Source organism: Catenulispora pinistramenti (genome assembly GCF_018274385.1).
Taxonomy (GTDB): Bacteria; Actinomycetota; Actinomycetes; order Streptomycetales; family Catenulisporaceae; genus Catenulispora; species Catenulispora pinistramenti.
This window is the reverse complement of sequence record NZ_JAAFYZ010000040.1, coordinates 1-57,671: the sequence shown is the minus strand read 5'-3', so window position 1 is coordinate 57,671 and position 57,671 is coordinate 1. Positions and strand designations below refer to the sequence as shown.

Sequence of the window (57,671 nt, the reverse complement as noted above, 5' to 3'; positions counted from 1 at the left end):
GCAGCGTGTCAGCGAGCTGTGATGACACCGGGGCCCGCAGGCCGCCGAAGGCCGCGCCTCCGTTGGTGGAGATCAGTGTGTCCGACTGGACGACGGCCGAGACGCCGGTGTCGGCGGACGCGAAGAGGTTCGAGAAGTTGCGGGAGAGAGTGGCGTTCAACGTGAGGGTGCCGGCCAGGAAGGCGACGCCGAGGAACACCGCGAGGAAGGTGCCGATCAGCCGGCGGCGACGGGCGGTGAGGTTGCGCAGCGCGATGGTGAGCATGTCCGTCAGTCCCCTTACTCGCCGAACCGCTGCATGCGGGCCAGGACCGCGTCCCGGGTGGGCAGCTCCAGCCGGTCCACGAGCCGGCCGTCGGCCAGGAACAGGACCTCGTCGGCGTAGGCGGCGGCCGACGGGTCGTGGGTGACGAGCACCAGCGTCTGGCCGAGGCTGGTGACCATGGTGCGCAGCAGGCCCAGAACCCCGGCCGCGGAACGGGAATCGAGGTTGCCGGTGGGTTCGTCGGCGAACACCACTTCGGGGCGCGAGGCCAGAGCCCGGGCGACGGCCACCCGCTGCTGCTGGCCGCCGGAGAGTTCGGCGGGGCGGTGCTTCAGGCGGTCGGCGAGGCCGACAGTGCTGATCACCGTGTCCAGCCATTCCCGGTCCGGGGCGCGGCCCGCCAGATCCAGCGGGAGGGTGATGTTCTCCGCGGCCGAGAGCGTGGGCAGCAGGTTGAAGGACTGGAAGACGAAGCCGAGCTTCTCCCGGCGCAGCAGCGTCAACTGCTTGTCGGAGGCGGCGCCGAGTTCGACGTCGCCGACGTACACCTCGCCGGAGGTGAGCCGGTCCAGCCCGGCCAGGCAGTGCATCAGCGTCGACTTGCCGGATCCGGAAGGGCCCATGATCGCGGTGAACCGGCCGGCCGGCAGCGCGACCGTGACGCCGTCGAGGGCCCGGACGGCCGCGTCGCCGCCGCCGTACTGCTTGACCGCCGCCACCGCGCGGGCGGCGGGCACCGTGCTGGTGCTGGAGCTGGAGCTGGAGCTGGTCGTGGTGGTCATACCGTCGATTCCACCTTCGGCACGCCTGCGGTGTAGTCGTACGACGGGAGGCTTCGGGGGTACTTCTTCCGGAGACAGCCGGACGGCGCGACCCCCGGCCTGCGCCGGATGATCGCGCCGTTCTCGCGCCTGGCACTAGTCCTTGTCGAACTGCAGCAGGACCGTCACCGCGACCGCTACGCCGACCAGCAGCTCCAGCCCGGAGGTGAAGGCATGGGTGTAGGCGGCCGGCGTCGTCGAGGAGCCGAGCGCGGAGTAGAAGACGATCCCGATCACCGCGACCCCGACCGCCCCGCCGACCTGCATCACCGTGGACACCACGCCCGAGGCGGCGCCGGTGTGGTGCGGGGCGACCCGGCCCATCGCGCCGGCGGCCAGCGGGCCGATCGCCAGGCCCATGCCCGCGCCGTCGGCGGCCAGCGCCGGGAGCATCCACAGCAGCGAGCCGTGGGTGCCGGTGAGGTGGATGGTGACGATCAGGTCGAGCAGGCTGACGGCCATCAGCGCGGTGCCCACGGCCGCGGTCTGCCGGCCCAGCCGCACGGCCAGCTTCTGCGCGACCATCGAGGTGAGCAGGTAGCCCAGGCCGATCGCGGTGAAGACCAGTCCGGCGTGCAGGGCGTCCAGGCCCCGGCCGAGTTGCAGGTAGAGGGCGAAGACCAGGAAGAACGAGCCCTGACCCATCCAGAACACGATCTGGGCGATGATGCCGCGGGTGAAGCCCTTGGTGCGGAACAGCGCCGGGTCGACCAGCGGCGACTTCTGGGCGGCGGCGAGCCGGCCCTGGTGCCAGCCGAAGACCCCGAACAGCACCAGCGCGGCGCCGAAGCTCAGCCAGGTCCACAGCGGCCAGCCCTGGCTCTGCCCCTGGATCAGCGGCAGGACGGTGGCGACCAGCGCGGCACTGACCAACGCGACCCCGGGAAGGTCCAGCCGGGTCCGGGCTTCGGCCTTGGACTCCGGCACGGCCCGCGGCACCAGCGTCAGCGCCAGCGCGCCGACCGGGACGTTGATCAGGAAGCAGCTGCGCCAGCCCAGGCCGGCGAAGTCCATGTCGATCAGCACCCCGCCGATCAGCTGGCCGAACACCGCGGCCAGGCCCATCGCCAGGGCGTAGGCGGTGAAGGCGCGGACCCGCTTGGCGCCCTCGAAGGCGGTGCCGATGATGGCCAGCGTCTGCGGGCTCAGCAGCGCCGCACCGACGCCCTGCACGATGCGCGAGGCGATCAGGAGGTCCGCGGTCGGCGCCATCCCGCAGGCGGCCGACGCGGCGGTGAACAACGCCATGCCGAGCGCGTACATCCGGCGGCGGCCGAACATGTCGCCCAGCCGGCCGGCGGTGATCACGCCGGCGGCCACGGTGAGGCCGTAGCCGGCGACGATCCACTGGATCGCGGCCGGGGAGGCGTGCAGATCACGCTGGGTGGCCGGGATGGCGACGTTGACGATGAAGATGTCGAGGGTGGTCATGAAGATGCCCGCGAGCAGGACCAGGAGGGTCAGGTTCTGGGCTCGGGCCGTTTCGCGGCTGGTGCCGGAGGCGGATGCGGGCGCTTGCGGCGCCGTGCTCGCCGGTGTCGCCGGCCGAATCGCTGTAGTGGTCATGGCCTCAACGATGGCCTCGCGGGGGTCATGGAGACGATTACCTGGCAGGTAATCGCGAGGTCATGGGCCCGGACCGCATCGTTGAGAGCAGAAGCCGCCGGGCAGACCGGGGGCCGGAACGGAAGGCACAGCCATGACCGACATCAAGAACCTCATCGACGGTTACATCGCCGCGTGGAACGAGACCGACGAGGCCGCCCGGGCCGCGAAGGTCGCGGAGGTCTTCGTCGAGCAGATCGAGTACACGGACCCGCTGGCCTCGGTGCACGGCCACGATGAACTCAGCACCCTGATCGGCGGGGCGCAGGCCCAGTTCGCCGGGCTGACGTTCCGGCTGGCCGGCGAGCCGGACGCGCATCACGACGTGGTCCGCTTCACGTGGGAGCTGGCGCCGGGGGCCGGGGAGGCGCTGGTGGTCGGGTTCGACGTGGCGCTGATCGCGCCGGACGGGCGGATCGGGGCGGTGGCCGGGTTCCTGGACAAGGTTCCCGCGATGTGAACCGCGTGAACGCTCAGGAACGCTCAGGGGCGGCTGGTCGGGAGCTTCGGCTCCGACCGCCGCCCTCGGCGTTTTTTTTGGGGGCGCGCGGCCCGGCTGCTTGCTTCAGGTGGTTCCTCGGTCAGCTACCTCAGTGCTTTGAGGTGGTTGCCGTCTTCGGCGCAATCGCCGGCAGCTGTGCCCCGGTCGGCGTGGGTGTCCCGGGCGCCGGGTTTGCCGGGTTCGCAGGGTTCTGGGGCGTTTGCGTTCCCGGCGGCGTCGTCGTCCGCTTGGCCTGCGGCGTCGCGGCGTCCAGCGCGGCCCCGACCACCAGCGGCTGCGGCCGGGTGGCGCCCAGGTAGTCCGCGGCGCCGATCGGGTCGAAGCGGATGAAGGCACCGGTGTGCGGGGCGTCGATCATCACGCCGCCGCCGACGTAGATGCCGACGTGGTGGATGCTGCCGGGGTCGGACAGGTCGGTGGCGTAGAAGACCAGGTCCCCGGGCTGGAGCTGGCTGGTGGAGATGTGCGGGCCGGTGTACCACTGCTCGGAGGCGGTGCGCGGCATCTGGATGCCGACCGAGGTGTAGGCGGCCTGGACCAGGCCGGAGCAGTCGAACTTGCCGTCGGTGCCGTCGCCGCCCCACTCATAGGGGGTGCCGAGGCGGTTGTAGGCGTAGGCGATCGCGCGCACGGCCAGATCGGACGGCGCCATGACCGGGTCCGGGGCGCGGAAGGCCTGCTCCAGCGCCTCGATGTTCTTCACGTAGTCCTGGGTCTGCGAGTAGGGCGGGATGCCCTGGTACTGCTCGACGGCGCCGGGACCGGCGTTGTAACCGGCCAGCATCAGGCCCACCGCGTCACCGCCTATTCCGGAGAGCTGGTGGGAGATGGCGCAGTCGTAGCGCGCGGCGGCCGGGATCGCGTCGGCCGGATTGCGCGGATCCTGCTTACCGTCGCCGTCCTTGGGGGAAGACCAGTTGGGCCATGTCCCCGGCATGAACTGGGCGATCCCTATGGCTCCGGCCGAGGAGACGATGGTCGGGTCGAAGCCTGATTCCTGATACAGCTGCGCGGCCAGCAGTGAAGGGGTCAGGGTGGGACACATGTGCCCGTACTGTTCCATCAGCGCGGCGTCGGCGGCCGGGACCGTGCCGTCGGCGATCCGGCCGACGGGGCTCACGGTGGAGCTGCCGGCGGCCACGCTCATAGTGCCGACGACGATCGCGCCTACCAGAAGAAAGGGGGTGGCCACCAATGACGCGCCGACGACGATGGATGTCTTCATCAGGCCTCTTCCTCCCTTCAGTTGATCATCGGATCAACCGATAACCAAGGTGTGCCGCGGACGGATAGAGGAAAACGACACCATAGACAAGGTATCTGCCGTCCGCGTCATCCTCGTAGACTGAGTTCCCTACGCTACCGGCAGTGACACCACATCGTGAGTACGACGAACACCACCGTTATAACCACAGGACTGGAGGCAGGCGGTCATCGTGTCTGCACTGCAAGCTCTGCATGGCGCGGCGCACACCGTGGCCACGTTCCTCACCGACACCCCGACGCCGGCGCCCCCGTCCGGCGGCAACGACATCAACACGATCATCGGCGGGATCGCCCCGAACTGGGGACCCTTCGGCAAGGTCGGCAACGAAGCCAGGGTGATGATCGAGGTCATCATGGCCACGGCGATCATCATCTGCCTGGGCATCGCGGTCTGGGGCGCGGCCAAGCAGCGCATCGGCGCCACGGCCCTGCGCGACACCTTCTCCGCCGAGCAGGGCAAGGGCCTGATCGTCGCCGGCCTGACCGGTGTGTTCATCATCGGATCCCTCGGAACCCTGTTCACCATCGTCTACGGCATGGCGATCTGACCGACCGCCGCGGCCGACCGGAGGCACTGCCACCACGCGCCGCCCGGCAAACCCCGAAGAAGCCATCCGGGTATTTGTTAGGAACTGGTGGCCCGACACGACGACGATGTAACACGACCGGGACGTCCGGGGTGGGGAGACTTGAACATGGTTATCGACGGCGGTAGCGGCGGTCCGGGCCGCACAGGCGACGGCGCCCCGCGCCGCGGCCGGCCCGGACGCGCACCGCGCATCGAGCAGCCGCAAACCGTCATCCGCCTCCCCAAAGACCCCTACGAAGGCGAGTTCAAAGCCCCCCGAGGACGCCGCGGCCGCGGCGTCCTGGCACTGGCCGCACTGGTCGTGGTGGTCGCCGTCATCATCGCGATCAGCAGCAGCAAACACAACAACAGCGCCGCCAGCCAGGGCGCCAGCACGGGCGTCGGGGGCGGGGTGCCGCCGGCGACGGCCACGGTGGGGCAGAGTGCTCCGGCGAGTGCGCCTTCGAGCCCTGCGTTCCCCGCGCAGAACGGTGATGTCCTGACCGGCTACCCGGACACGCAGGACGGTGCCACGGCCGCCGCGGCCAACTTCGTCGCCGCCTATGGCTCCGAGGCGATGATGACGGCGGATTCCCGCCACAAACTGGTGCAGGAGATCGCCGACCCGGCCATAGTGAACACCCTGCAGCAGCAACTGGACCAGGCTTTCTCGCTGGCCGCGCAGGGCTTCGGACTGGACAAGAACGGCAACGCGCCGACGGGTCAGAGCTTTGTGAGCCGGGCGGTGCCGTTCGGGACCACGGTCGCGAACTACAGCCCGGCGAAGGCGACGGTCGCCGTGTGGATCAACATGATCTCCGGAACGGCGGGCCAGGGTTCGACGCATCCCGTATCCGAAACCTGGAGCACGGTCACGCTGAACCTAACTTGGGTAAACGGAGACTGGAAGTGGAGTAGCTTCACTCAGGCGGATGGCCCCACGCCGGTCCCGGCCGGACAGCAGGTGTCCTCGTCTAGCGACCTCCAGAAGGCCGTCCAGCAGTTCGCGAGGCTCCGCTATGCCCCATGATTGGCTCACCGCGCCAGCCGATCCGTGCGCGCTGCTCACGGGCAAGCTCAAGGACGCCTGCGAGAACACCCAGCAGATGGTCGGAGGCACCCCCTCCCCACCCGGCCAGGGCGGCGGAGGCGTCACCACCGGCGACGCCATCACCGACCCGCTGGGCTCCATCGCGCGTGGCTGCGCGGAGGCGGCGCAGTGGGTCATCAACAATCTGTCGGACGCCATCTCCAAGACCGCGACCGTCAACTTCACCAACCTGGGCTTCCTGAAGCAGTACGCGATCGTCTTCGCCGCGTCGGCGATCCTGACCGTATTGCTGTGGCTCAGTTCTGTTGTGAAGCGGGCGGTGCGGGGCGACTCCATCGTCACCGCGATAGGTGAGGCGACGGGCTTCTTGTGGATGGCCGTGTTGGCTTCGGCCTTCACGCCGGTGATCCTGGCCGGGATGGTGAAGATCACCGACAGTGTGTCCGACGCCATCGGGAACGGGTCCACCGCGGATCGGAATGGGTTCCTGGCGTCGTTTTCGCATGCGCTGGACCCGAATTCCGGGTTGGGCGGCGGGCCGATCATGCTGATCTTCGTGTCCGTGATGTCGATGATCGCCTCGGCTTTGCTGTGGCTGGAGCTCATCATCCGGGCCGCGATGCTGTATGTCGGCGCCGCGTTGGCGACCGCGGTGTACGCCGGGTTCGTCGACCGGGCCATGTGGGGGCACATCCGGCGGTGGGTCGGATTGATGATCTCGATCGACCTGGTGAAACCGATCATCGTGATCGTGTTGTCCTTGGCCACCGCCGTGTCCTCCGGGCCGCAGGACTCGTTCAGCGCCGTGTTGAGCGGGCTGGCCATCATGATCCTGTCGATCTTCGCCTCGGGGCTGGTCTACCGGTTCGTGCCGGCGTTCGGCGACGACATGCTGACGCTGCAGAAGGAGCGGGCGGCGAAGATCGGGAAGGCGGCCATCACCAGTGCCGCGTTCACCTCGCCGGCCGGGACGATGCGCAACGGGATGGCCGCGCATGGCAACCGGATGGGCGGGGCTTTCGCCGGCGGTGGCGCCGGGAACATGGGCAGCGCGATCACCGGGATGTCGGTCGGCGCGCTGGCCGGTGGGGCCAGTGCGGCGGCCGGGATCGCGGCGCACACCGGCCGGGCCCTGACGGTGCGGCCCGGGGCCGACGGCGGCCAGGGCGGCGCCGGCGGCGGCAACGCCGGGAGCGCCGGTGGCGGCGGCAACACCGGCGGTGGCGGCACCGGCGGCTCGGCGACCTCCGCCTCGCGCCTGCAGGCCGCGCACGCCCCGGTCGTGCCCAAGACCCCGCCGCCCCCGCGCGGCGGTTCGTGACCGAGCCCGGTGAGGAGGCAGGACCAGATGAGCGAGCACGCGGGCTCGAACACCGAAGAATTCGTGTTCTGCGATCCCGCTTTCCGCTTTTCCCAGGTAGCGTCGAGGAGAGAACCCGGCCGCGCACCACGATCACCTGTACCTCCGCTGGAAGGCACCGCCGTGAGCACCACGCCAAGCAGTGACGACCGCCTCGCGGCGGCCGGTTCCGTGACCGGGGGCCGACGGGGGGCGCGGCCGTGAGCACCGCTCAGCAGGAGCCTCCCCAGTACCGCCGCGCCTACCTGCTCGGCAAGGCCAAGCCGAGCGCGCTGATCGGCCGCAACCGCGAGACCGGCGAGATCGGCGTCATCGTCATCTGCTGCGGCATCTCGCTGCTGTCCGGCTTCTTCGTGCCCACCACGTTCCTGAAGGTCCTGGGCATCCTGGCCGGCCCGGCGCTGGCGCTGGTCGTGGTCTTCATGCCCTACAACGGCCGCACCATCTACAAGTGGTTCGAGATCAACCGCTCCTACAAACGGCTCCTGCGCTCCCCGCAGGCCGCCTGGCGCTCCCGCGCCATGGAGGCCGGCACCCGGATCGACGGCGCCGAGGTCGAGATCGGCCCGCCGCCGGGCGTGGGCCGGCTGCGCTGGCTGCGCGCGCAGTTCGGGCCGGACGAGATCGCGGTCCTGATGCACCTGGACCGCCGGACCGTGACCGCCACGCTGGAGATCGAGGGCCCCGGCGTCGGGTCGCGCGACTCCGAGGACCAGGAGTCGCTGGTTGACCGGTTCGGGACGCTGCTGCGGCACGTGGCCAACGGCGACGGCTTCGTGACCCGGCTGCAGATGCTGGCCCGCACGCTGCCGGCCGACCCGGACGCGCACGCCAAGGACGTGGCCCGCCGCGGCGACGAGCACTCCCCGCAGTGGCTCCAGGAGTCCTACGAGCACCTGCTGTCGATGGTCTCGACCTCCTCCGAGCAGCACCGGGCCTATCTGGTCGCCTGCATGCCCTACACCAAGGACCTGGCCTCGGAGGCCTACGTCATCGGCCGCGGCGCCGTGGACGTCGGGCTGGGCATCATCATGGCCCGCGAACTGGCCGACATCTGCGCCCGGCTGGCCGACGCCGACATCAAGGTGCGCCAGCCGCTCGGTCCGGTCGCCCTGTCCTCGCTGATCCACTCCATGTACGACCCCGACCACCCGATCGACCACCTGCACGCGATGTCGCGGCGCAACGCCTGGCCGGCCGAGCTGGACGCCACCCACCCGCAGTTCCTGATGGCCAAGACCCGGGAGTCGACCACCGCCGAGCCCTGGTGCCACGCCACCGCCTGGATCAAGGAGTGGCCGCTGACCCCGGTCGGCGTGAACTTCCTGGCACCGCTGCTGGTCCACACCCCGGACGTGATCCGCACAGTCGCGGTGACGATGGACCTGGAACCCACCGACGTGGCCATCGAGCGGATGCTCACCGAGAAGATCAACACCGATGCCGAGGCCTCCCGGCAGGCCAAGCTGGGCCGGGTCGACGACCCGCGCGAGCGGGCCCACGCCGGCCGCGTGGACCAGCGCGGCGAGGACCTGGCCTCCGGCGCGGCCGGGGTGAACCTGGTCGGCTACATCACCGTTTCCTCCCGCGGCCCGGACCCGTTGAACCGGGACAAGCGCACGATCCGGGCCTCGGCGGGCAAGTCGTTCCTGAAGCTGGAGTGGTGCGACCGCGAACACCACAGGGCGTTCACCAACACCCTGCCGTTCGCGACCGGGCTGCGGAAGTAAGGAGACTGATACGTCATGGCCGGACGCTCGATCATGGACTCCCTGACCGAAGGCTTCGCCGCGCTGGTGTTCGGCAAAGTCGAGACCGCCCGCCCGCCGGTGCGCACCTCGTCCTCGCAGGCGCAGGCCGTGTACCTGCCGACCGCGGCGCCGGGCCTGGGCGACTCCGGCGTCATCATCGGCCGCGAGGTCTACTCCGGCAAGGGCTATGTCTACGACCCCTTCCAGCTCTACGGCCAGCAGCTGCCGGCCCCGCACTGGCTGGTGCTCGGCGAGTCCGGCAACGGCAAGTCGGCGCTGGAGAAGACCTACGTGCTGCGCCAGCTGCGCTTCAAGGACCGCCAGGTGGTGGTGCTGGACGCGCAGGGCGAGGACGGCGTCGGCGAGTGGCACCTGATCGCCCAGTCGCTGGGCGTCACCCCGGTCCGCCTGGACCCGCACGGCGTGCACGGCGACAGCATCTGCCTCAATCCGCTGGACCCCGCGATCGCCACCACCGGCCAGCTCGCGCTGCTGCGGACCATAGTCGAGGTGGCCCAGGGCCGGCCGCTGGACGAGCGGGCCGGCTACGCGTTGAAGGCCGCGCACCTGCGGGTCGGCGACGCGGCGCTGAAGTACGGCCGCCAGCCGATCCTCTCGGACGTGGTCGAGGCCCTGCGCACGCCGTTGAACAGCGCCGCCGAGGACATGAACGTCACCATAGAGGACGTGCAGGCCTGGGGCCTGGACGTCGCGCTGGTCCTGGACCGGCTGGTGGACGGCGACCTGGCGGGCATGTTCGACGGGCCCACCACTCAGGGCATCGACCTGGACTCCCCGCTGATCGTCTTCGACCTGTCGGCCATCGACCGCAACTCGATCGGCATGCCGATCCTGATGGCCATCGTCGGCGTCTGGCTGGAGCACACCTGGCTGCGGCCGGACCGGGTGAAGCGCATCCTGCTGGTCGAAGAGGCCTGGCACATCATCAACTCGCCGTTCGTGGCGCAGCTGTTCCAGCGGCTGCTGAAGTTCGGCCGGCGCCTGGGCCTGTCCTTCGTGGCGGTCGTGCACCACCTGTCGGACGTCGTGGACGGCGCCGCGGCCCGCGAGGCGGCGGCGATCCTGAAGATGGCCTCCACCCGCACCGTGTACATGCAGAAGGCTGATGAAGCCCGAACTACCGGCAAGGTGCTGGGCTTACCACGCTGGGCGGTGGAGATCATCCCATCGCTGACACCGGGCATCGCGGTCTGGGACGTGAACGGCGACGTGCAGGTGGTGAAGCACATCGTCACCGAGCACGAACGCCCGTTGGTGTTCACCGACCGCGCCATGACGGAGACCTCCGCGGAGGCCGCGGCGATCCTCGCCAGTGCCACCGCCGCCGCCCTGCCGGCCGGGACCGCCGAGGAAGAAGCGGCGGCACTGGAGGCGGCCGAGGCGGAACGGTTGGCCGCGTTGCCGGCCCCGGCCACGCCGGTACGCGCGATCGCGGCGGGCAACCAGCATCCGCTGCCGCGCCGCGAGGAGCGGTGGGAGGTGCAGCCGATCACCGACGACGGGGACGACGAGCTGACAGCCATCGCCGGGACGCTGTTCGGGAAGAAGGCCGAGCTGCCGTATCACACGGCCGGTGAGCCGCCGGAGGTCTGGGACCGGTAGCCGACCGCTCGCTTTACCCGGCCATCGATCGGGTTGGCGGCAATCGACCGGGTTGCCGGTAGATGTACGGACTACTGGCTATCAACCGGTCAGGCCGCGGCGGGTTACCGGCATTCCACCGGATTACCGATAGCCGGGCGAACAGCCGCCGCCTAGCATGGCTGCATGATCGCCTTGCTGTCCGCACCGACCAACCTCGGCCTGCGTCCCCTGCGCCCGACCACCGTCCCCGGCACTGCCAAGGCGCCGGAGGCGTTACGCGAGGCCGGTTTGTACGCCCGCTTCGCCGAGCTCGGCGCCCGGGACGCCGGCGTGGTGCTCCCCGGCCGCTACGAGGACGACGCGCGCCCGGGACGCCTGCGCAATCAGGACGCGATCATCGACCATTCCCGGCGGCTGGCGCAGCGCATCGGCAAGATCCGCGCCGAGGGTGACGCGCCCCTGGTCATCGGCGGCGATTGCAGCCTGCTGATCGGTTGCGGCCTGGCGCTGCGTCCGACCGGCCGCTACGGCCTGGTGCACCTCGACGGCCACACCGACTTCCGCAACCCCGGCAACTCCGACGCCTGCGCCTCGCTGGCGGGCGAGGACCTGGCCGCGCTCATCGGCCGGCACTGGCCGGCGATCGCCGACATCGACGGGCTCGGGCCGTACTTCGATCCGGCGGACACCGTGCACGCCGGATGTCGCGAGGACGACCAGGAGATGGCTGAAGTCCAGGAAGCCATCAGCCTCACGATCCGCGCCGCGGAGATCCTCCAGGACGGCGTCGCCGCCACCGCCGCCCGCATCCGCGCGCAGCTGGACCGCGCGGAACTCCACGGCTACTGGCTGCACGTCGACGTGGACATCCTCGACGGGGCCGTGATGCCCGCGGTCGACAGCCCCGATCCCGGCGGCCTGTCCGCCGACCAGCTGGCCGGACTGGTCGCCGCCCTCGCCCCCGGCGCGGTCGGCGGGGACGTCGGCGTCTTCGACCCCGATCACGACCCGGACGGCCGCTACGCGCGGCTGCTGGTCGACGTCCTCACCGAGGGGTTCGGCCATCTCGGACAGGGCCGCCGATACTAAGGGTTCTCATACAGCAGGATCCTTCAGCAGGATCCTGATAAGCGATCACCGCCGAACCCACAGCGGTCCGCGACCGACGTCGCGGACCGCGTGTTATCAGGTCCCTGGTAACGGGAAGTCCAGTAATCGGGCCGCCTGCTCCTCACTCCGGCACGGCCAGACATCCCCGCAGGTGCAGAACCGCGGTCCCGCTTCCCCGTCCATCCCCCGCACCTCGACCTTGCGATGCACCGCGAACAGCACCCCCACCCAGTTCCGGTAATCCGGGGAGACGTGACCGTCAAGACTTGCGACACTCATATATGTCCTCCAGTCTCCGCGACGTCGAGCGACACCGTCTTCCAGACACGGTGTCCAACGACGGTGAGCCGTGCGGGTGACGGGTGATTTCTGCGACGGGAGTTGCTGCATGAAGTACCGCATCCTCGGGAGTGACGGTCCGCGGGTTTCGGCTTTGGGACTCGGCTGCATGGGTATGTCCGAGTTTTACAGCGTCACACCCGAGTCCGAAGCGGAGTCGATCTCGGTGCTGCACCGGGCGATCGACGATCTCGGGGTGACGCTATTGGACACCGCCGACATGTATGGCAGGGGCGAGAACGAGAAGCTGGTCGGGCGGGCGCTGACCGGCGGCCGCCGGGACAAGGTGGTGCTGGCGACGAAGTTCGGCATCCACCGCGATCCGGAGACCGACGAGCGCACCGTGCGGAACGACCCCGAGTACATCGGCACCGCCGTCGACGCCTCGCTGAGCCGGCTCGGCGTCGACCACATCGACCTCTACTACATGCACCGGCGCAACCCCGACGTCCCGGTCGAGGAGTCGGTCGGGGCGATGGCCGAGCTGGTGCGGGCCGGCAAGGTGCGCTACCTGGGCCTGTCCGAAGTCAACGCCGAGACGCTGCGCGCCGCGCACGCCGTGCACCCGATCACCGCCCTGCAAAGCGAGTACTCGCTGTTCACCCGGGACATCGAGGCCGAAGTGCTGCCGACCGCACGGGAACTCGGGATCGGCGTGGTGCCCTACTCCCCGGTCGGGCGCGGACTGCTGACCGGCGCCATCACCTCGTTGGAGGGCCTGGCCCCCGACGACTTCCGGCGCGACAACCCGCGCTTCTCCGACGGCAACCTGGAGGCGAACCTGAAGCTGGTGGCGGAGCTGCGCGCGGTCGCCGAGGAGACCGGGCACACGCCGGTCCAGCTGGCCCTGGCCTGGTTGCTGGCCCAGGGGCCGGACCTGGTGCCGATCCCGGGCACCAAGCGGATCAAGTACCTGGACGAGAACTCGGCCGCGGCGGACATCGAGCTGACCGCCGGGCAGCTGGCCCGGATCGAGGCCGCGGTGCCGCACGGCGCGGCTTCCGGGGAGCGTTACTCGCCGACCTCCGGGCAGCGGATGGAGTCCCGCTGAGAAATCCCGCTGAGAAGTCTCGCCGAACAACAGCCGAACAGCTGCCGAACCGATGCCGAGCGAGCGCTGAGCAGGCGCCGGAGCAGGCGCCGGAGCAGGCACTAAGCGTCTGCTAAGCCGAGCAGCCCAAGTCCGATAAGGCTTCGACAAGCCCCATCGGCTGTGCAGTAAGGCCCCCTGAGGTACCCGAGGGTCGTACCTAAGGTACCTCAGGGGCCAAGGACTGGCCTGTTGCCTCATGTGTAGGGGGTGCCTCCCGCCGGAGACTAGTACACGTCACCGAAGTGGGATCGCACGAGAGGCTGCAACCGAAACCATGAACAACACCGTCTACACCCTTGAGATCGCCAACGCCCGCCGTGCCGAGCTGATCGAGCAGGCTCGCCGCCACGGGCTGGCCAAGCGTGCCCGCCGGACCACAGACAATTGCCCGGACAAGGTACATACCGTGCACGCAGTATCACGTTCCGGTGAAAGGTCGATGACCTGAGCGGGACCCCTGTGCGATGCTCGACCATGTGTCGATGCGCCAGGTGAGCCCCGTCTTCGTCGGCCGCGGGCCGGAGCTGTCCAAGCTCCGGTCGCTGCTGGCCAGCGCCTCCGGGGGCGAACCCGCGGTGGTGGTGGTCGGCGGGGACGCCGGAATCGGCAAGTCCCGGCTGATCGAGGAGTTCGTCCGGCCGCTGCTCGACGCCGATCCGACGCCCGCCGTCGCGGCCGCGACCACGACCACGGGCGGCACCAAGGCGAACCCGGGGAATCCTGCTGACCGGACCGACCAGAGCCCCGCCACCGACATCCGGGTCCTCATCGGCGGCTGCGCGGAACTCGGCGACGAAGGAGTGGCTTACGCCCCCTTCGTCGCCGCGCTGCGCCAGCTGCTGCGGGACTGGCCCGGCGCGTTCGGCGACGGCGACGGGGTCCGGCGGCGCGAGCTGGCCTGGCTGTTGCCGGAGCTGGCGGAGGGCCTGTCCGGCGACGACTCCCCGCGCGGCCCGATGATGCGCCCGGCCGGCATGGAGCGGCACAGCGACGCGCTCCCGGCCGTGACGCGCGCCGGTGAGCAATCCGTCCGGGGGCACCTGTTCGACGCCGTCCTGGGGCTCCTGGAGGACCTGGGATCGGCCGAGACGCTGCTGCTGGTCCTGGAGGACCTGCACTGGGCCGATCGGTCGACCCGCGACCTGCTGGGTTTCCTGTCCCGGTCGCTGCGCGACTCGCGGGTCCTGATCGTCGGCACCTATCGCACCGACGACCTGCACCGCGGCCATCCGCTGCGGCCGTTCCTGGCGGAGCTGGACCGGATCCGGGGCGCGCGGCGCATCGATCTGGGACCGCTGACCACCGGGGAGACCGCGGAGCAGTTGGCGGCCATCTACGGCAAGACCGGCCGGGATCTGCCGCCGGGGTTCGCCGAGGAGGTGTTCGCGCGCGCCGAGGGGAACCCGTTCTTCACCGAGGAGTTGGCGTGCGTGGCCTCGGACGGGTCGAACCTGATGCCCTCGGACGTCGGCGGCTTCTCGCTCTCGGACACCCTGCGGGACCTGTTGCTGATCAAGGTGGAGCAGCTTCCCGAGCCCACGCAACGGGTGCTGCGGCTGCTGTCGGCCGCCCTGCCGCCGGTCGACCACCGGTTCCTGTTGCTGGTCACCGGGGCCACCGACGACGAGCTCAACGAGCAGCTGCGCCCGGCGTTCCAGGCCCACATCCTGGTCCCCGGCGAGACGCCGACCAGCTACCGGTTCCGGCACGCGCTGCTGCGCGAGGCCGTGCACAACGAACTGCTGCCCGGCGAGCACTCGGCCCTGCACCGCAAGTACGCCGAACTGCTGGAGGACGAGCCCTCGCTGGTCGCGGCCGAAGCGCGGGAAGTCGAGCTGGCGCACCACTGGTATTCGGCACGGGACTATCCGCGGGCCTATGACGCCGCGTTGCGGGCCGCCGAGGCCGCGGACGCGCGGTACGCGTACGTCGAGGAACACCAGATGCTGGAGCGGGCGCTGGACCTGTGGGACCAGGTGCCGGAGCCGGGTCTGGCCTACGCGCGGCTGCTCTACAAGGCCGCCTGCGCCGCGCATCTGGCCGCCGACCCGCATCGGGCGCTGTTCCTCACCGACAAGGCCCTGAAGCGGGTCGACGCGGACCAGGACCCGGAGCTGGCCGCGCTGTTGCACCACCTGCGCAGCCGGGACCACCACATCCTGGGCCGGGGCGACGGGATGGCCGACATCTGGGCCGCGCTGGACCTGGTGGACGGCGAGACCTGTCCGCAGGTGCGGGTGCAGATCACCAACAGCGCCTCCTTCATCAAGATGCTGACATCCGACGACATCGACGCCGCGCTGCGCTTCGCCGAGGAGACCGCGCTGCTGGCCGAGAAGATCGACTCGGATCTGTACCGGATCGCGGCGGCCATCACCAAGGGCACGGTATTGGCCGGGCAGGTCTCCCTCGGCACCCACGAGGAGGGCCTGGCGATCCTGCGGCAGGCCATCATCGACGCGCTGGGCTACGGCGACCCCGGCATCATCGGCCGCGGCTACATCAACCTGTGCAGCGCGCTGGAAACGCTTGACCGGCACCAGGAAGGCGTGCAGGTGGCCCGCGCGGGCCTGGCCGAGCTCAAGCGGCGCGGCGTCCGGCTGCGGGTGGCCGAGAGCATGCTGTGGCTGAACATGGCCGAGTCGCTGATCGCGCTCGGCGACTGGGACGAGGCGCTGGCCGCCCTGAACGCCAGCCTGGACCTGGACCCGCCGGGCATCCACGGCGCCACCACCCACGAGTACCTGGCCGATCTGGCGCTGCTGGCCGGCCGGGGCGAGCACGCCCGCGGCGAGTTGGCACTCGGCGCGCGCATCCCGAGCCGCAACTTCGAGCACCAATACGCGCTGCCGGGCATCCGGCGCGAGATCGAGAAGGCGGTCTGGCTGACCCGCTCGGTCACCGAGGCGCGCACGGCGTTCCAGGCGTTCCTGGACAAGCCGCAGTTCCTCGGCGACGAGCGCTACGCCTGGCGCGTCCTGACCGCGATGGCGATGGCCGAGGCCGACCACGCCGAGACGACCCGCGCCGCGTCCCGTTCCGGCCTGGCCCCGGCCGACACCGCCAGCGCCGCGACGGTGGCCGCCCTGGCCCAGCGGGCCGGCCGGCTCCCCGCGCTGACTCCGAGCCAGGCCGCGGCCGCCGCGCAGGTGGCGGCGGAACTGGCGCGCTGGCGCGGCGTCGCGGGCGCCGCGGAGTGGGCGGTCGCGAGCGAACTGGCGGCGCGCGAAGGCGTGCACGCACATCAGGCCGCGTACATCCACTTCCGTGCCTCCGAGGCCAGCGCCGCCAACGGCGACCGCGAGCAGGCCGCCGAACTGCTGCGGCACGCGGTCCGCGCGGTGGCGACCCTGCCGGCCGGCCCCCTGTGCCAGGAGGTGCAGGCGCTGGCCCGGCGCGCGCGCCTGGACATCAGCGACTGCATGCCCGCGGCCCCGGCACCCGGCGGCCGGGGGACGGACTCCAGCACCCCGCTCGGCCTGACCGCGCGCGAGCTGGAGGTACTGGCGCTGGTCGCACAGGGCTTGTCCAACCGGCAGATCGGCGAGCAGCTGTTCATCTCGACGAAGACCGCGAGCGTGCACGTGTCCAACATCCTGGCCAAGCTGGGCGTGGCCGGGCGCGGGGAGGCCGCGGCGGTGGCGCATCGGCTGCGGGTGTTCGAGGACGCTTAGCGCGGCGGGCAGCGATCACGGGTCGCGGATGGGGCCGTGATCACGGGTCGGGGATGATCGAGGAGCTGGCCGTGGTGGCGCCGGATTCCTCGATGGCTTTGCGGGCCGGGTTCAGGATGCGCACCAGGCAACTCGCCGCATATGCGCAGTACCCGAAGAAGAGGATGCCGATCAGGGCCGCGAGCGACCAGCCGATCCACCGCCGCACGAACGCTTCCAGGAGCAGCACCTGCCCGATCGTCACCGCGGCCGCGATGACCGTGCCGCCCCTCGACGGCAGCAGTGAGCGCTTGGTGTTGAGGATCGGGACACTACTGGCCTTCCTGGTCACGATGACGCTGAAGCGCCCGGTGAGGGTCGAGGCCCCGATGACCGCGATCGCCGTCGCGATCTCCGCCAACCCGGCCCAGGCCAGCCAGACCGGCACATAGGACGCCCCGTTGACCACGACTCCGGCCTCGACGAAGAGCGCGACCCCGCAGACGGCTATCGCAGCGACCGCGATCTGCGCCAGCGCGCTTCTGGCCCAACGGCCGCCTTTGCCGAACGTCGCGCGCTTCCACTGCGACCGTTGCGCGCCGCCGGCCAGGGCATTCATGAGCCGGGCCTGATCGGACCAGGACAGGGAGTCGACCATGCGGCGCTGCCGCTGGCTCCAGCCGACTTCCTCGAACATGAAGTTTCGGAAATCGGCCGCCACGGCCGGCTCTGGCTCCCAATCAACAGCGGCCACCAACGCGAGCGATTCGATGAGCGCCCGGCCCCGGCCCCGGGACCACGTTGCGGGGACGTCGGTGCCCAGCGACAGTGCCAACACCAAACGGAAGTCGAGCGCACCGAGCCGATCCGGAATGTCATCGGGCTCTGATTCCCCGAGATGCTCGGCGACGAGCGATTCCTCGATGTGTTCGGCGATGAGCGCCACCGTGGCGATCATCGCTTCGTCAAGGCTGAACGGCTGCCAGATCCACTCTCGGCCCTTCGCCTTGCGCACCGGTCTTCCCCGCGCCTCGACGGCGACCGCGAACGCCGAATCGCTCAGCAGGCAACCGAGATGCCAGGCCGCGCGCCTGGCGGTGGATCCGGAATCCTCCAACCTCCCGATCACCGCCCCGAGCGCCGCCGGAGTACCGATGGCGACGATGTCGTCGAGCGCGTCGGCGTGGCCCTCTGCGGCGCGATCGGCAAGGCTGGGGATGGCGAGATCGCCCATCGAGCGCAGCGCGGAACGCGCCGAGGCGTCAGTGGCGGCGAGCCCGGCCAGGAACTCCGCGACGGATCCGTGGCCCGACAAGGCCAGGGCCTTCACCAGGGCACCGCGCGACACAGTCTTCTTGCCACCCGCCGAAGCCCCGGCGGCTCGGGCCATCTCCATCAACCGCCCACGGATCCGGGCACTGCGCGGGCCGCTGCCGGCCATCGCGTTGCCGAACGCCACCGACACCTGCGCGCGCACCGACCGGCTGACCGCGGACAGGCTCGGTATGAGCAGGTCCACGACGGCCGTCACCGTCGCCTCGTCCACCTTCGTCGCCGCCGCGGCGCACTCCAGTGCCAGCACCTGCTCGCCGACCGAGCCACGCTTCATCAGTTCCTTGATTAACGGCACGGTGTCCCGGTCGGCTTTGCCGCACCACAGGATCACGGTCTCGCGCCAGGCATTGGGGTCGCGGTCATACCGTTCGAGCAGGCCCTCGCGATCGTCGCGCAGCTCGACCGCCGCCAGGTATTCCTGGAATGTCAGGTGCCTGAAGGAATAGCGCGGTGCCACGCCGCCGGTGGCCACCAGCAACTCGGTGCGTTCGGCGAGTTCCCGCAGGAGCTCCTCGCCGTCCTTGTCGTCCAGATCGATGGCCGTGGCCACGGACCGGATGTACGCCAGGGCCTCGTCGTGCGCGATGCTGAGGCGGTCGCCGTCCCCGCCGGCCCGGTCCTGCAACAGCAGCGCCAAGCCGCGTAGCACCGCCAGCTTCTTACTCGCCGGGAACTGCGAGCGCCCGCGCTTGAGCACATCGTCGCGTTTGACCAGGTGCTCGATCGCGGTGTCGTAGAACTCCGCGCGCGAGGCCGGGAGCGTGATCCGCGCGGCGGTCAGCCAGGCCATCATCGAGAGCATCAGTGGGCTGCGGGCCAGGCGTTTGAGCGTCCCGTTGGTGCCCAGCGCGAGGTACAGGCGCTCCTGCGCGGCGTCATCGAGCCCGGGCCACCTGGCCAGCAGCCGGCGGATGGTCGCGTCATCGAGCTCGGCGACCCGGACCACGGCGCCGAAGTCGAGCTCGCCGCGGTACAGCGAGGCGCGGCAGGTGACCACCACCTGGCAGCCGTCGTAGCGCTGGGCGAAGTCGCGCAGCAGGTCCACCACCCGGTCCAGGCGGTCGGAGGTGACCTCGTCGAGGCCGTCGAACAGGACACTGAGCCGGCCGTCCTGAAGCGCCTTGCGCGCGAAGCCGGCCGCGCCCCGGAAGCGGTGTGTCTCCAGGAACGCGATGACCTGCTCGGTGAGATCGATCCCGGCGGCGTCCAGCGCGTTCAGCCGGCGCAGCTCGACCACTACCGGGACCACGCTGCGCCGGGTGGCGCGGCCCTCGGTCCACTTCATCAGCGAGTGCTTGAGCAGCATCGACTTGCCGGCCCCGGCCTCGCCGGTGACCACCGTGCGGCGGGAGCCGCGGATCAGCTCGTACAGGTCCTCGCGATCGCCGCCCTCGGCCGCCTCGCGGTGCAGCGGGACGTAGACGTCGCGGACGTTGACCGGCTCGGTGCCGAAGCCGAGGGTGTGCTCGCGGGCGTAGCCGGCGGCCGAGCGCTGGTAGCGCCGGATGCGCCGCAAGCTGGAGGAGCGCAGGACGGCCAGGTGGTCGGCGAGCCAGGCTGCCAGGCCGGTGCCGGCGCGGGTCAAGGACGGTGCCAACAGTTGTTTGACGGCCCAGGCGAACAGGCCGGCCACGGCCAGGGCACTGACGGCGGCCAAGACGACACCGGTCAGCAGACCGCTCTGGTGCGTTGATGCTGTGGCCGCCGCTGTGGCCGACGCCGCTTCGGTTCCTGCCGCCACCCCCGCTGCGGACCCTGACACGCTTGGCTCGCCTCCCCTGTGAACCGGTCCCAGGACACCGCTCCCCCGGGCCCGTACGGTCCCCGACTACTGCCCGCCCACGGCGGTGGTATCCGCGGTACCGCGATCGGCCGAATCATATTCGTCCCCTGAATCCCTGGGAAGGTACGCGGTCACCTCCCGCGATCGGCCGCCAACGCTCCGCGATCCCTCATTCGGATGGATCGCCCCGCGCCGTTCCCGTGAGGCGCCCCGGGAGAGGTCCAGACTGATCTGAATCGCGCGAGGCTTCTTCATGATCCCCAGCGCGTCGCTGCGCCGTCCGTCGAAAGGCCGCCATGAAGTCACCGGTCATGCCCGCGATCGAGGAGCTGCTGCACGCGGCGTTCGACGCCGCGCCGATGCCGGCGGTGCTCGCCGACGGCCCAGGTCACCTGCTACTGGCCGCCAACGAGGCGTGCCAGGCCGACTTCGGGGCGGTGGCCCTGCGCCGGCCGGTCGAGGAAGTGCTGCCGGAGTTGACGGCCACCGGTCTGCCCGCGGCGCTGGACCAGGCCTACGACACCGGGCGTCCGGTGCTGTTGCACGACCGGCTGGTGCGCCGGCACGGCGGGGACCGGTACTACACGCTGGTGTGCGTGCCGGCCCGCGGCGGGGTGGCCGTGTTCTGCCGGGACGAGACCGAGCGGGTACGGCGGGAGCAGGCGCTGCTGGAGGAGGAGACCCGCAACCGGAACATGGCGGTGATGCTCCAGCGCTCGTTGCTGCCGCAGCGGATCGTGCAGCCCGACGAGATCCGGCTGGCCGCCTGCTACCTGCCGGCGCTGGTGCGGTACGAGGACGCGTCACTGGACGCCGAACCGGTGCTGGAGGTCGGCGGGGACTGGTACGACGCGATCCCGCTGGGCGCCGGACGGACCGCGCTGGTGGTCGGCGGCGTGACGCCGCAGGCCGGGGGCGTCGGGGTGCGGGCGGCGGCGGTGATGGGGCGGCTGCGCGCGGCGGTGCGGGCCTACGCCTCGCAGAACCTGCCGCCCGGCGAGGTGATGTACCACCTGGACCGGCACGCGCTGGACTTCGACGGCGAGCGCACCGGCTCGCCGGTGGCGACGCTGGTGTACGCGGTGCACGACGCGGACAACGGCTCGCTGACGTACGCCAACGCCGGGCACTTACCCCCGCTGTTACGCCTGCCGGACGGCTACGTGGCGGTGCTGGACGGCGCTTCGGGGCCCTCGCTGGGCAGCGGGGACTGGACCTGGCAGGAGGCCGCGGTGGCGGTGCCGCCGGGGTCGTATCTGGCCTTCTACACGCAGGGCCTGCTGGAGCGCGGCACCAGCGATCTGCGGCGGGTGTTCGCACGGGCGCCGGAGGAGGAGCCGCCCCGGCCCGGCGCCGGCCCGGTGGACCTGGTGCGGGACCACATCCTGGCCTCCATCGACCCGCTCTCGGTGTCCAGCGGCAACCTGGACCCCGCCGGCGCGGTGCGCACCGACGACGTGGCACTGCTGGTGGCGCACGTCCCGGCCTGGACCGGCGCGCACGCGGCACTGTTCCGCTCGGCATCGGTGGAGCTGGTCGGCGGCCCCGAGATCGCCGCGCACGCCCGCAGCTACACCGCCGGCGTCCTGACCACCTGGGGCGTCGCCGACGACCTGACCGACACCGCGGTCCTGGCGGTCAGCGAACTGGTCGCCAACGCCGTCACCCACGGCGCCGCCCCGGTCGTGCTCCGCCTGCGCCGCACCGACCGCCGCCTGATCATCGACGTCGCCGACCAGTCCGACCATCTCCCCCGCCGCCGCCTGGCCCGCGAGACCGACGAGGACGGCCGCGGGATCAGCATCATCGCCGCCGTCGCGGCGGCCTGGGGCGCGCGTCCGCTGCCGGAGGGGAAGTCGGTGTGGTGCGAGTTTGAGTTCTAAGCGGACACAACTCGCGGTGAGGCGTCAGGCGATGGCGGCGATGTCGCCGTCGTCGAAGTAGATGGCCTGGTGCAGCTGGCCGCCCAGGGCCCTCGCATAGCGGGCCAGCACTTCCTGGCCGGACACATTGCCTTGCTCTATCTGCGAGATGCGGCCTTTGGTGACGCCCATACTGTCAGCCACCTGCTGCTGGGTCATGCCGCGGGCCTTCCGGAGCTCCGCCAGCCGATAGCCCATCATCTCGGCACGGAGCTTGGCCCGGCGCTCGGCGGCGACCTCCTCGCCGCCGGCACGCTCGATGAACTCGGCGCGGATGTCACTCCACTTCACATGATTGGCCATCGTCAATCCTCTGCAAGCGCGTCGAGTGCGTCGAGCACCTCGACGACCAGTGTGTGATCAGCGCCTCCGAGTATAGGAACCGCTAAACCCACCCCCTCCCACCGTAAACGATCAGCGCCGCAGCACCCCTTACAACTAACCCGCTGTAGTCGTGAAACCCCCCGGCACCGCCCCGCGCCGACCGGTCACATCGACGGCGCTCCCCACCGGCCCGTATATTGCGGGGGAAGCCGCATCCAACCCCTCAAGACGCCCTGCCGCCGAAGGCGGGTCGGGCGATAGCATGGGGACTCGGGTTGTCGGTCGCCGGCCATCACGCGGCCGGCGGGGGGACATCGATTTCAGGAGCTGAACGGATGAGTGTGGCGGGCGCTGTCGCCTGGCCGGCGCGCACCATATGGTGGCCGCGGCGGCATCGTGCGACCGTCGCGGGTGCCCGCGCGCGCCAGGTCGGGCTCGGGGTCGCCGCCGTCGTGGCGGCGCTGCGGGAGGCGCTGAACACGCCGACCGAGGACGCCGAGGGCGATCTGTCCGCGAGCGGGAACCATCCGCTGGCGATGATCGGCGGGAGCACCGCGCCGCGCGGCCACCGGGCGTTGCAGCCCGGCGAGGGCCCGTCGCTGGCCGACCTCTACTACGCGCACCGCCTGTCGCTGGTGCGGCTGGCCATCCTGCTGGTCGACGACCAGGCCTCGGCCGAGGACGTGGTGCAGGACTCCTTCACCGGCCTGTGGCGCCGCTACGGCGACGACCTCACCGGCATGGAGAACCCGGTCGGCTACCTGCGCACCGCCGTGGTGAACAACGCGCGCTCGGTACTGCGCCGCCGCAAGACCGCCCGCGGCTACACCCCGCCGCACGTCCCGGACGCCGCCAGCGCCGAGTCCGTGGCCCTGCTCTCCGAGGAGCACCGCGAGGTGCTGGAGGCCATCCAGAAGCTGCCCCCGCGGCAGCGCGAGGTGCTGGTGCTGCGCTACTGGTCCGACCTGTCCGAGGCGGACATCGCCGAGGCGCTGGGTATCAGCCGGGGCACCGTGAAGTCGACGGCCAGCCGCGGGCTGGAAGCTCTCGGCAAACTGCTCAAGGGCTGACACCCCCCGACATACCCGGTCACCCATCACCCGACGGGGTGAATCAGTATCACGGTTTGCCAAATTCTGCCGTGAGACTCTCGAAACTCTATTGAGTTCTGTGTTGAATTAGAGCACGCTGCCTTGCTACACCCAACGTTTCTGACGACCCGTCAGGTGGTAGCACTCGATGACCTCCGCGCGCTCACCGCGATCCCGTATCCGTCACGACCGCCGTCACAATCCCCGTCGCCACCGAATAACCACCGTGACCACCGCGATCACCATCGCGGCCCTCTCGCTGTCCCTGGGTGCCTGCGGCGCCCGGCTGTCCGCCGACCAGAAGGCCGCCGCCATCGCGTACGGCCAGGGCGCGAACGGCAACGGCTCGCAGAGTGCTGACGGCTCCCAGAGCTCCGGAAACGGCACCACCGGCGGGACGGCCGGCGGCACCGGAAGCGCGGGCGGGACCACCGGGGGCGGCTCCGGCGGCACGACCGGGGGTGCGGCCGGCGGGACCAGCGGCGGCGCGGTCGGCGGCACCTCCACCGGCGGAACCACCGGGGGCAAGGGTTCCGGCGGCACCACCGGAGGTAAGGGCTCTGGCGGCACCACCGGGGGCAAGACGTCCGGTGGCGGCACCAGCGGCGGTGGCACCAGCGGCGGGACCGGAGGCGGTACCGGCGGGGGCAGCGGCGGCGCCCCGGGCGCCGACAACTGCGTCGGCACCGCGACCGGCTCGACGGCCACCGGCGTGACCGCGAACAGCATCAGCCTGGGCAACGCCAGCGACCTGTCCGGCCCGATCGGCGGCCTGTTCAGCTCCGCCCCGCAGGCCGTCCAGGCATACGCGGCCTACTTCAACGCCACCCACCCGAACGGCATCTGCGGCCGCAAGCTCACCGTGCACTCCTACGATTCGCAGACCTCGGACGCCGGCGACAACCAGCAGACCCTGACCGCCTGCCAGTCCGACTTCGCGCTGGTCGGCTCGGTCTCCGCCTTCGACTCCGGCGGCGCGGCGTCCGACGCCCAGTGCGGCATCCCGGACCTGCAAGCGGTCAGCACCACCCGGGCCCGGCAGACCTGTGCGGTCTGTTTTGGAACAGACTCGCAACAATTGCCGTTGGTCCCCCAGGTGCAACCGGACTTCTGGAACAAGCAGTTCCCGGGCGCGGGCTCCAAGGCCGCGTTCCTGTACGTCGACACCGGCACCACCGCGCAGCAGGCCAAGTCCTGGGAGCAGGCGTACGCCAAGGACGGCTTCAACTGGCTGTTGGACCAGCCGATCGGCGTCTCGGAGTCGAACTACACGCCCTACGTCGTGAAGATGCAGCAGGCCGGCGTCCAGTACGTGCAGTTCCTCGGCGCGTATCAGGAGGCCGCGACGCTCGCCCAGGCCATGCAGCAGCAGGGTTTCACGCCGAAGGTCTTCGTCCTGGACCCGACCGGCTACGACCCGAACTTCGTGCAGCAGGCCGGCTCGGCGGCGAACAACGCCTTCGTCTTCAGCAACGCCGCGATGTTCGAGGAAGCCGGTTCGAACCCTGAGCTCCAGCTCTACACCAAGTGGCTGCACCAGGTGGCCCCGGGCGCCGCGCCGACCTACTTCGGGATGTTCGCCTGGTCCTCGGCCGAGCTGTTCACCCGGCTGGCCAACCAGATCGGGCCGAACCTGACCCGGCCGGCGATGGTGCAGGCGCTGTCCAAGGTGCACAACTACACCGGCAACGGGCTGTTCGCGCCACAGGACGTCGGCGGCAAGACCACCTCACCGTGCGCACTGTTCATGCAGTACACCGGATCGGGCTGGAAACGGGTCTCCCCCGGCTCCGGCTGGACATGCGGGAACCTCATCAACTCCGGCGTCAGCTGAGAGCGGGACGCGTGGGATGAACGTCTTCCTCACGTACACCGTCCTGGGCCTGGTCATCGGCGCCTCGTACGCGATCGCCGCGTCCGGACTCGTCCTGACCTACGCGACCACCCGGATCTTCAACGTCGCGCACGGCGCGACCGCGATGGTCATGGCGTTCGTCTACTGGGAACTGGCCTACAACCAGGGCCTGTCCAACTGGCTCTCGGTCCTGATCGTGGTGTTCGGGGTGGCGCCGCTGTTCGGCGCGCTGCTGGAACGCTGGGTCATCCGCCGGGTCGCGGACTCCGGGGTCGGCGTCACCCTCGTGGTGACCTGCGCGGTCCTGGTCGGGCTGATCGGCGCCGCGGAGAAGATCTGGCCGCCGGGCGTGCACCAGGTACAGCAGTTCTTCGCCGGCCACGGTCTGACCGTCGGGATGGTCCGGATCACCGGGAACGATCTGCTGACCGTCGCCCTGGCGGTGGTCGTCGGGGCCGTGCTGTGGGCCTTCCTGAAGTTCACCCGACTCGGCGTCGCGATGCGCGCGGCGGTGGACGACAAGGAACTGCTGGCGCTGCACGGCGGCCGGCCGCACCTGATGTCCTCGATCGCCTGGGCCATGGGCTCGGCGCTGGCCGCGCTGGCCGGGATCCTGCTGGTCTGCTCGCAACCCAGCGAGCTGAACTACATATCCCTGACGCTCCTGGTCGTGAACTCCTACGCCGCGGCGATGGCCGGCCGGCTGACCAGCCTGCCCCGGACCTTCATCGGCGCGCTGGTGTTGGGGCTGCTGAACGCCTACGCGTCCGGATACCTGTGGACCGGCCCCGGCTGGACCGGCTTCCGCGAAGCGATCCCGGCCATCTTCCTGCTGTTGATGCTGTTGCTGATGCCGCAGGCCCAGCTGCGGGTCGGCCGGCTGGCCGGGGTGGCGGGAGTGCGCACGCCGGAGATGCGGCGGGTCGGACTGGCTTCGGCGCTGCTGCTGCTCGCGGTCGTCTTCGGCAACTCGGTGTTCAGCGAAGTCAACGTGAACCGGATGGCGCTCGGGCTGTGCTTCGCGATCCTCGCGCTGTCCCTGGTGCCGCTGACCGGATTCAGCGGCTACGTCTCGCTGGCGCAGTTCAGCTTCTTCGGGGTCGGCGCGCTGACCGTGGCGAAGATGCACTCCTCGGCGCCCACAGCGGTACTGGCCGGGGCGTTGCTCGCGGCACTGGCCGGGATCCTCGTGGCCCTGCCGTCATTACGTTTGCAGGGCTTGTATCTGGCGCTGTCGACGATCGCCTTCGCGCAGATCATGGACACGATGGTGTTCCAGAACCCCTCGCTCGGCGGCTTCGGCGGCTCGCTGACCACCAAGCGCCTGGACATGTTCGGCTACCGCTTCACGTCGGACAAGGCCTACGCCATCTTGGCCGCGGCCGTGTTCTGTGTCCTCGGGGCCGGCGTGATCCTGCTGCGCAAGGGCCGCTATGGCAGGGTCCTGATCGCGCTGCGGGACTCGCCGGCGGCCTGCGCCACGCTGGGTCTGAACCCGCGGCTGGCCCGGGTCGCGGTGTTCGCGGGGTCGGCGGCCGTCGCCGGACTCGGCGGCGGGCTCTACGCCGGACTGCAGAACCAGGTCGGCAGCACCAACTTCCAGTTCTTCAACAGCCTGCCGCTGTTGCTGATCGTGGTCTGCGCCGGCGTGACGTCGGTGAGCGGCGCGCTGCTCGGCGGGATGCTGCTGATGGCGCTGAACAGCTATCCGAGCACCCAGGCCTACTTGTTCCTGATCCTGGCGGTCGCCGCGGTCGGCCTCGGGAAGCAGCCGAACGGGATCACCGGATGGCTGTTCTCCTTGCGGGACAACCCGTTGGGCGCGCGGCTCGGGCTCGGGTCGGCGGGGATCGCCCGCGGCATAGCCACCCGGTCCGTGGCGGATCCGGGCAGGGCGGGTAAGAGTTCTGCGATCGACGGATCGGTGTCGGTCGGGGAGAACGCGGAGGTCGAGGCGTGACCCGGTTGGACGTGAAAGAGGTGACGGTCCGCTTCGGCGGCGTCACGGCCGTGGACAAGGCGACGATCTCGGCCGAGGGCGGGCAGGTGACCGCGCTGATCGGACCGAACGGGGCCGGGAAGACCACGCTGTTCAACGTGGTCACCGGCCTGCAGAAACCGACCGGCGGCCGGGTGTTCCTGGACGGGCACGACATCACCCACACCCCCACGCACCGCCGGGCCCGGCACGGGATCGCGCGGACGTTCCAGCGGTTGGAGGCGTTCGGATCGCTGACCGTCGAGGAGAACATCCGGGTCGCGGCCGACGCGGTGCGGGCGAAGAACGCCAAGCCGGCCAAGGTGACCCGGGGCCTGATCGAACGGATCGGACTGGAGCGCTACGCCGACGCCCGCGCCGACTCGGTGCCGACCGGCGTCGCGCGGCTCGTGGAACTGGCCCGGGCGCTGGCGATCGATCCGGAGCTGCTGCTGCTGGACGAACCGTCCTCGGGGCTGTCGGAGGCCGAGACCGAATCCTTCGGCGAGCTGTTGCGCGATCTGGCCTCGCAAGGCCGGGCGGTGCTGATCGTGGAGCACGACATGGGCCTCATCATGCGGGTCTCGGACGTGATCCACGTGCTGGACCGGGGGCGGTTGATCGCCTCGGGGACGCCGGCCGAGGTGCAGGCGGATCCGTTGGTGCGCAAGGCGTATCTCGGCGAGGAGGACGAGCCGGAGGACGACGAAGAGCACGAGCCCGACGCAGAGCACGAGCCCGACGACGGTCACACGCTCGTCCTCCCGGCCGCCGGTCCCGACGACGCCGCGGCCCTGCCGCCGACACCGCCGGTACCGCCGGCGTCGCCGGTACCGCCGCTGCCGAAAGGCCCCGGCCCGGAAAGCGGCGAACCGGCGTCAGGAGGCTGGTTCTGATGGCCCCGATCCTCGAACTGGAAGGCGTGCACGCGGCCTACGGCCGGATCGAAGTGCTGCACGGCGTCGATCTGGCGGTCCCCCGCGGCGCGGTCGTGGCCCTGCTCGGCCCGAACGGCGCCGGGAAGACGACCCTGATGAAGGTGTGCTCGGGCCGGCTGCGGGCCACGTCCGGGCACGTCCACCTCGGCGGGTCGCATGTGAACAACGCCGCCCCGGACGCGCTGGCCCGGGCCGGGCTGTGCACGATCCCCGAGGGCCGCGGCATCTTCCCGAACCTCACCGTCGCGGAGAACCTGCGGCTGTCGGGGCTGGTCGGGCAGGCGTCGGCGGCGGAGATCTACGAGACCGCGTTCACCCGGTTCCCGCGCCTGGCCGAGCGCTACGACCAACTGGCCGGCTCGATGTCGGGCGGCGAGCAGCAGATGCTCGCCATGGCCCGGGCCCTGGTCACCAACCCGGCGGTGCTGCTGGTCGACGAGCTGTCGATGGGCCTGGCGCCGCTGATCGTGCGGCAGTTGTACGACGTGCTCGGACAGATCGCGGACCAGGGCGTGACCGTGGTCGCGGTGGAGCAGTTCGCTGACATGGCGTTGCGGGTCGCGGACTTCGCGGCCGTGATGACGCACGGCAGGATCGTGGCCTTCGACGAGCCGGACGTCATCCGGCGCGATCTGGCCGCGCTGTATTTGGGAGGTGCTGCGGCGTGAGTGCAGGGAGTTCGAAGAGCGCAGGGGATTCCGGACGGGACCGGCGGCGGCGCGACGCGCGACGGCGAGCGGCCCGGCGCGGCGGAGCGGCCGTCGCGGCGATGACGATCGGGGTGCTGGCCACGCCCGGGGTGTGGGCGAGCACGGCACCGTCGCCGACGACGCCGGCGCCGAGTCCGGCGGACGGCGGCGCGGCGCCGGGATTGGGCGGCTGGACGATATCCGCCTCGGCCGCGCCGATCACCATGGAGATCTACGACCCGAAGATCCCGATCCCGGCCCAGCCGGGACAGCCGAACCTCGAATTCGACCTCTCCTACACCCGGGCGAGCTACGGATCCGGGCCGACCGGGGCCGCCACGGCCAGCTGGCTGTGGCCCGGGGACGCGATCGCGTTCGGCTTGGGGCAGCTGTTCAACAGCCCCAACGTGAAGTACCCGATCCTGACGAACGTGCAGTTTCCGGGCGCCACTCCGGATGCGACGATGCAGCCGATCCCCGGCTCCTACATGCAATCGCACACCGACGCCAACGGCTCGACGTCGGTCTCGACCTTCGGACTGCCGCTGCCGGGGACCGGGCCCTCGCTGCCGGGATCCGCGCCGACCAGCGCCCCGTCGGCGGCGCCGTCGTCAGCCCCGCCCGGCCTGCTCGGCGGGCTGCTCGGCGGCGGCGGGCAGTCGCCGCTCCAGCTGCCGGATCTGGGGACGCTCATCCAGTTCCTCACCGGGCAGTCGGCGCTCGTGGACATCCAGGGCGAGCGGTCGCAGACCTCGGCGACGGTGACCAACGGCAAGGCCGTCGCCACCGCGGAGTCCGACGCCGGCAAGCTGTTGCTGCTCGGCGGGCTGATCGAGTTCGACGGCCTGAAGGTCACCTCGCAGAGCACGTCGGACGGCGTCAAGGGGACCTCGACCGGGAACGTCGACTACGGCTCGATGTCGGTGGCCGGGGTGACGTTCGGGATCACCGCGAACGGGATCCAGACCCCGGCCGGGCTGATCGCACTGCCCCAACTGCCGGACACGGTGAACCAGCTGCTGGCGCCGCTGGGGATCTCGATCGCGCTGCCGGCGGCCAGCGACGTGTCGAAGGACACCGCCGGCCAGATGTTCAGCCACGGGCTCCAGGTGACGATCGACACCGCGAAGCTGAAGGCGATGCTGCCGCTCACGCCGGTGCTGAACCAGCTGTTCGCGCAGATCCCGCCGCAGCTCCTGGCCCAGCTCCCGGCCCCGTTGAGCACCATCATCCCGACGCTGCCGCAGCTGGCACCGAAGATCGTGCTGACCATCGGCTCGGCCAAGTCCCAGGCGGACGCCTCGCAGGCCATCGACTTGTCCGGCGGAACGACCGGCGGGCCGACCACACAGCCGTCCAGCGGCAGCGGCAGCGGCAGTTCGTCCTCGTCCTCCGGCACCAGCGGCGGATCGTCCACGGGCGGCTCAACCACCGGCGGCTCCGACATCAGCGGCACCACCGGCGGCTCGGTGGGCAGCGGGAGCGTCGGCGGCGGGACCGGTGGCGGCACCGTCGGCGGCACCACCGGTGGCGGCACGACCGGCGGATCGGCGGGCGGGACAACGGGAAGCATGGCTCCGAGCCCGCCGATGCAGAACGTCGCGGCGAAGGTGTCGCCGGCCGCGTTCGGCGGCCTGCCCGGGCAGCTGATGCTCGGGGCGGCCGTGGTGGCGTGCCTGGCCGCCTGGGGGCTGAAGAAGTACAGCAACCTGCTGTTCGGCGGTGCGGGCTGCGAGGCCGGGCACTCGACCGGGGTGCCGGATCTGCGGGAGTTCGAGGAATGAGGGCCACGGCCGGCAACGGCGACAGCAACGGCGCGAACCGCACTGGAGGGTGATCGATGAGCACTGCGAAGACCTGGGCGGGCCGCGCCGTCAACGGCCGACCGCGGACCACCGCGGCGGCGACCGTCGCGGCCCGCCCGAAGACCCGGACCACCGAGTCCGAAAGACTGATGCAGCAAGGACTGTCCCTGGCCGGCAGCCTGCTGATGCCGCTGGGCCTGCTGGCGATCGGCCTCGGCTGGTACGGCGCGGCCCACACGCCCTACACCTTCGAGCAGGTGTCGTACCTGGTCTCGGGCGGAATCGGCGGCCTGGCGCTGACCACGCTCGGCGGCTTCCTCTTCTTCGGATCGTGGCTGGCGCGCATCGCACACCAGCAGCGGCAGCAGACGGAGCTGTTGGCCGCGGAGATCGCCCGACTGGCCGACGCGATCCTGACGTTGGAGAGCGGAGACTGAACCCCGACACAGACGAGCCGATCGAGGTCGTGCCCCCCGATCCGGCCTGGCTGGATCTGGGGCACGGGCTCGTGGCACAGGTCGAGCGCGCGCTGAGCGACCTGCCCGTCGATGTCGCGCACATCGGCTCCACATCGGTCCCCGGATTGGCCGCCAAGCCGATCATCGATGTGCAGGTCGGCTGCGCGCCCGACGACACCGGTCGAGTCGTGGATCGCTTACGCGAGCTCGGATTCGAGCACCTGGGGCAGACCGGCGGACCGGAAGAGAGTACTTGCGGCGCCGGAGCGCAGTGCCCGCCAACGCCACGGTCGTCGAGCGCCGGGGTCGGATCTGGACGGCCAACATCAGGTTCCGCGACCACTTGCGGACGAAACCGGACGCTGCCGCTCGCTACGCGCTCGCCAAGCAACAGGCCGCTGAGGCGACCGGAATGCTGACGGCTTACTCGGAGCTGAAGGCGGCGATCGTCGCAGAGCTGATGGATGAGGCCGGACAATAGCTGAGGCTCGGTACCGGAACGGAACTTCGGTGCGGAGCCTCGGGTGGCGGGCTCTACGCTTTGGGATTCGATTCGGGATTCGGGTCTCTTTGGGAGGCTGGAGTTTGGGGGCCGGGTTGCGGTCTGGTTGTGGTTTTCAAAGCTTTTTACGCCTTCGGTCATAGTTGTGCCGGTTCGGGGTTCGGGTCGGCGGGTCTGTTTGTCGGCTGCCAGTTCGCGCGTTCACAACCCCGCCGCAACTCAGGCCTCTTCAACTCCAGCAAGTCAGAGCAAGGGCACAGGCCAGATCAACGGCACAAGCAAGAGCAAGATCAACAGCAAAGTCAAGGTCAAGAGCTAGCCGGAAAATGAGGGTGACCCAGGGCACCATGAAATGGCCCGGCCTCCCAGGCGATGTTGGTGCAGATGGCAGTCAAGGATCCGTGCCGTCGCGTGAAGCTTCGGGTTCAGTTCGCGAACCGCTCCGATATCGCTGCGTCGGCTCAGTGTTCGCAGGATCATGACGAGCGGGGCGAGGTGAGCCGTCAGCGACGTTGACAGCACCTCTCGGGGTCATTTTCGCGCCGACACGACGGCGCTGCAACGCGCCAGACCACTGTGGTGAAGAGCCGGGCCTCCGGCGGGCCTCGGCAACCTCAGGGAAACTAGCGCGGTTCCCTCGGGTGGCCGATCTAGTCTCAGCGGCTGCGGCCTGTGAGGTGGTGCGGTCCGTTCCCCACGGTCGCGTCGTCAGCCCGGGGGGTACAGCACCGGTGTCCGGGGGTAAAGTCCGCGCGCTGCGGACATGCAGGTAGGCGGCGGTTTCGCACGGCGCGAACTTGACCCCCGGCCACCGGCACTGTAGGCGAAGCCCTGCCGACGCGACCGAGGGGAACGAACCGAAAACCAGCCGGAAGAATAGCAATCGCAAGGAACGAAGACGCAGGTTAGCGATGCGGCTGCCGGTGAGGCCGTGGCGGCGGGTCGCTGGTCAGTTGGTCGAGAACATGCCCGGGTGCGGTGCGGCTGTGCCACAACAACCAACCGCGACTGATATCCCCGGCTGGCCTTGCTGTCCGCAGCATCGGCTTTGGCTGCGAGGTCGATCCGGTAGCCGTCGGTGTCTGTGTTGGTAGTCGGGGCGGTCCGCACCCGCTAGCCGGGAATGTGCACCTCGGGGCTGGTGCGCTGCCAGTACCCAGACCGGCGGCCGAACTCGCCGAGCCGCCGGTACCGCACCCCCTGTTTTGTATTTCTCCGGCTGGTTTTCGGTTCGTTCCCCTCGGTCGCGTCGGCAGGGCTTCGCCTACAGTGCCGGTGGCCGGGGGTCAAGTTCGCGCTGCACGAAACCGCAGCTCAGGCACCCAACCGCAGCGCGCGGACTTTACCCCCGGACACCGGTGCTGTACCCCCCGGGCTGACGACGCGACCGAGGGGAACGAACCGCACCACCCCACAAACCACAGCCGCTGAGACTCACCCAGCCACCCCAGGGAACCGCGCAAGTTTCCCTGAGGTTGCCGAGGCCCGCCGGAGGCCCGGCCCTTCACCACAGCCCTTGACCTTGACTTTGCTGTTGATCTTGCCTGTGCCGTTGATCTTGCTCTTGATCTGGCCTGTGCTCTTGCTCTGACTTGCTGGAGTTGAAGAGGCCTGAGTTGCGGCGGGGTTGTGAACACGTGAACCGGCAGCCGACAAACACACCCACCACCCCGAACCCCGAACCGGCACAACCATGACCGAAGGCGTAAAAAGCTTTGAAACCCACACACCAACCGCCGCCCGACCCCCAAACTTCAGCCCCCCAAAAAAGAGACCCGAACAGCCCTTAACAACAGCCGAGGCCCGGCACTAGGAGTGCCGAGCCTCGCGTGGCGGAAATTCACTGAGCGCCGCATACCTCACACGCGGCTCACCATCTCCATCGCGAACTCGCGGTCCTCAGCCTGCCGCTGGGCCAGCGTCCGACCCTGAGCCAGCGTCCCGCCCTGAGCCAGCACCCCGCTCTGACTCCGAGCGCCAGCGCCAGCGCCAGCGCCAGTACCAGCGCCGTGGGACGACAGTGCCCAAGCCCGGACCGCGATAGTGCCGAGGCGGACGATGACTTCGCCGAGCGCCATCAGAATCAGGGCGGTGACCCAGGCCTGGCCGCTGGTGATGTCGTGGGCGACGGAGAAGCTGGTCAGGTGGGCGGCGCCGGAGGGGTGGCTGGACCAGACGGCGAAGCCGAGCCGGAAGCCCATGCTGATCACCCACAGGGCGGCGGCGCCGGCGGTGGCCTTGACGGTGACGTGGTCCTGGCGGGCCCGTACCCGGGTGAGCAGGCCGCCGAACAGGCCGAAGACGGCTCCTATGCCGGTGAACAGCGCCACCAGTGCCAGGTCGTTCCCTGCGGTCGGGATGCCGTGCAGGTAGTTGCTCGCGGCCCAGGTGACCATGGCGATCGGGATGATGAACGTGGCCTTGGAGATCCGCTCCTCGCGCAGCTGACGGAAGACGATCAGCAGGAGGGCGATGTCGACGATCCAGTCCGTTGTGTTCATGGCTATGACTATGCAGGCCAGGGCCGGGTCGCGGCTTCCACCCGGAGGTGGGTCGGGGGTGGAGTCCGGGCTTGCACCCCAGGGTGGAGTGCCGGGGCTTCACCGGTTTGGTTCAGGGTGCCCCGACGGGTTGACTCAGGGTGCTGAGCCGGACCGGGGCGGAACGGCCGTGGGGCCCCGTTCCGAGAACGGGGCCCCACGGGGATTCGGCTGGTGAGCGTCAGCTGGTGAAGCCGACCTTGGTCCAGTCGTAGTCCTGGAAGCCGAAGGAGCCGAAGTTGGCCAGCGTCGCCTTGGTGGCCCAGATCTGCGGGCGCTGGTACAGCGGGATCAGGCTGGCCTGGTCGGTGGCCAGCTTGTCCGCGGCGTTGGCGTCCGCGATCGCCTGGGTCGGGTCGGTGTCCTGCAGGGCCTTGGTCAGGGCCTGGTCGACCGCCGGGTTGTTGTCCAGACGCGGGTTGTTGTGGATGTTCTTCGGGTCCGTCACCGACTGGATCTGCGGCGCGCCGCTGCTGATCGGGAACGGGTTGCCGGTGTAGGCGAAGGCCGTGATGTCGAAGTTGCCGGTGTTGATGTACTTGTCGAAGAAGTCATCGCTGTTGACCGGGGTCTCCACCAGGCCGATGCCGATCTTGGCCAGGTCGGCCTTGACCATCTGGGCCTCGTTGGAGGTGGTCTTCACACCCTGCGGCTCGATCCACTTCAGGTTCAGCTTGACGCCGCCCTTGGCGCGGATGCCGTCGCTGCCCTTGACCCAGCCGGCCGCGTCCAGCGCGGCGTTGGCGGCGGTCGGGTTGTAGGCGACGTCGGCGCTGTTGTCCTGGTAGCCGGTCTGGTTGTTGACGAAGAAGCGGTTGTTCAGGACCGTGGGCTTCCAGGTGCCCAGGTTCTTCAGGTCCACGTCCGCGATCTGCTGGCGGTCCACGGCCTGGTAGATGGCCTTGCGGACGGCGTCGTCCTTCAGCGCCGGGCTCTGGGTGTTCATCGAGATGTGGCGCCAGTCCGGACCGCCGGCGTAGTGCACGGTGCTGTCGGTGGTGTCCTTGATCTTGGCGTACAGCGCCGACTGCGGACCGACCTCGAAGGCGTCGATCTCGTGGTTGTTGTAGGCGTCGGCCTGGGCCGAGGTGTCCTCGATGGCCCGGAACACGATCTTGTCCAGGACCGGCTTGGCACCCCACCAGTTGGGGTCGGCCACCACGGTGATGGTCTTGTTGGTCGGGTCCATGCCCTGGAGCTTGAACGGGCCGGCGGTGACCGGGATCGCGTTCATGTAGGCCTTGTTCCAGCCGTCGGCCGTGGAGATCTTCGAGGCCGGGTACAGACCGGCGCCGTCGAACTGCTGGAACATGCTCTTCCAGTCCGAGAACGGGGTCTTGTAGGTGACCACGACGGTGGAGTCGTCGCTGCCGCGCTCGACGGAGGCCATCTGGTCGTAGCCGGTGGAGCTGGCCACGTCGAAGCCCTGGGCCGAACCCTCCTCGCCCTTCCAGGTGGCGACGAAGTCCTTGTAGCTGATCGGGGTGCCGTCCGACCACTTGGCCTTCGGGTTCAGCTTGTAGGTGACCGTCTGCTTGCCGTTGACGGTGCTCTCGTCGGCGGAGACCAGGTAGTCCGGGTTCGGGGTGGCCTTGCCGGTGGCGTCGAAGTGGAACAGCTCCGGCATCATCGTGGACAGGACCTTCTGGGTGTCCTGCTCGTTGCCGTTGTTGGTCATGCCGTTCCACTGCGACGAGTACTGGTCGATCGCCAGGGTCAGGGTGCCGCCCTTGAGGGTCGAGGCGTCCTTGGCGTTGATGTCGTTGGCGGTGGCGACCGGGATCGACTTGCCGCCGCCGGACGACGAGCTCGAGGACGAGCTCTTGCTGGAGGAACAGGCCGACGCGGCGAGCGCGGCGGTCGCCAGGACCGCGAGGATCGCGGGCGACTTCTTGGTGATGCTACGCATGGGTGACTCTCCTGAGACAGGTGGAACCAGCGGCGCCGAATGACCCGGCACAGCTGCTGGGAGGTGGTATGGGGCGGAAGGCCCGGACGGTGATCAGACCACCTCCAGGGCGTCAGCGAAGTGGCACGCGGCCGCGTGGTCCTGCTTGCCGGGGCGCGCGACGATGACCGGGTCCTCGTCACGGCACTTCGATTGCTCGGCGGCGTTCAGCGACGCGTACTTGAAGCAGCGGTCGCGGAACCGGCAGCCGGAGGGCACGTTGGCCGGCGAGGGCAGGTCGCCGGGCAGCAGGATCCGCGAGCGCTCGCGCTCCTTGCGCGGGTCCGGCAGCGGGATCGCCGAGAGCAGGGCCTGGGTGTAAGGGTGCGAAGGCAGCTCGAACACCGAGCTCACGTCGCCGATCTCGACGATCCGGCCCAGGTACATCACGGCCACCCGGTCGGCGATGTGCCGCACCACCGACAGGTCGTGCGCCACGAACAGGTAGCTCAGGCCCAGCTTGGCCCGCAGCTCGTCGAGCAGGTTGATGACCCCGGCCTGGATCGACACGTCCAGCGCCGAGACCGGCTCGTCCAGGATGACGACCTTCGGGTTCAGCGCCAGGGCCCGGGCCACGCAGATGCGCTGCCGCTGGCCGCCGGAGAACTCCCGGGGGAAGCGCGAGGCGTGGTACGGCTCCAGGCCGACCAGCTCCAGCAGCTCGGCCACCCGCTCGTAGGCCTTGTCCTGGGACCAGCCGTGGGTGCGCAGCGGCTCGGCGATGGCTTCGCCGACCGGCATCCGCGGGTCCAGCGAGGCCATCGGGTCCTGGAACACGATCTGGATGTCCTTGCGCATCTCCATGCGCTCGCGGCCGGACAGGTTCGCCGCCTGACTGCCGAACACCGCGATCGACCCGGCCTGCGGGGCCACCAGCTCCAGGATCTCCAGCAGCGTGGTGGTCTTGCCGCAGCCGGACTCGCCGACCAGGCCCAGGGTCTCGCCCTCGCGGATCTCGAAGTCGATGCCGTCCACGGCCTTGACCGTGCCGACCCGCCGCTTGAACACCGCTCCGCGCATCAGCGGGAAGTGCTTCTGCAGGCCCTTGACCTCCAGCACCGGGCTGCGCTGCTCGCGCGGCACGGCGTCCAGGTGCGTCTCGGGGATCTCCGGGACCGGGTACACCTGGTCGATCGGGATGGTCCCGCTCTCCAGGTCCGCGCGGCGGTGACAGGCCGAGGGGTGCGAGTCCGGGCCGGCCGGCAGCAGTTCGGGCTCGGCGTCCCGGCAGATGTCGGTGACGATCGGGCAGCGGTCGGCGAACGGGCAGGCGTCCGGCAGGTCCACCATCGACGGCGGGTTGCCCTCGATCGGGGTCAGCGGGCGCCGGCCGTGCTCGCCGGAGACGTCCAGCCGCGGGATCGAGCCCAGCAGGCCGATGGTGTAGGGCATGCGCGGCCGGTAGTAGATCTCGTCGACGGCACCCTGCTCGACCGGACGGCCGGCGTACATCACCGAGACCTTGTCGGCGAAGCCGGCGACCACGCCGAGGTCGTGGGTGATCATCAGGATCGCCGCGCCCGTGAGCTCCTGCGCGTTCTTCAGCGCCTCCAGGATCTGGGCCTGGATGGTCACGTCGAGCGCGGTGGTCGGCTCGTCGCAGAGGATGACCTTGGGGTCGTTGGCGATCGCCATGGCGATCATCACGCGCTGGCGCATACCGCCGGAGAACTCGTGCGGGAAGTTCTTGAAGCGGCGCTCGGGGTCCGGGATGCCGACCACGTCGAGCAGTTCCAGCGCCCGCTTGCGCGCCGCGTCCCGGGACAGCTTCTGGTGCACGGTCAGCGCCTCGACGATCTGGTCGCCGACGGTGAACACCGGGGTCAGCGCGGACAGCGGGTCCTGGAAGACCATCGCGATGTCCTTGCCGCGGATCTTCGACATCCGCTTGTCGCCCAGCCCCAGCAGCTCCCGGCCCTCCAGCTTGATGGAGCCGGTGATCCGGGCGTTGTCCGGCAGCAGGCCGAGGATCGCCATCGCGGACACCGACTTGCCCGAGCCGGACTCGCCGACGATGCCCAGCACCTCGCCGGGGTGCAGGTCGTAGCTGACGCCGCGCACCGCGCGCACGTCCCCGGCCTCGGAGCTGAAGGTGACGTGCAGGTCCCGCACGGACAGCAGCGGGGTGCCGGTGGGCGCCGGGTTCTTCGGGCGCCCGGCGGCGTCGGTCAGCAGCAGGTTCTGGCTCATCGGGCCGAGGCTCCCGTCGAGTTGGGGTCGAGGGCGTCGCGCAGGCCGTCCCCGATGAAGTTGACGCACAGGATGATCAGCACCAGGACCGAGGCCGGGAACACGAACAGGTACCACTGGTCGGTGGAGGCGAACTGCGCCCCGTCGTTGATCACGGTGCCCAGCGAGACGTTCGGGGTCCGGATGCCGAAGCCCAGGAAGGACAGGAACGACTCGGTGACGATCGCCGCGCCCACGTTCAGCGTGAAGTCGACGATCAGGATCGAGGAGATGTTGGGGATGATGTGCCGGCGAATGATGGTCCAGGCCGGCACGCCCATGTACCGGGCGGCCCGGACGAACTCGCGCTCCCGGATGGTCAGCGTCATGCCGCGCACCACCCGCGAGGTGATCATCCAGCTGAACAGCGCGATCATCGGCACCAGCACCAGCCAGCTGGCGCCCTGGAAGTACGGGGACAAGATGATCAGCATCAGCAGCGAGGGCACGACCAGGAACAGGTCGGTCAACCAGACGATGACCTTCTCCCACCAGCCGCCGAAGTAGGCCGCCGCGGTGCCCAGCAGGCCCGCGGACCCGGTGGACAGCAGCGCCACCAGCAGCCCGATGATCAGCGATTTCTGCATGCCGCTGACGGTCTGGGCGAACATGTCGTGCCCGACGTCGTCGGTGCCGAAGAAGTGGTCGCCGGTCGGCCCGGACTGGGTGTTGACCAGGTCGATGTCGGTCGGCGACCAGTGCGTGAGCAGCGGGCCCAGGAACGCGAACAGGAACAGCAGCACCAGGCCGACCAGGCCCACCATGGCGAACTTGTTGCGGCGGAACCGGCGCCAGACCAGAGCGGCGCGTCCGGAGCGGGCCGGGGCGGCGGCGAACGGCTGGACGGACTCGGTGTCCGCGGCGGTCGGGGCGGTCATCACAGGGCCCTTCGGTGGCTGGTGCGGGGACTGGCGGGCAGGCGGGGCGCCGTCACAGCCGGACCCTCGGGTCGAGCAGGGCGGTGATGACGTCCGAGAGCATCCCGGCGATCAGCACCAGCACCGCGGAGAACAGGGTGATCACCGCCACCGAGTTCACGTCGGAGTGGTTGGTCGCGTCGGTGAACCAGGAGCCCAGGCCGTTCCAGCCGAAGACCCGCTCGGTGATGATCGCGCCGGCGAAGGTCAGGATCGTGGAGTAGGTCACCAGCGTCATGACCGGGATGACCGCGGTGCGCACGCCGTGTTTCAGGATCGCCCGGCTCTTGCTCAGGCCCTTGGCCCGCGCGGTGCGCAGGAAGTCCGAGCCCAGCACGTCCAGCATCTGCCCGCGCTGGTAGCGGCTGTAGAAGGCGATCAGGCCCAGCGACAGCGAGATGGTCGGCAGCAGCAGGTGGTCGGCGCGGCTGAACAGCTGGCCCCAGAAGCCCGTGGCGTCCGGGTCGATCTCGCCCTGGTACTGCAGCAGCGGGGTGTTGCCGCCGACCGCCTTGTTCACCTGGACCGCGACCAGCTTCAGCAGCGGGGCCAGCACGAAGACCGGCATCGCGAAGATGATGTAGGAGCCGAACGTGATCGCGTGATCACTGAACTTGTACTGTCTGACGGCCTGGAACGAGCCGATCAGGATGCCCGCCACGGCCGAGATCACGGCGGCGACGGTGACCAGCCGCACAGTGACCCACACGCTGATCGAGAAGTGCTTGCTGACCGAGTCCAGCTGCCAGGTCTGGCCGAAGTCGCCGTGCGCGACGCCGTCCACCCAGTGCGCGTACCGCTCCAGCACCGGCTTGTCCGGGTTGTCGTTGCGCTCGTTGAGCTCGTGGTACATCACCACGGCCGGGGTCGGCGGGTTCTTCTGCAGGTACATGTCCTTGGGGTGGAAGGCCGTGGCCGCTCCCAGGTACGCCAGGGACGTGGCGACGAACACCAAGACCACATAGTTCAGAAGCCTGCGAACTATGAAGGCACCCATGCCTCGACCTCCGTGCTCGAATATCCACAACCCGGTTAAGCGGGCGTAGATGGTGTCGAGCCCGTTGGTTAACAGGTTCTCGGATGTTCTCCGGGAAATCGATCACGAAAAGGACACGAAGTGATCTCTAGTTATAAACCCTGATACATACGGTGAATGACCCACAACGGGCAGTACACGCATAAGGGTAAAAAAAGACACCGGGTGCGCGGATGCTCACGCGAACCCGGTGTCCTCACCGTAGCGATCTTCGTTTGTGTCCACAATTTGAGAGGGCGTCAGGCCCTCCCCGCCGTACAGTCCTTACCGCTACGGCCTGGCCGAGTACTACTCCCAGATCGGGAAGTGGCAGGCGGCCAGATGCCCGTCGGTCCCATAAGGCACCAGCGGCGGCTCGGTCTGCGCGCAGATGTCCTGCGCGGCCGGGCAGCGGGTCCGGAACCGGCACCCCGAGGGCGGGTTGATGGCACTCGGCAGCTCGCCGACGATACCGCTGCTGGCCTTGGCCTTCTCCACCTCCGGGTCGGCCACCGGGATGGTGTCCAGCAGGCCCCGGGTGTAGTGGTGGATGGGCTTGGAGTACACCGCCTCGGCCGGGCCGATCTCCACCAGCTTGCCCAGGTACATCACGCCGATCCGGTCGGAGACGTAACGGACCACCGACAGGTCGTGCGAGATGAACAGGTAGGACAGTCCGTGCTCGGCCTGCAGGTCCTTCATCAGGTTCAGGACCTGCGACTGGATCGACACGTCCAGCGCCGAGACCGGCTCGTCGGCCACGATCAGCTTCGGTGCCGGAGCCAGGGCCCGGGCGAAACCGACCCGCTGGCGCTGTCCGCCGGAGAACTCGTGGGGGTACCGCTCCAGCGCCGAGGCCGGCAGGCCGACCTGCTCGAACAGCTCCTTGATCCGGGCCTCGCGGCTCTCCTTGTCGCCCACCTTCTGGATGTCCAGCGGCTCCCGGACCACCGTGCGCACCCGCATGCGCGGGTCCATCGCGGCGTAGCTGTCCTGGAACATCAGCTGGACGTCGCGGCTCTTCTTGCGCCGCTCACCGGACTTCAGAGCGGCCAGGTCCGCCCCCTCCAGGCTCATGGCCCCGGCGGTGGTGTCCTCCAGCCCGACGATCAGTTTGGCCACCGTGGTCTTACCGCAGCCGGACTCGCCGACCAGACCCACGGTCTCGCCCTTGCGGATGCTGAACGACACCCCGGCGACCGCGCTGACCGAGCCGATCTGCCGGCGCAGGAAGCCCTTGGTGATCGGGTAGTCCTTGACCAGGTCGGTGACCTCCAGCAGCACCTCCCCCAACTCCGGGGTCGGCAGCTCCTCGGTCGAGGTGACCTCCGAGAGGGTGACCTCGACCTCCTCGCCGGAGCGCAGGGCGGCGCCCACCGGGTGGAAGCACGCGAACTCGTGGCCCACCTCGTCCACGCGGTACGGCGGGTCCTGCGCGCGGCAGTCGTCCTGCGCGTACCGGCACCGGGCCGCGAACCGGCAGGCGGCCGGCGGCTTGGTGAGGTCCGGTGGCATCCCGGGGATCGAGTACAGCCGGGTGCCGCTGTCCGCGCCGCGCTCCGGCAGCGAGTCGAACAGCGCCTCGGTGTACGGGTGCCGCGGGTTCGCGTACAGCATCTCGGTGGTCGTGTTCTCCACGATCCGGCCGGCGTACATCACGTTCACCCGGTCCGCGCGCCCGGCGATCACGCCGAGGTCGTGCGTCACCAGGATGACCGCCATGCCCAGCCGCTCGCGCAGCCCGTCGATCAGCTCCAGGATCTGCTTCTGCACGGTCACGTCGAGCGCGGTGGTCGGCTCGTCGGCGATCAACAGCTTCGGCTCGTTGGCCAGCGCCATCGCGATCATCGCGCGCTGGCGCATACCGCCGGAGAGCTGGTGCGGGTAGTCCCGGGCCCGCTGCTGCGGGGAGGGCATGCCGACCAGCGAGAGCACCTCGACCGCGCGGTCCAGGCCCTCCTGCTTGCCGGCGCCGCGGTGGATCCGCACCGACTCGGCGATCTGCTTGCCGATGGTCATCGTCGGGTTCAGCGACGTCATCGGGTCCTGGAAGATCATGCCGACGTCGTTGCCGCGGACCTTGGCCATCTGCTCGTCGTCCAGCTGCAGCAGGTCCCGGCCGTCCAGGAAGATGCTGCCCTCCGGGCTGGAGCCGCCGTTGGGCAGCAGCCGCATGATCGACATCGCGGTCATGGTCTTGCCGGAACCGGACTCGCCGACGATGCCGATGGTCTCGCCGGCCTCGACCGTGAAGCTGATGCCGTCGACCGCTTGCACGGTCGACTTCTTCAGCTTGATCTGGGTGTGGAGGTTCTCGACCTCTAGTAGTGCCATGGCCGTCTCACCGCTTCTGGAGCCGGGTCTCGAAGGCGTCGCGCAGGGCGTCTCCGATGAAGTTGCAGGAGATGATGATCAGCACGATGGACACGCCCGGGGGATAGATCATCCACCAGTAGTTCTGGTCCAGGTAGCTCGATCCGTTCGCGAACATCCCGCCCCAGTCGTCGTTCGGCGCCTGCAGTCCCAGCCCGATGTAGCTGAGCACGGACAGTGCGAAGACCGAGTTGGCGATCGACAGCGAGGTGTTCACGATGGTGGTGCCGATGGTGTTCGGCAGGATGTGCCGAAAGATGATCCGCGGGCTGCGCCCGCCCATCATCCGGCAGGCGGCCACGTAGTCGCGCACCTTGATGGTCAGCGTGTCGCCGCGGGTCAGGCGGGTCAGGCTGAACCAACTGGTCAGCGCGATCACCATGATGAACACCGTCTTGGTGCGGCCCAGGGTGGAGGCCAGGTAGATCAGCGCGAAGATGAGCGGGATCGACAGCAGCGCGTCGATGGTGCGCATCATGATCGAGTCCACCCAGCCGCCGACGTAGCCGGCGATGGCGCCGTACAGCATGCCGATCACCGAGGCCAGCACGCCGGAGGCGATGCCGATCTCCAGCGAGATCTGGCCGGCCTTCATCAGCTTGCCGAGTTCGTCCACGCCGTTCTGGTCGGTGCCCAGCGGGTGGCTGGGGCCCGGCGGCAGGGTGATCTCGTCCATCTGCACGTGCGAGGTGTTGCCGTGGTAGAGCAGCGGCCCGAAGAAGCACATCAGGACGTAGAAGACCAGCACGCCGAAGGCGACCACGGCCAGCCGGTTCTCCAGGAAGACCTCCAGGCCGCGGCGGAACATCGAGCGCGCGCTCTCGGTCGGCTCCAGGCCCAGCATCTGCTCGGTCGGCGGGATGTTGTCCCCCTGTCCGGGGGATTCGACGACGATCTCGTCCATCAGGTGAGCCTTACTCGTGGGTCCAGGGCGGCGTAGGAGATGTCGGCCACCAGCGACCCGAGGATCGTGACGATCGCGGTCAGCATCGTGGTGCCCAGGACGATCACGAAGTCGCTGGACAGGGCGGCGTTGATGGTCAGCACGCCGATGCCCTGGATGTTGAAGATCTGCTCCACCAGCAGCGCGCCGCCGACCAGGGTCGGCAGGGACAGCCCGACCAGGGTGATCATCGGGATCATCGCGTTGCGCAGCACGTGCCGGTACAGCACGCGGCGCTTGGTCGCGCCCTTGGCGATCGCCGTGCGGACGTAGTCCTGGGTGATCTCGTCGAGCATCGAGGAGCGCATGTACCGGCTGTATCCGGCCACACCGCTGATGACCAGAGTGGCCACCGGCAGGATCATCTGGTCCGGCTGGGAGAACGCGGCGTGGAAGGAGTCGATCTGCTTCGCGATCGGTATCAGGTGGAACTGCACCTGGAACAGGTCACGCAGCACGACGCCGAGGAAGAACACCGGGATCGCGTAGCCGATGAAGGAGAAGGTGGTGATCGTGTAGTCGGTGACCGAGTTGCGCCGGGTCGCCTGCAGCACGCCCACCGGCACCGAGATGACGATGGTGAAGAACAGCGCGAGGCCGACGATGTACATCGACTGCCCCATGTCCTCCTTCAGCAGGGCATTGACGGTTTGGCTCTTCTGATAGCTGGTGCCCAGATCGAAGTGGACGACCAGCCGGTCCAGCCAGCGCCAGTACTGCACGTACAGGGGCTGGTCCAGGCCCAGTCGGTGGGTGAGCTCGGCAATGGTCTGGGGGGTGGCCCGCTGGCCGAGCATCCCGCGCACGACGCCGTTCGGCATCAGGTGCATCATGCCGAAGGTGGCGATCGACACGATGAACAACGTCACGATCGACTGGAAGAAGCGGCGGATCAAGTAAGTGGTCACCGCGACCCCCCGCCGGGGGTCGCGGTGACGTCAGTGCGCTGAATCACTTGGTGTAGTACCAGAACTCAGGCTCGAAGCCCTGGAACGCGTCCTGCCCGGAGTCGTGGAAGTTGCTCGCCACGGCCCACGGCCAGATCTGGTCCATCATGAAGATCAGCGGCAGCGAGATGCTGGCCGCGTAGGACTCGTAGTCATACCAGGCCTGCGGGTCGCTGCTCTTGATCGTGGCGGCCACCTTGCCGTCGAACGTCGGGTCGGAGAACCCGAAGATGTTCGAGCCGGCGCCGGTGGTCAGCAGCGAGTCCGTGGTCGGCAGCAGGGAGAACACCCAGCCGCCGTACAGGATCGCGTCCCAGTTGCAACCGGCCGGGGTGCTCGTGGAGCAGCCGACCAGCTCACCGGACAGGGTGTTCTGGGTCTTGGTCACGGTGTTGACCGCGATACCCGCGCCGGCCGCGGCCTGCTTGTAGGCGGCCAGCATGGTGTCCATGGCCGGGTGCGCCGACGGGTACTCCAGGGTGAACTCGGCCTTGTCGCCGGCCTTGATGCCCGCACCGCACTGGTTGGCGCCGGTACCGGGGCTCGTGCAGGTCGCCGGGGTGGTCGAGACGTCCCAGCCGTGCTGCTGCATCAGGGTCTTGGCCTCGGCCGGGTCGTACTTGGCCGCGGCGGCCTTGGCCGCCGGGGACAGCGGGTTGCCGTCCGGGTAGCCGGGCACGATGCCCGTCGTCGGGTAGCCCCAGCCCTTGTACGGACCGGTGATCGCGCTCTGCTGGTCCATCTCGTCCTGCAGGGCCTTGGTGAAGTACGACTGCTTGAACAGGTTGCCGTGGGCCTTGGAGCCGTCGTTCACCTGGTAGTAGTCGATCGAGTCGAGCAGCGAGCCCTTCTCGACGTTGTACCCGGCCGAGGCCAGCGGGTTGCCGGCCTGCAGGTCGTTGCCGTTGTAGGGCGGGGTGTCGGCGTTCGGGAACACCCCGATCTGCAGCGCGTTCGCCCCGGTGGAGCCGGCCTTCAGGGCCGTCCACTCCGCGTCCTGGCTCTGGAACGGGACGAAGTTGACCTGGTCCAGGTACGGCTTGTGCTCACCGGTGAACTTGGTGTTCGGCACGATGGAGAAGCCGCCGGAGGTGGCGTTGAACTCCTTCAGGGACCACGGGCCGTCGCTGATCTGCCACAACGGGTTGGTGGCGAAGGACTTGACGTCCTTGCCGGCCGTGTTCAGGTACTTGAACACCGCGTCACAGTCGGCCTGCAGCGTCGGCGAGGTCAGGGTGTCCGTCGAGCACTTGCCCTTGGTGCCCTTGGCGTCGGTGACGTCCCAGGCCAGCGGCATCGGCGTGACCGTCGACAGCGCGTTGCCGACGATGTACTCCTGGTTGTACTTCTGGTCGAACGTGATGCTGATGCTGGAGTCGGTGGCCGTGGTCGACTTGATGTTGTCCGGCAGGTAGTTCACGCCGGCGGCCTGGTTCGGCGGGCTGTAGTAGCCCGACGCGCCCGCCTGGCCCGGCTTGCCCTCCTCGGACTTCAGCATGTTCAGCCAGAACTGCACGTCCTGACCGGTGACCTTCTCGCCGTTGCTCCAGCCCCAGGTGGACTTCATGGGGATGGTGATGGTCAGGCCGTCCGAGCTCCAGGTCGGCTGGTCGGCCGGACCCATGTCGTAGTTGACGGCCAGCTTGTCGTTCAGGCCGACGAAGTACAGCGGACGGTAGAAGTAGTACTGGAACTGGCCGGCGTTCTGGGTGCTCAGCTGGTCGCTGGTCATGAACGGCCAGATCGCGGTCGGGCTCGACCCGGGCGGCCACTCGGCGACGTTCGCGGTACCGCCCTGCTTGGCCGGAGCCGAGGAGCTGCTCGCGGTCGAGACCGGGTTGGTCGCGTTGTTGTTGCCGCCGCTCTTCTTCGAGCTGCCGCATGCCGCGGCCGACGCGAGGACGGCGAGTACTCCCGCCATCGCCACGATTTTTCGGGTATTTCTGACGGCCATCAAGAGCCCTCCCCTTCGACGGAGCCGGCTCGGTGTGTGGATCCGGGCCGGTCGCGGTTGTGAGCGCAGCCGAGGGGCACGAAAGACAGGCAGTGGCGCCGAGGGTGGCTCACGACCACTCCTGCATACAGTGGCCTAACAAAGGGGGAAAAGCGATCACGGATCGGCAACAAAATCGATGTCAAAAGACCTACAGACCTGCTACGGACGCCTGCCGGGAAGAATTAACAAGATCGACACCGCGCGGTTCCCGATCTTGGTATTTCAAGATCTTTTATCTGTCGCCGCAGGTAAACCGGGGATGTGAGCCACGGCCTGGATATCCACCTATTACCAATGCGGAGAACCGGGCCGCAAGATCGTACGAACCCCCGCAACCCCCGCACCGGGCCCGGCAAGGGTTCGGCAAGGGGATGCGGGGGTTCGTTGGAGGGGATGTCCCGCAGGAAGTCCCCTTTAAACCAGATGACGCCGAGAACAGACGGCGCCTAGCGCGGACGGCCGCTAGAGCATGCGCGCAGCTTCCACGGCCCAGTACGTCAGCACTGACGTGGCGCCGGCCCGGCGCACCGAGGACAGGGTCTCCATGATGGTCCGCTCCCGGTCCAGCCAGCCGTTGGCGGCCGCGGCCTCGACCATCGCGTACTCGCCGGACACCTGGTAGGCGACGACCGGCACGTCGACCATGTCCGCCACCTGACGGACGATGTCCAGATAGGACAGCGCGGGCTTGACCATGATCATATCCGCGCCCTCCTCGACATCGAGGCGGACTTCGCGCAGGGATTCCCGGGTATTGGCGGGATTCTCCTGATACGTACTCCGGTCGCCCTTCAGGCTGGACTCCACGGCGTCCCGGAACGGACCGAAGAAGGCGCTGGCGTATTTCGCGGAATAGGCGAGGATCGAGGTGTCCTGTCGGCCCGCTTCGTCCAGTGCGCGCCGGATCACGGCGACTTGTCCGTCCATCATCCCGCTCGGGGCGACCATATGGGCGCCGGCTTCGGCCTGCCGGATGCCCATTTCCGCATAAAGTTCCAAAGTCGCGTCGTTGTCGACGGTGCCGTCGTCTCGGATGACCCCGCAATGCCCGTGATCGGTGAATTCGTCCAGGCACAGATCCGACATGATCACGATGTCGTCGCCGACTTCGTCGCGGACTTCCGCGATGACCCGCTGCAGGATCCCGTCCGGGGCCAGACCGGCCGAGCCGCGCGCGTCCTTCTGCGCCGGGACGGCGAAGAGCATCAGGCCGCCCAGCCCCTCGGCGACCGCCTCGGCGGCGGCCTTCCGCACCGAGCCCAGGGTGTGCTGCAGGACGCCCGGCATCGAGGCGATGGGCGTCGGTTCGCTCACCGTCTCCTTGACGAACAGCGGAAGGACGAAGTCAGCGGGGTGCAGACGGGTCTCGGCGGCGAGGCGGCGCATGGCCGGCGTGGTGCGGAGGCGGCGCGGGCGGTCCAGCGGAAAGCTCATACATTTGAGGGTACTCGCGGTTTTTGGGCTACGAGGCGTGCCCTGACCCGGCCCGGTCCCGGATCACGGAACCGCGGCTTCGCCCTTGTTCAATGTGTCACACGTACCGCGTCACGTTCGTCGCGGGTATCGGCTGATCGAGGCTCAGTTCATCAGAGCTCAGTCGATCGCGTCGTCGTATTCCCCGTCCAGTTCCTCGTCGTCGACCACGTGCATGGCGGCCTCCTCGGCCGAGGCCGCGCCGCCGTCGATGCCGACGTCCTGGGCCGACAGATCGGAGTTGCCCCCGGAGTGCGCGCCCTCGTCCGGCGCCACCAGCCGACCGGACCGCCGACCGCCTACCTGGTCGCCCATCGGCTCGCCGTCGGCGCCGGCGTGGTCGCCGATGCCGTCCCAGTCCGCCGGCGGGCCGTCGTCGTCCGGCGTCTCCTCGGCCAGCCGCTCGTCCATGGTCTCCGGGTCGCGCAGCGCCATCGGCCGCTCCGGCGGCGAGTAGCCGGTGTCCAGGTCGTCGGGCCCGGAGACCAGCGTGTCGGAGCCGTCCAACTGCTCCAGCGGGTCCTGGGCGTCCGGATCCGGCTGCGGAAGGTAGACGTCGTCCGCGAAGCCACTGCTCATAGCGACTACCTGACCACTTCTGCCCTAGCTGCGCAACTCATCGCCCCGCCCCGGGGCCTCAGCGCGCCGAGCGGCGGCGGCCTCCGGGCCGGCGCTCGGAGGGCCGGTACAACGGCTCCCCGGCGGCCAGTGCGGAGACCCGGCGGGTCTCGCCGAACGCGGCGAGCGCGTCGGCCAGCGCGGTCACCGACGCCGACGGCGCCATGACGTCCACCCGCAGGCCGTGCTCCTCGGCGGTCTTCGCGGTCTGCGGGCCGATGCACGCGATCACCGTGGCCGCGTGCGGCTTGCCGGCGATGCCGACCAGATTGCGGACCGTGGAGGAGGAGGTGAACAGGACCGCGTCGAAGCCGCCGCCCTTGATCGCCTCGCGGACCTCGGCCGGCGGCGGCGCGGCGCGCACGGTCCGGTAGGCGGTGACGTCGTCGACCTCCCAGCCCAGCTCGATCAGCCCGGCGATCAGGGTGTCGGTGGCGATGTCGGCGCGCGGCAGGAAGACCCGCTCGATCGGGTCGAAGACCGGATCGTAGGCCGGGAAGTCCTCCAGCAGCCCGGCCGCCGACTGCTCGCCGGAGGGCACCAGGTCCGGCTGGACGCCGAAGGCGACCAGGGCGGCCGCCGTCTGCTCGCCGACCGCCGCGACCTTTATCCCGGCGAACGCCCGGGCGTCCAGGCCGTACTCCTCGAACTTCTCGCGGATCGCCTTCACAGCGTTCTGCGACGTGAAGGCCACCCACTCGTAGCGGCCGGTGACCAGTCCCTTGACCGCGCGCTCCATCTGCTGCGGGGTGCGGGGCGGCTCCACGGCGATGGTCGGCACCTCGTGCGAGACCGCACCGTAGGTGCGCAGCCGGTCGGACAGCCCCTCGGCCTGCTCCTTGGTGCGCGGCACCAGGACCTTCCAGCCGAACAGCGGCTTGGTCTCATACCAGGACAGCGCGGCCCGGTCGGACACCGCGGCGCCGACCACCACGACCACCTCGCCGCCGGCCGCGATCAGCGCGGAGGCCTCGATCGCGACCCGGGCCAGGGTGGAGACCACGGTGCGCTGGGTGGTCATCGAGCCGTCGGCGGTCACCGCGACCTGGGTGGTGGCCTTGGCCAGCCCGGTGGCCGCCAGCGCGGCCGCGGCCGACTCCAGCAGGTGCGCGGGGCCGACCATGACCAGGGTCTCGTGCGTGCCGAGCGGGCCGGCGCCGGGCTTGCCGGCCGAGTCGGCGACGTCGGCCAGGGAACGGATACGCACCCCGCCCTGCCCCGACGAACGGCCCAGCGGGATGCCCGCGTACAGCGGCACCGCGGTCGAGACCGCGACGCCGGGGACGATCTCGTAGACCACACCGGCCTTGGCGCACAGCGCGGCCTCGGCCGCGACCACGCCGGACAGGCCCGGGTCGCCGGAGGTCAGCCGCACCACGCGGCGTCCGGCCGCGACCTCGGTCAGCAGGTTCTTCATCCGCGAGGCCGGGGTCAGGGAGACGGTCGCGTCGCCCAGTTCCCCCAGTTCCCCGCGCTCGCTCTCCACCACCGGCACCAAGGTGGCGTCCGGGTTGAGGTGCTTGCCCAGCCGCTCCAGCAGCCCGGCCTCGGCGGCGACCACGTCAGCACCCTGCAACAGCGCGACCGCGCGCACGGTCAGCAGCTCCGGATCACCGGGGCCGGCGCCGACGAAGGCCAGCAAGGCCGTCGTCGCACAGGAATCGAGCGCAGAGGCCGAACCTCGCTGAGTAGTCGTCACCATGCCTGCCTCACCCCCACCGTCCGTCGTCCGGGCGCCGCCTCCGGCGCCCTCCAGCACTTCCAGCCCCGTCAAGATCTCCGTCATTGCCCGGCCTCCATGATTTCGGCCGCGCCCTCGGCGAGCAGTCCTTCGGCCACCCGCCGTCCCAGCCCTTCGGCGTCCGGGACCGTACCGGTCGCCGAAAGCCGCAGGCCGCGGGACCCCGTGACGGTAGCAACCACCCCGGTCAACGACAAAACGTTGTCATCCAAGGCGATCGCGTGGCCACCCACCGGAGCCGAACACCCGGCTTCCAGGACCGCCAGCATGGTGCGCTCGGCGACCACCGCGGCCCGGGTCGGGCCATGGTCCAGGACGGCCAGCAGGCCGACCAGATCGGCGTCCCGGCACTCCACCGCCAGTGCGCCCTGCCCCGGCGAGGGCAGCATGATCTCCGGGTCCAGGACCTCGGTCGCCTCGTCGTCGCGGCCCAGCCGCTGCAGTCCGGCGAACGCCACCAGCACCGCGTCCAGCCGGCCCGAGCGCACGAAGTTCACCCGGGTGTCGACGTTGCCGCGGATCGGCACGACCTCCAGGTCCGGCCGGATCATCTTCAGCAGCGCCATCCGGCGCGCCGCGCCCGTACCGACCCGCGCGCCGGCCGGCAGATCGGCCAGTTTCAGGCCGTCCCGGGCCACCAACGCGTCGTTCACCGCCGCGCGCTCGCTCACCGCCGCCAGGTGCAGGCCCTCGGGCGCCGCGGTCGGCAGGTCCTTCAACGAGTGCACCGCGAAGTCGATCTCCCCGGCGTACAGCGCGTCCCGCAGGGCGTTGACGAACACCCCGGTCCCGCCGATCACCGACAACGACTCGCGGGAGGTGTCGCCGTACGTGGTGACGTGGACGAGTTCCACGGGCCGGCCGGTGGCCGCGGTCAGGGCCTCGGCCATCATCCCGGACTGGGCCAGGGCCAGAGCGCTGGCCCGGGTGCCCAGCCGTAAAGCCCGTTCCGGGCCTGGCGCAGGCGGTCCGGAATCCTCCGGAGGAGCGCTCATGCTGACACCTCATTCGTCGTGCCCGCGGCGTTGGCCGCGCTGACGGCCTCCACCGAGGCCGGATCGAGGCCGAAGAGCTCACGCAGCGCCTCGGCGTAGGAGGACCCGCCGGGAGCGCCGGCGAGTTGTTTCACGCGCACCGTGGGCACGTGAAGAAGCTTGTCGACCACGCGGCGCACGGTCTGCTCGACCTCGGCGCGGTCCTTGTCGCTCAGGCCGGGGGTCTTGCCCCGCAGCCGGTCCAGTTCGGCCCGGACCACGTCGGCGGCCATCACCCGCAGCGCGGCGACGGTCGGCGCGACGGCCTCCGCACGCTGGGCGGCGGCGTAGGCCTCGACCTCGCCGAGCACCAGGTCGCGGACCGCAGCTATCTCCTGCGCGGCGCCGGCGGCCTGCGCGCTGCCGTCCTCGGCGACCCGTTCCAGGTCCACGACGTGCACGCCGGCCAGTTCCCGGACCGCCGGATCGACGTCGCGCGGCAGCGCCAGGTCGACCAGCGCTATCGGGTGGCTGTGCGCGGCCCGGTTCAGCATCTCGCCGGTGATCACGTAGCCCGGCGCGCCGGTGCAGGCGACCACGAGGTCGGCCTCCCCCAGCGCCGGCACGATCTCGGAGATCGGCACCGCGGCCCCGCTGTACTGGGTCGCCAAGTGCTCAGCGCGTTCCTGGGTCCGATTCGCCACGACCATATGACGGACCCCGGCCCGATTCAGTGACGCGGCGGCCAGCGCGGCCATCGAACCGGCCCCGATGATCAGTACCCGAAGATCGTTCGGGCCCTCGACGCCGAGCGCCTGGTAGGCCGCGTCCAGCGCGACCGACACCACCGACTGCCCGGCCCGGTCCAGGCCGGTCTCGCTGTGCGCGCGCTTGCCGACCCGCAGCGCCTGCTGCATCGCGTCGTTCAGCGCGCGCCCGGCGGTGCCGTGCTCCTGCGCGGCGGCCAGGGCGGTGCGGATCTGGCCGAGGATCTGCGGCTCGCCGACCACCATCGAGTCCAGGCCGCAGGCCACGGTGAACAGGTGCTGCACCGCGCGGCCGTCGTAGTGCACGTACAAGTGCTGGGTCAGCTCGGCCGGCTCGACGCCGGTGTGCACCGACAGCAGTTCGGTGATCTCGGTCACCGCGGCGTGGAACTTGTCGACGCCGGCGTAGACCTCGATGCGGTTGCAGGTGGCCAGGGCCGCGGCCTCGTGCACGTTCTGGGACGCGGCGAGGTCGGCCAGGAGTTTGCCGGTGCGCTCGGTACTCAGCGCCGCGCGCTCCAGGAGCGCGTGGGGGGCGGACCGGTGGGACAGTCCTACGGCTAGAAGGCTCACGAGGGGATCCCGGTATCGATCAAGGAAGGGTCGAGGGCTCGGCCGGGGGGACCGGAGGCGGCCGGTCCGGCGGCGGTCTCCCCGCCGCCGTCGGACTCCGCCGTCCCGTTCCCGGCCTGCGGCAGCGCGTGCCCGCCCTTGCGCTGCTCGTGGAAGGCGAGGATCTGCAGCTCGATGGACAGGTCCACCTTGCGCACGTCCACGCCCTCCGCCACGTTCAAAACCACCGGCGCGAAGTTCAGGATCGAGGTGATCCCGGCCGCGACCAGCCGGTCGGCGACGGCCTGGGCGGCGCCCGGCGGCGTGGAGATCACGAAGATCGAGATTCCGAGACCGCGGATCGCTGATTCCAGTTCGTCCACATGCCGGACCCGCACCCCGGCCACCACCGTGCCGGTGAGCGCGGGGTCGGCGTCGAACAGCGCCGCCACGCGGAAGCCGCGGGAGGCGAACCCCCCGTAGTTGGCCAGCGCGTGGCCGAGGTTACCGATCCCGATGATGGCCACGGCCCAGTCCTGGGTCAGACCCAGTTCGCGGGAGATCTGGTAGACGAGGAACGAGACCTCGTACCCGACCCCGCGGGTCCCGTAGCTACCGAGGTAGGAGAAGTCCTTGCGGAGTTTGGCGGAGTTGACCCCCGCGGAGGCCGCCAGCTCTTCGCTGGAGACGGTGATGATGCCGCGCTCCTGCATGTTGATCAGGGCTCGCAGGTAGACCGGCAGCCGCGCCACCGTGGCTTCCGGGATGCCCTGCCGGTTGGAGCGCAGCGAGGCTCCACCGCCGGAACGGGAGTCCGAACCGGTGCCGCCCGACGCGTTGCTGCTCGTGCTGGCCACGCTGCTCCTCATCGCGCTCGCGCTCGGCGTTGCCGTCGTGCTGTGGATCTCGTTCAGCCCGGCGGTCTCGGGCCCCGATGAGGGGTGCCCTGGCAGCCCGACTGAGGAGGAGCCGGCGCGCTTGTGCGCTTGTTCCTCCTGCCAAGCACGATAGGCGTTTGTGAACGCGCGCACAAAGTCTCGTCGGGCACCCGATGACGGGATGTCCCTTTTGTCGACAGAACTGGGGGCCGAATAGTTACCAAACCGGGCACCGAGTGCTGTGGATCACTCTGCTCCAGAGCTTTCTCAGGGCCGGCGCGGAGCGGTTCTCAGCCCCGCGCGGCCTGGGCGATCGCCTTGCGGAGACGGTCCCGGTCCACCCGCCAGAAGTCATGTCGCCTGCCGTTCACCAAGGTGACGGGGATCTGTTCCCAGTACTCCGCTTTCTGTGCCGGGTCGAAATCCTCGGCGGTGATGTCCAGCTCCTCGACCGTCGCCCCGGTCTCGGCGGCCACCGCCGAGACGATCGCCCGCGCGTCGTCACACAGGTGACAGCCCGGTTTGCCGACAAGAGTCACGGTCACAGGGGTGCCGCCGGAGCGCTGGAAGAGTCTCATCACGGGATGAGCCTACGGAGAACACGCACGCGACATCTGACGGTCACGCAGGGGGCTTAGGCTTGTGCGCATGGGCACCGAGACTGCTGGGCGCATTGTGCACTCCGCGGCGTTCTTCGACCTGGACAACACGCTGGTGCAGGGCGCCTCCCTGTTCCACTTGGCACGCGGCCTGACCGCGCACGGCATGGTGACCAAGCGTGAGATCGCCGGGCACGCGCTGCGCCAGGTCCGGTTCCGGGTCTTCGGCGAGCAGTCCGGGCTGCTGGACGACGTGCAGGAGCACGCGCTGGACTTCGTCAAGGGCCACGAGGTGGCCCGGATGGAGAAGATCTGCGAGGCGGTCTTCGAGGACTACCTCGCGGACAAGATCTGGCCCGGCACCCGCGCGCTCAGTGAGGCGCACCTGCTCAACGGCAAGGAGGTGTGGCTGGTCACCGCCGCACCGATCGAGCTGGCCCAGGTGATCGCCCGCCAGCTCGGGCTGACCGGCGCGCTGGCCACCCAGCCGGAGTCCGTGGACGGCGTCTACACCGGCCGCATCTCCGGCCCGCTGCTGCACGGTCCGGACAAGGCCCGCCAGGTCGCCAAACTGGCCCGGGAGCGCGGCCTGGACCTGGCCCACAGCTACGCCTACAGCGACTCCGCGAACGACCTGCCCCTGTTGTCCCTTGTCGGGCACCCAGTCGCGGTCAACCCGGATCGCGCGCTGCGCCGACACGCGCGGCTTCACGACTGGGCGATCGTCGACTACCGGACCACGCGCCACACCCGGAAGGTTCCGGTCGCCGGCGCCGCCGCGGCGGTCGGCGCGGTTGCCGCCGGAGCGGCCGCCGCCGCGGCACACTGGTCTGGCGACCGCGACTGAGAGCGACGGCCTGTCACCCTCCGTCTATCAGGGTACGCATAGGCTCCGACCTCCCGAAGGTCCCCTGCGCAACCCTTGCACAGGACCCCTTGAAGTCCTCTAAAGTCCTGCGGACACACGTGGTCCAGTGAGCGGACCTAAACCGGACTTCCTGTACAGGAGGGTGTTTCCTGTGGGTGTAATAGCCGGAATCACCCGCACGGGTCCGTCCGAATTCCGTACGATGGGGAACCCTACGATCGGTGATCGAGGCGGAACACTCTGCTACTAGAGACATCTCAATGAGCTACCAGGCTGGCTAAAGAAACCGAGCCACGGGAGACACGTGTACCGGGACGACTTCGGACTCAACGGCTACAGCGCCAAGGTGGGGGGCGACCCGTTCGCCCGCACTGGCGCGCTGTCTGCGCAGGTACTGTCCACGCACGTGCCGATGCCGACGCCGGGACCGCTGCTGGACCGCCAGGACCGCGGCCTGCTGATGCTGCGCGAGGCCATCCGGGTCGTGGCCGGGGACGGCAACGGCCGCGGCACCCACTCGGCCGGCACCCGGTCCGGAGGCGGCGCGCGGCACGCCGGGGGCTCAGGCACAGCGGACCGCCCAGGCGGCCCGGTCGCCGGCGACGGCGAGTCCGAGGCCATGGTGCACCTGGTCCGCCAGGCGCAGGAGGGCAGCGCCGACGCCTTCGGCGAGCTCTACCGCATCTACTGCGACACCGTCTTCCGGTACATCTACTACCGGGTCTCCACCCGGGCCCTGGCCGAGGACCTCACCAGCGAGACCTTCGTCCGCGCGCTGCGCCGGATCACCACGTTCAGCTGGCAGGGCCGCGACTTCGGGGCCTGGCTGGTGACGATCGCCCGCAACCTGGTCGCCGACCACTTCAAGTCCAGCCGGCACCGGATGGAGGTCTCCACCGGCGAGATGCTGGACTCCAACGAGGTCGAGGCGTCCCCGGAGGACTCGGTGCTGGAGCACCTGTCCAACGAGGCGCTGCTGGATGCCGTGCACCGGCTCAACGACCAGCAGCGGGAGTGCGTGACGCTGCGCTTCCTGCAGGGCCTGTCGGTGGCCGAGACCGCCGACATCATGGGCAAGAACGAGGGCGCCATCAAGACGCTCCAGTACCGTGCGGTTCGTACGCTTGCGCGACTTCTGCCGGCTGAGAGTCTCTAATACTCCTCTACTCCTAAACCAGGACCACCCGTATGCGGGACACGCCGTAACCCCCAAAGTGGGGCCGTCGTTTTCCAAGTAGCGGTCCAACAACTCACTCTGACGGGTGAATAAGGGACCGAAAGACATGCCGGTGGGAGCCGGGGGCACAACCTTTGTCGTCTGTCGGTGTCTAACACTGCGGCGAGCATCGTCACCTTGACGGGCGGCGGTGGGCGACGGGTGGGGCTTCCCTGCGTACGGGACAGGAAGGACGACACATGGCCGCAGCATTCGGCGAGCGCCAGCGGGCCGAGCAGTTCGCCAGGCTGCTCGACGGCCTCGACGGCTCGCGGGACGGCGGCTCGGGTGTCGCGACGCTCATCCCGCCGCAGAAGGGCGACCCCGAACTCACGGCGATGCTCCGGGTGGTCGAGAACGTCATCGACGAGGGGCGCTTCCACGCCCCGACGGTGCGGCCGGAATTCCGGGAACAGCTCGGCGCCCGTCTGCACCGCGACTTCCTGGTCCTGTTCAACTCCGACGTGGACGGCGGCCCGGGCGACGGCGACGTGCTGGTCCGCGGCCGCACCCCGTGGCGGCGGCGGCTGATCGGCGGCGGCGTGGCGGTCGGGGTGCTCTCCGGGGGCCTGGGCGGAGTGGCGTGGGCGGCGTCCAGCGCACTGCCGGGCGACCCCCTCTACGGGGTCAAGCGCAGCCTGGAGAACATGCGGGTCTCGGTCTCCGGCTCCGACCTGGACCGCGGCGAGCAGTACCTGGGCCAGGCCAAGACCCGGCTGGAGGAGATCCAGAAGCTGCTGGGCCGGCACGACTCGAACGTCGACGGCTCGGACACCAGCAAGCTCGTGGCCGAGACCACCGACAACCTGTACAAGGACGTCGACAGCGCCGGTCAGCTGCTGACCCCCCTCGCCGAGTCCGGCAACACCGAGGCCCTGACCAGCCTGCGGAACTTCCTGGACGTCTACGAACCACAGGTCCAGGACCTGGAGACCCTCCTGGCCCCGGACACCCAGGACCAGGCCCGCCGCCTGGTGGCCCTGATGGACGGATTCAGCTCCCGGCTGGCCGTCGCCCAGGCGACGATCGACCGCCAGCAGGCCACCCAGCAGCGGCCCAGCGGCGCGGACACCGCCTCACACCACGGCGGCGCCCTGCCGAGCACCCCGCTGCCCACCGGGACACCCTCCGCGCACCCGACCCCCGGCCAACGGCAGCCCAGCTCGGCCGGCCCGACCGGCACCGACTCCGCCGGCCCCACCGCCACCCCCACGGGCACCCCGAGCAGCGATCCGTCGAGCGTGCACGTGTCGGTCCCGATCGGCTCCTCCGACACCACCCTCAACGTGCCGCCGCTGATCAGCGGCCTGCCGCCGATCGGGATCACCATCGGCAACACCGGTCCGGCCACTGGCCCGACGACTGGCGGGCCGCCGAATACGGACCCGAACCCGAACTGAGGGTGGGG

General features: G+C 69.7%; 44 protein-coding genes and 1 pseudogene (1 of these 45 running past the window's edge). 22 read left to right on the top strand and 23 right to left on the bottom strand.

Annotated features, from left to right (window positions below; all coding sequences use genetic code 11):
- The 3 genes from KGQ19_RS14510 to KGQ19_RS14500 all read right to left on the bottom strand — a co-directional run.
- Nucleotides 1-265, bottom strand: partial view of an ABC transporter permease gene (locus KGQ19_RS14510; protein ID WP_212009650.1) — the 5' end (the start) only. Its footprint begins 2,294 nt before the window's first position; the window shows 265 of its 2,559 coding nt (coding positions 1-265); the start codon lies at nt 263-265; the stop codon falls past the left edge of the window.
- A 14-nt stretch (nt 266-279) separates the two neighbouring features.
- Complete coding sequence (locus KGQ19_RS14505; RefSeq protein ID WP_212009649.1) at nt 280-1,047, bottom strand: ABC transporter ATP-binding protein; 768 nt, start codon at nt 1,045-1,047, stop codon at nt 280-282.
- 135 nt (nt 1,048-1,182) lie between these two features.
- Nucleotides 1,183-2,652 (bottom strand): MFS transporter, encoded by a 1,470-nt coding sequence (locus KGQ19_RS14500; RefSeq protein ID WP_212009648.1) that lies wholly within the window; start codon nt 2,650-2,652, stop codon nt 1,183-1,185.
- A 133-nt stretch (nt 2,653-2,785) separates the two neighbouring features.
- On the opposite strand from KGQ19_RS14500, the gene KGQ19_RS14495 reads away from it, so the two are divergent.
- Nucleotides 2,786-3,151, top strand: a complete 366-nt coding sequence (locus KGQ19_RS14495) for a nuclear transport factor 2 family protein (RefSeq protein WP_212009647.1) — start codon at nt 2,786-2,788, stop codon at nt 3,149-3,151.
- A 130-nt stretch (nt 3,152-3,281) separates the two neighbouring features.
- On the opposite strand, the gene KGQ19_RS14490 is transcribed toward KGQ19_RS14495, so the two are convergent.
- A complete protein-coding gene (locus KGQ19_RS14490; RefSeq protein WP_212009646.1) occupies nt 3,282-4,418 on the bottom strand; it encodes a C40 family peptidase in 1,137 nt (378 codons plus the stop codon).
- A 250-nt stretch (nt 4,419-4,668) separates the two neighbouring features.
- Here KGQ19_RS14490 and KGQ19_RS14485 point away from each other — a divergent pair, with 250 nt between their 5' ends.
- The 6 genes from KGQ19_RS14485 to KGQ19_RS14460 all read left to right on the top strand — a co-directional run bounded on the left by KGQ19_RS14485 (nt 4,669) and on the right by KGQ19_RS14460 (nt 11,883).
- Nucleotides 4,669-5,007, top strand: coding sequence for a DUF8827 family protein (locus KGQ19_RS14485; protein ID WP_194892784.1), 339 nt, complete (start codon nt 4,669-4,671; stop codon nt 5,005-5,007).
- Nucleotides 5,008-5,154: 147 nt separating this feature from the next.
- The gene (locus KGQ19_RS14480; protein WP_212009645.1) at nt 5,155-6,057 is read left to right on the top strand and encodes a DUF8175 domain-containg protein; all 903 of its coding nucleotides are present in this window, start codon (nt 5,155-5,157) and stop codon (nt 6,055-6,057) included.
- On the top strand, nt 6,047-7,399 hold the full coding sequence (locus KGQ19_RS14475; protein ID WP_212009644.1) for a hypothetical protein: 1,353 nt from the start codon (nt 6,047-6,049) through the stop codon (nt 7,397-7,399). Before KGQ19_RS14480 ends, KGQ19_RS14475 begins: the two co-directional genes overlap by 11 nt.
- A 239-nt stretch (nt 7,400-7,638) precedes the next feature.
- A complete protein-coding gene (locus KGQ19_RS14470) occupies nt 7,639-9,168 on the top strand; it encodes an SCO6880 family protein (RefSeq protein ID WP_212009643.1) in 1,530 nt (509 codons plus the stop codon).
- A 15-nt stretch (nt 9,169-9,183) separates the two neighbouring features.
- Entirely contained in the window at nt 9,184-10,812 is a 1,629-nt protein-coding gene (locus KGQ19_RS14465) for an ATP-binding protein (RefSeq protein ID WP_230418643.1), read from the top strand.
- 165 nt (nt 10,813-10,977) lie between these two features.
- A complete protein-coding gene (locus KGQ19_RS14460) occupies nt 10,978-11,883 on the top strand; it encodes an arginase family protein (RefSeq protein ID WP_212009642.1) in 906 nt (301 codons plus the stop codon).
- Between the two features lie 96 nt (nt 11,884-11,979).
- Here the strand turns inward: KGQ19_RS14460 and KGQ19_RS14455 are convergent, their stop codons facing one another.
- Nucleotides 11,980-12,183 carry a hypothetical protein gene (locus tag KGQ19_RS14455; RefSeq protein WP_212009641.1) on the bottom strand — a complete coding sequence of 68 codons (204 nt, stop codon included), beginning with the start codon at nt 12,181-12,183 and terminating at the stop codon, nt 11,980-11,982.
- Nucleotides 12,184-12,292: 109 nt separating this feature from the next.
- On the opposite strand from KGQ19_RS14455, the gene KGQ19_RS14450 reads away from it, so the two are divergent.
- From KGQ19_RS14450 to KGQ19_RS51870, 3 genes are all read left to right on the top strand, one after another.
- Nucleotides 12,293-13,294: an aldo/keto reductase gene (locus KGQ19_RS14450; RefSeq protein ID WP_212009640.1), complete on the top strand. Its 1,002-nt coding sequence runs from the start codon at nt 12,293-12,295 to the stop codon at nt 13,292-13,294.
- Between the two features lie 316 nt (nt 13,295-13,610).
- Complete coding sequence (locus KGQ19_RS14445; RefSeq protein ID WP_212009639.1) at nt 13,611-13,784, top strand: hypothetical protein; 174 nt, start codon at nt 13,611-13,613, stop codon at nt 13,782-13,784.
- A gap of 34 nt (nt 13,785-13,818) precedes the next feature.
- Nucleotides 13,819-17,010, top strand: a complete 3,192-nt coding sequence (locus KGQ19_RS51870; RefSeq protein WP_212009638.1) for a helix-turn-helix transcriptional regulator — start codon at nt 13,819-13,821, stop codon at nt 17,008-17,010.
- A gap of 40 nt (nt 17,011-17,050) precedes the next feature.
- Here KGQ19_RS51870 and KGQ19_RS14435 read toward each other — a convergent pair whose 3' ends face one another.
- The gene (locus KGQ19_RS14435) at nt 17,051-20,086 is read right to left on the bottom strand and encodes an NACHT domain-containing protein (RefSeq protein WP_212009637.1); all 3,036 of its coding nucleotides are present in this window, start codon (nt 20,084-20,086) and stop codon (nt 17,051-17,053) included.
- Between the two features lie 317 nt (nt 20,087-20,403).
- Here KGQ19_RS14435 and KGQ19_RS14430 point away from each other — a divergent pair, with 317 nt between their 5' ends.
- On the top strand, nt 20,404-21,990 hold the full coding sequence (locus KGQ19_RS14430; RefSeq protein WP_212009636.1) for an ATP-binding SpoIIE family protein phosphatase: 1,587 nt from the start codon (nt 20,404-20,406) through the stop codon (nt 21,988-21,990).
- A gap of 24 nt (nt 21,991-22,014) precedes the next feature.
- Here KGQ19_RS14430 and KGQ19_RS14425 read toward each other — a convergent pair whose 3' ends face one another.
- Nucleotides 22,015-22,332, bottom strand: a complete 318-nt coding sequence (locus KGQ19_RS14425; RefSeq protein ID WP_230418642.1) for a helix-turn-helix domain-containing protein — start codon at nt 22,330-22,332, stop codon at nt 22,015-22,017.
- A gap of 557 nt (nt 22,333-22,889) precedes the next feature.
- On the opposite strand from KGQ19_RS14425, the gene KGQ19_RS14420 reads away from it, so the two are divergent.
- From KGQ19_RS14420 to KGQ19_RS14385, 8 genes and pseudogenes are all read left to right on the top strand, one after another.
- Nucleotides 22,890-23,423, top strand: a complete 534-nt coding sequence (locus KGQ19_RS14420) for an RNA polymerase sigma factor (RefSeq protein ID WP_368862099.1) — start codon at nt 22,890-22,892, stop codon at nt 23,421-23,423.
- Between the two features lie 247 nt (nt 23,424-23,670).
- Nucleotides 23,671-25,278 (top strand): ABC transporter substrate-binding protein, encoded by a 1,608-nt coding sequence (locus KGQ19_RS14415; RefSeq protein WP_212009633.1) that lies wholly within the window; start codon nt 23,671-23,673, stop codon nt 25,276-25,278.
- A 16-nt stretch (nt 25,279-25,294) separates the two neighbouring features.
- Complete coding sequence (locus KGQ19_RS14410; protein WP_212009632.1) at nt 25,295-27,259, top strand: branched-chain amino acid ABC transporter permease; 1,965 nt, start codon at nt 25,295-25,297, stop codon at nt 27,257-27,259.
- On the top strand, nt 27,256-28,173 hold the full coding sequence (locus KGQ19_RS14405) for an ABC transporter ATP-binding protein (protein WP_307856420.1): 918 nt from the start codon (nt 27,256-27,258) through the stop codon (nt 28,171-28,173). The genes KGQ19_RS14410 and KGQ19_RS14405 overlap by 4 nt, the downstream gene beginning before the upstream one ends.
- Entirely contained in the window at nt 28,173-28,883 is a 711-nt protein-coding gene (locus tag KGQ19_RS14400; protein WP_212009631.1) for an ABC transporter ATP-binding protein, read from the top strand. Before KGQ19_RS14405 ends, KGQ19_RS14400 begins: the two co-directional genes overlap by 1 nt.
- Entirely contained in the window at nt 28,880-30,688 is a 1,809-nt protein-coding gene (locus KGQ19_RS14395; RefSeq protein ID WP_212009630.1) for a choice-of-anchor P family protein, read from the top strand. The genes KGQ19_RS14400 and KGQ19_RS14395 overlap by 4 nt, the downstream gene beginning before the upstream one ends.
- Nucleotides 30,689-30,744: 56 nt before the next feature.
- Nucleotides 30,745-31,146 (top strand): hypothetical protein, encoded by a 402-nt coding sequence (locus tag KGQ19_RS14390; RefSeq protein ID WP_212009629.1) that lies wholly within the window; start codon nt 30,745-30,747, stop codon nt 31,144-31,146.
- Nucleotides 31,041-31,648 (top strand): annotated as a pseudogene (locus KGQ19_RS14385) (GrpB family protein). Before KGQ19_RS14390 ends, KGQ19_RS14385 begins: the two are co-directional and overlap by 106 nt.
- Nucleotides 31,649-33,528: 1,880 nt before the next feature.
- On the opposite strand, the gene KGQ19_RS14380 reads toward KGQ19_RS14385, so the two are convergent.
- From KGQ19_RS14380 to KGQ19_RS14305, 16 genes are all read right to left on the bottom strand, one after another.
- The gene (locus tag KGQ19_RS14380; RefSeq protein WP_212009627.1) at nt 33,529-34,170 is read right to left on the bottom strand and encodes a hypothetical protein; all 642 of its coding nucleotides are present in this window, start codon (nt 34,168-34,170) and stop codon (nt 33,529-33,531) included.
- 220 nt (nt 34,171-34,390) lie between these two features.
- Nucleotides 34,391-36,118 carry an ABC transporter family substrate-binding protein gene (locus tag KGQ19_RS14375; RefSeq protein WP_212009626.1) on the bottom strand — a complete coding sequence of 576 codons (1,728 nt, stop codon included), beginning with the start codon at nt 36,116-36,118 and terminating at the stop codon, nt 34,391-34,393.
- A 93-nt stretch (nt 36,119-36,211) separates the two neighbouring features.
- Nucleotides 36,212-38,347, bottom strand: a complete 2,136-nt coding sequence (locus tag KGQ19_RS14370; RefSeq protein WP_212009625.1) for an ABC transporter ATP-binding protein — start codon at nt 38,345-38,347, stop codon at nt 36,212-36,214.
- Nucleotides 38,344-39,264 (bottom strand): ABC transporter permease, encoded by a 921-nt coding sequence (locus KGQ19_RS14365; RefSeq protein WP_212009624.1) that lies wholly within the window; start codon nt 39,262-39,264, stop codon nt 38,344-38,346. Before KGQ19_RS14365 ends, KGQ19_RS14370 begins: the two co-directional genes overlap by 4 nt.
- A gap of 52 nt (nt 39,265-39,316) precedes the next feature.
- Nucleotides 39,317-40,300 carry an ABC transporter permease gene (locus KGQ19_RS14360; protein WP_212009623.1) on the bottom strand — a complete coding sequence of 328 codons (984 nt, stop codon included), beginning with the start codon at nt 40,298-40,300 and terminating at the stop codon, nt 39,317-39,319.
- A 327-nt stretch (nt 40,301-40,627) separates the two neighbouring features.
- Nucleotides 40,628-42,652, bottom strand: a complete 2,025-nt coding sequence (locus tag KGQ19_RS14355) for an ABC transporter ATP-binding protein (RefSeq protein ID WP_212009622.1) — start codon at nt 42,650-42,652, stop codon at nt 40,628-40,630.
- A 7-nt stretch (nt 42,653-42,659) separates the two neighbouring features.
- The gene (locus KGQ19_RS14350) at nt 42,660-43,595 is read right to left on the bottom strand and encodes an ABC transporter permease (protein WP_194892755.1); all 936 of its coding nucleotides are present in this window, start codon (nt 43,593-43,595) and stop codon (nt 42,660-42,662) included.
- Nucleotides 43,595-44,542 (bottom strand): ABC transporter permease, encoded by a 948-nt coding sequence (locus KGQ19_RS14345; protein ID WP_194892754.1) that lies wholly within the window; start codon nt 44,540-44,542, stop codon nt 43,595-43,597. The genes KGQ19_RS14350 and KGQ19_RS14345 overlap by 1 nt, the downstream gene beginning before the upstream one ends.
- A 43-nt stretch (nt 44,543-44,585) precedes the next feature.
- Complete coding sequence (locus KGQ19_RS14340; RefSeq protein ID WP_212009621.1) at nt 44,586-46,502, bottom strand: ABC transporter substrate-binding protein; 1,917 nt, start codon at nt 46,500-46,502, stop codon at nt 44,586-44,588.
- 537 nt (nt 46,503-47,039) lie between these two features.
- Nucleotides 47,040-48,011, bottom strand: a complete 972-nt coding sequence (hemB, locus tag KGQ19_RS14335) for a porphobilinogen synthase (RefSeq protein ID WP_212009620.1) — start codon at nt 48,009-48,011, stop codon at nt 47,040-47,042.
- A 159-nt stretch (nt 48,012-48,170) separates the two neighbouring features.
- Nucleotides 48,171-48,629, bottom strand: a complete 459-nt coding sequence (locus KGQ19_RS14330; protein WP_212009619.1) for a DUF5709 domain-containing protein — start codon at nt 48,627-48,629, stop codon at nt 48,171-48,173.
- Between the two features lie 58 nt (nt 48,630-48,687).
- Nucleotides 48,688-50,454 carry a uroporphyrinogen-III synthase gene (locus KGQ19_RS14325; RefSeq protein ID WP_212009618.1) on the bottom strand — a complete coding sequence of 589 codons (1,767 nt, stop codon included), beginning with the start codon at nt 50,452-50,454 and terminating at the stop codon, nt 48,688-48,690.
- Nucleotides 50,451-51,404, bottom strand: coding sequence for a hydroxymethylbilane synthase (gene hemC, locus KGQ19_RS14320; protein ID WP_212009617.1), 954 nt, complete (start codon nt 51,402-51,404; stop codon nt 50,451-50,453). Before hemC ends, KGQ19_RS14325 begins: the two co-directional genes overlap by 4 nt.
- The gene (locus KGQ19_RS14315; RefSeq protein ID WP_212009616.1) at nt 51,401-52,723 is read right to left on the bottom strand and encodes a glutamyl-tRNA reductase; all 1,323 of its coding nucleotides are present in this window, start codon (nt 52,721-52,723) and stop codon (nt 51,401-51,403) included. Before KGQ19_RS14315 ends, hemC begins: the two co-directional genes overlap by 4 nt.
- On the bottom strand, nt 52,720-53,559 hold the full coding sequence (locus KGQ19_RS14310) for a redox-sensing transcriptional repressor Rex (protein ID WP_212009615.1): 840 nt from the start codon (nt 53,557-53,559) through the stop codon (nt 52,720-52,722). The genes KGQ19_RS14315 and KGQ19_RS14310 overlap by 4 nt, the downstream gene beginning before the upstream one ends.
- A 311-nt stretch (nt 53,560-53,870) precedes the next feature.
- Complete coding sequence (locus KGQ19_RS14305) at nt 53,871-54,158, bottom strand: glutaredoxin family protein (RefSeq protein WP_212009652.1); 288 nt, start codon at nt 54,156-54,158, stop codon at nt 53,871-53,873.
- A gap of 70 nt (nt 54,159-54,228) precedes the next feature.
- On the opposite strand from KGQ19_RS14305, the gene KGQ19_RS14300 reads away from it, so the two are divergent.
- The 3 genes from KGQ19_RS14300 to KGQ19_RS14290 all read left to right on the top strand — a co-directional run bounded on the left by KGQ19_RS14300 (nt 54,229) and on the right by KGQ19_RS14290 (nt 57,663).
- The gene (locus tag KGQ19_RS14300) at nt 54,229-55,026 is read left to right on the top strand and encodes an HAD family hydrolase (protein ID WP_212009614.1); all 798 of its coding nucleotides are present in this window, start codon (nt 54,229-54,231) and stop codon (nt 55,024-55,026) included.
- 325 nt (nt 55,027-55,351) lie between these two features.
- Nucleotides 55,352-56,203 carry an ECF subfamily RNA polymerase sigma factor, BldN family gene (locus KGQ19_RS51865; RefSeq protein WP_307856419.1) on the top strand — a complete coding sequence of 284 codons (852 nt, stop codon included), beginning with the start codon at nt 55,352-55,354 and terminating at the stop codon, nt 56,201-56,203.
- 260 nt (nt 56,204-56,463) lie between these two features.
- On the top strand, nt 56,464-57,663 hold the full coding sequence (locus KGQ19_RS14290) for a DUF5667 domain-containing protein (protein WP_212009613.1): 1,200 nt from the start codon (nt 56,464-56,466) through the stop codon (nt 57,661-57,663).
- Nucleotides 57,664-57,671 lie beyond the last annotated feature (8 nt).

Bases quoted from the DNA above. Each gene is read 5' to 3' on its own strand.
- KGQ19_RS14505 (WP_212009649.1), bottom strand. From the start codon at position 1,047: ATGACCACCACGACCAGCTCCAGCTCCAGCTCCAGCACCAGCACGGTG.
- KGQ19_RS14500 (WP_212009648.1), bottom strand. From the start codon at position 2,652: ATGACCACTACAGCGATTCGGCCGGCGACACCGGCGAGCACGGCGCCG.
- KGQ19_RS14495 (WP_212009647.1), top strand. From the start codon at position 2,786: ATGACCGACATCAAGAACCTCATCGACGGTTACATCGCCGCGTGGAAC.
- KGQ19_RS14490 (WP_212009646.1), bottom strand. From the start codon at position 4,418: ATGAAGACATCCATCGTCGTCGGCGCGTCATTGGTGGCCACCCCCTTT.
- KGQ19_RS14480 (WP_212009645.1), top strand. From the start codon at position 5,155: ATGGTTATCGACGGCGGTAGCGGCGGTCCGGGCCGCACAGGCGACGGC.
- KGQ19_RS14475 (WP_212009644.1), top strand. From the start codon at position 6,047: ATGCCCCATGATTGGCTCACCGCGCCAGCCGATCCGTGCGCGCTGCTC.
- KGQ19_RS14465 (WP_230418643.1), top strand. From the start codon at position 9,184: ATGGCCGGACGCTCGATCATGGACTCCCTGACCGAAGGCTTCGCCGCG.
- KGQ19_RS14460 (WP_212009642.1), top strand. From the start codon at position 10,978: ATGATCGCCTTGCTGTCCGCACCGACCAACCTCGGCCTGCGTCCCCTG.
- KGQ19_RS14455 (WP_212009641.1), bottom strand. From the start codon at position 12,183: ATGAGTGTCGCAAGTCTTGACGGTCACGTCTCCCCGGATTACCGGAAC.
- KGQ19_RS14450 (WP_212009640.1), top strand. From the start codon at position 12,293: ATGAAGTACCGCATCCTCGGGAGTGACGGTCCGCGGGTTTCGGCTTTG.
- KGQ19_RS14445 (WP_212009639.1), top strand. From the start codon at position 13,611: ATGAACAACACCGTCTACACCCTTGAGATCGCCAACGCCCGCCGTGCC.
- KGQ19_RS51870 (WP_212009638.1), top strand. From the start codon at position 13,819: ATGCGCCAGGTGAGCCCCGTCTTCGTCGGCCGCGGGCCGGAGCTGTCC.
- KGQ19_RS14430 (WP_212009636.1), top strand. From the start codon at position 20,404: ATGAAGTCACCGGTCATGCCCGCGATCGAGGAGCTGCTGCACGCGGCG.
- KGQ19_RS14425 (WP_230418642.1), bottom strand. From the start codon at position 22,332: ATGGCCAATCATGTGAAGTGGAGTGACATCCGCGCCGAGTTCATCGAG.
- KGQ19_RS14420 (WP_368862099.1), top strand. From the start codon at position 22,890: ATGATCGGCGGGAGCACCGCGCCGCGCGGCCACCGGGCGTTGCAGCCC.
- KGQ19_RS14410 (WP_212009632.1), top strand. From the start codon at position 25,295: ATGAACGTCTTCCTCACGTACACCGTCCTGGGCCTGGTCATCGGCGCC.
- KGQ19_RS14400 (WP_212009631.1), top strand. From the start codon at position 28,173: ATGGCCCCGATCCTCGAACTGGAAGGCGTGCACGCGGCCTACGGCCGG.
- KGQ19_RS14390 (WP_212009629.1), top strand. From the start codon at position 30,745: ATGAGCACTGCGAAGACCTGGGCGGGCCGCGCCGTCAACGGCCGACCG.
- KGQ19_RS14380 (WP_212009627.1), bottom strand. From the start codon at position 34,170: ATGAACACAACGGACTGGATCGTCGACATCGCCCTCCTGCTGATCGTC.
- KGQ19_RS14375 (WP_212009626.1), bottom strand. From the start codon at position 36,118: ATGCGTAGCATCACCAAGAAGTCGCCCGCGATCCTCGCGGTCCTGGCG.
- KGQ19_RS14370 (WP_212009625.1), bottom strand. From the start codon at position 38,347: ATGAGCCAGAACCTGCTGCTGACCGACGCCGCCGGGCGCCCGAAGAAC.
- KGQ19_RS14365 (WP_212009624.1), bottom strand. From the start codon at position 39,264: ATGACCGCCCCGACCGCCGCGGACACCGAGTCCGTCCAGCCGTTCGCC.
- KGQ19_RS14360 (WP_212009623.1), bottom strand. From the start codon at position 40,300: ATGGGTGCCTTCATAGTTCGCAGGCTTCTGAACTATGTGGTCTTGGTG.
- KGQ19_RS14355 (WP_212009622.1), bottom strand. From the start codon at position 42,652: ATGGCACTACTAGAGGTCGAGAACCTCCACACCCAGATCAAGCTGAAG.
- KGQ19_RS14350 (WP_194892755.1), bottom strand. From the start codon at position 43,595: ATGGACGAGATCGTCGTCGAATCCCCCGGACAGGGGGACAACATCCCG.
- KGQ19_RS14340 (WP_212009621.1), bottom strand. From the start codon at position 46,502: ATGGCGGGAGTACTCGCCGTCCTCGCGTCGGCCGCGGCATGCGGCAGC.
- hemB (WP_212009620.1), bottom strand. From the start codon at position 48,011: ATGAGCTTTCCGCTGGACCGCCCGCGCCGCCTCCGCACCACGCCGGCC.
- KGQ19_RS14330 (WP_212009619.1), bottom strand. From the start codon at position 48,629: ATGAGCAGTGGCTTCGCGGACGACGTCTACCTTCCGCAGCCGGATCCG.
- KGQ19_RS14325 (WP_212009618.1), bottom strand. From the start codon at position 50,454: ATGACGGAGATCTTGACGGGGCTGGAAGTGCTGGAGGGCGCCGGAGGC.
- hemC (WP_212009617.1), bottom strand. From the start codon at position 51,404: ATGAGCGCTCCTCCGGAGGATTCCGGACCGCCTGCGCCAGGCCCGGAA.
- KGQ19_RS14305 (WP_212009652.1), bottom strand. From the start codon at position 54,158: ATGAGACTCTTCCAGCGCTCCGGCGGCACCCCTGTGACCGTGACTCTT.
- KGQ19_RS14300 (WP_212009614.1), top strand. From the start codon at position 54,229: ATGGGCACCGAGACTGCTGGGCGCATTGTGCACTCCGCGGCGTTCTTC.
- KGQ19_RS14290 (WP_212009613.1), top strand. From the start codon at position 56,464: ATGGCCGCAGCATTCGGCGAGCGCCAGCGGGCCGAGCAGTTCGCCAGG.